55 protein-coding genes, 4 tRNA genes and 5 pseudogenes (2 of these 64 only partly in view) are annotated in these 56,413 nt (G+C 51.7%); 36 read left to right on the forward strand and 28 right to left on the reverse strand.

All coding sequences use genetic code 11. The features are described from left to right. The 3 genes from EKN38_RS08025 to EKN38_RS25740 all read right to left on the reverse strand — a co-directional run. Positions 1–819 carry the start of a peptidase domain-containing ABC transporter gene (locus EKN38_RS08025; protein ID WP_126521946.1) on the reverse strand. The gene continues 1,281 nt to the left of window position 1, outside the view, so 819 of the gene's 2,100 nt are visible here — the first part of the coding sequence; the start codon lies at positions 817–819; its stop codon lies off the left edge, out of view. After that, positions 816–1,205 (reverse strand): hypothetical protein, encoded by a 390-nt coding sequence (locus EKN38_RS08030; protein WP_126521948.1) that lies wholly within the window; start codon positions 1,203–1,205, stop codon positions 816–818. The genes EKN38_RS08025 and EKN38_RS08030 overlap by 4 nt, the downstream gene beginning before the upstream one ends. 247 nt (positions 1,206–1,452) lie before the next feature. After that, positions 1,453–1,620 carry a hypothetical protein gene (locus tag EKN38_RS25740; protein ID WP_170264742.1) on the reverse strand — a complete coding sequence of 56 codons (168 nt, stop codon included), beginning with the start codon at positions 1,618–1,620 and terminating at the stop codon, positions 1,453–1,455. Positions 1,621–2,387: 767 nt separating this feature from the next. Between EKN38_RS25740 and EKN38_RS08035 the strand changes: the two are divergent. The 12 genes and pseudogenes from EKN38_RS08035 to EKN38_RS08090 form a co-directional block, all read left to right on the forward strand. Then, positions 2,388–2,847: pseudogene (locus tag EKN38_RS08035) on the forward strand (integrase domain-containing protein); the annotation flags it as partial. 174 nt (positions 2,848–3,021) lie between these two features. Further along, positions 3,022–4,042: pseudogene (locus EKN38_RS08040) on the forward strand (IS630 family transposase). Positions 4,043–4,153: 111 nt separating this feature from the next. Then, positions 4,154–4,608: pseudogene (locus EKN38_RS08045) on the forward strand (amino acid ABC transporter ATP-binding protein); the annotation flags it as partial. Positions 4,609–5,114: 506 nt separating this feature from the next. Beyond that, the gene (locus tag EKN38_RS25745; protein WP_170264741.1) at positions 5,115–5,483 is read left to right on the forward strand and encodes a hypothetical protein; all 369 of its coding nucleotides are present in this window, start codon (positions 5,115–5,117) and stop codon (positions 5,481–5,483) included. Next, entirely contained in the window at positions 5,476–5,850 is a 375-nt protein-coding gene (locus tag EKN38_RS08055; RefSeq protein WP_126521952.1) for a hypothetical protein, read from the forward strand. The genes EKN38_RS25745 and EKN38_RS08055 overlap by 8 nt, the downstream gene beginning before the upstream one ends. 98 nt (positions 5,851–5,948) lie before the next feature. Continuing rightward, a complete protein-coding gene (locus tag EKN38_RS08060; protein WP_006781400.1) occupies positions 5,949–6,314 on the forward strand; it encodes a hypothetical protein in 366 nt (121 codons plus the stop codon). Positions 6,315–6,399: 85 nt separating this feature from the next. Further along, complete coding sequence (locus tag EKN38_RS08065) at positions 6,400–7,047, forward strand: hypothetical protein (protein WP_126521954.1); 648 nt, start codon at positions 6,400–6,402, stop codon at positions 7,045–7,047. Between the two features lie 75 nt (positions 7,048–7,122). Then, positions 7,123–7,506, forward strand: a complete 384-nt coding sequence (locus EKN38_RS08070) for a DUF3085 domain-containing protein (protein WP_250899553.1) — start codon at positions 7,123–7,125, stop codon at positions 7,504–7,506. A 67-nt stretch (positions 7,507–7,573) separates the two neighbouring features. Next, positions 7,574–7,921, forward strand: a complete 348-nt coding sequence (locus tag EKN38_RS08075; RefSeq protein ID WP_029591441.1) for a hypothetical protein — start codon at positions 7,574–7,576, stop codon at positions 7,919–7,921. 81 nt (positions 7,922–8,002) lie between these two features. After that, positions 8,003–8,989 carry an ArdC family protein gene (locus EKN38_RS08080; RefSeq protein WP_126521956.1) on the forward strand — a complete coding sequence of 329 codons (987 nt, stop codon included), beginning with the start codon at positions 8,003–8,005 and terminating at the stop codon, positions 8,987–8,989. A gap of 105 nt (positions 8,990–9,094) precedes the next feature. Then, entirely contained in the window at positions 9,095–10,027 is a 933-nt protein-coding gene (locus EKN38_RS08085) for a DUF1281 domain-containing protein (protein WP_126521958.1), read from the forward strand. Positions 10,028–10,134: 107 nt separating this feature from the next. Next, positions 10,135–10,458 (forward strand): annotated as a pseudogene (locus EKN38_RS08090) (SAM-dependent DNA methyltransferase); the annotation flags it as partial. Positions 10,459–10,576: 118 nt separating this feature from the next. On the opposite strand, the gene EKN38_RS08095 reads toward EKN38_RS08090, so the two are convergent. Both EKN38_RS08095 and EKN38_RS08100 read right to left on the reverse strand, forming a co-directional pair. Beyond that, entirely contained in the window at positions 10,577–11,443 is an 867-nt protein-coding gene (locus tag EKN38_RS08095; RefSeq protein WP_126521960.1) for an ImmA/IrrE family metallo-endopeptidase, read from the reverse strand. Between the two features lie 2 nt (positions 11,444–11,445). Continuing rightward, the gene (locus EKN38_RS08100; protein ID WP_001515173.1) at positions 11,446–11,769 is read right to left on the reverse strand and encodes a helix-turn-helix domain-containing protein; all 324 of its coding nucleotides are present in this window, start codon (positions 11,767–11,769) and stop codon (positions 11,446–11,448) included. 182 nt (positions 11,770–11,951) lie between these two features. Here EKN38_RS08100 and EKN38_RS08105 point away from each other — a divergent pair, with 182 nt between their 5' ends. The 4 genes from EKN38_RS08105 (at position 11,952) to nucC (ending at position 15,188) form a co-directional block, all read left to right on the forward strand. After that, a complete protein-coding gene (locus EKN38_RS08105) occupies positions 11,952–12,917 on the forward strand; it encodes a CBASS oligonucleotide cyclase (RefSeq protein ID WP_126521962.1) in 966 nt (321 codons plus the stop codon). 7 nt (positions 12,918–12,924) lie between these two features. Beyond that, positions 12,925–13,443, forward strand: a complete 519-nt coding sequence (cap7, locus tag EKN38_RS08110; protein ID WP_126521964.1) for a CBASS phage resistance system CD-NTase-associated protein Cap7 — start codon at positions 12,925–12,927, stop codon at positions 13,441–13,443. Further along, the gene (gene cap6, locus EKN38_RS08115) at positions 13,440–14,372 is read left to right on the forward strand and encodes a CBASS phage resistance system CD-NTase-associated protein Cap6 (RefSeq protein WP_126521966.1); all 933 of its coding nucleotides are present in this window, start codon (positions 13,440–13,442) and stop codon (positions 14,370–14,372) included. Before cap7 ends, cap6 begins: the two co-directional genes overlap by 4 nt. 90 nt (positions 14,373–14,462) lie before the next feature. After that, positions 14,463–15,188, forward strand: coding sequence for a CBASS effector endonuclease NucC (gene nucC / locus EKN38_RS08120; RefSeq protein WP_126521968.1), 726 nt, complete (start codon positions 14,463–14,465; stop codon positions 15,186–15,188). Positions 15,189–15,205: 17 nt separating this feature from the next. On the opposite strand, the gene EKN38_RS25895 is transcribed toward nucC, so the two are convergent. The 4 genes from EKN38_RS25895 to EKN38_RS08140 form a co-directional block, all read right to left on the reverse strand. Next, positions 15,206–15,562, reverse strand: a complete 357-nt coding sequence (locus EKN38_RS25895) for a hypothetical protein (protein WP_214581369.1) — start codon at positions 15,560–15,562, stop codon at positions 15,206–15,208. Next, the gene (locus EKN38_RS08130) at positions 15,546–17,066 is read right to left on the reverse strand and encodes an integrase (protein ID WP_126521970.1); all 1,521 of its coding nucleotides are present in this window, start codon (positions 17,064–17,066) and stop codon (positions 15,546–15,548) included. The genes EKN38_RS25895 and EKN38_RS08130 overlap by 17 nt, the downstream gene beginning before the upstream one ends. Before the next feature lie 314 nt (positions 17,067–17,380). After that, on the reverse strand, positions 17,381–19,039 hold the full coding sequence (locus EKN38_RS08135; protein ID WP_126521972.1) for a hypothetical protein: 1,659 nt from the start codon (positions 19,037–19,039) through the stop codon (positions 17,381–17,383). 3 nt (positions 19,040–19,042) lie between these two features. Beyond that, a complete protein-coding gene (locus EKN38_RS08140) occupies positions 19,043–20,182 on the reverse strand; it encodes a site-specific integrase (RefSeq protein WP_126521974.1) in 1,140 nt (379 codons plus the stop codon). A 102-nt stretch (positions 20,183–20,284) separates the two neighbouring features. Between EKN38_RS08140 and EKN38_RS08145 the strand changes: the two are divergent. From EKN38_RS08145 to EKN38_RS08160, 4 genes and pseudogenes are all read left to right on the forward strand, one after another. Continuing rightward, positions 20,285–20,653 (forward strand): annotated as a pseudogene (locus EKN38_RS08145) (SAM-dependent DNA methyltransferase); the annotation flags it as partial. A gap of 127 nt (positions 20,654–20,780) precedes the next feature. Continuing rightward, positions 20,781–22,289 carry a UvrD-helicase domain-containing protein gene (locus tag EKN38_RS08150; RefSeq protein ID WP_126521977.1) on the forward strand — a complete coding sequence of 503 codons (1,509 nt, stop codon included), beginning with the start codon at positions 20,781–20,783 and terminating at the stop codon, positions 22,287–22,289. Between the two features lie 66 nt (positions 22,290–22,355). After that, positions 22,356–23,975 (forward strand): TraI domain-containing protein, encoded by a 1,620-nt coding sequence (locus EKN38_RS08155; protein ID WP_126521979.1) that lies wholly within the window; start codon positions 22,356–22,358, stop codon positions 23,973–23,975. A 60-nt stretch (positions 23,976–24,035) separates the two neighbouring features. Then, positions 24,036–25,067 carry a site-specific integrase gene (locus tag EKN38_RS08160; protein WP_126521981.1) on the forward strand — a complete coding sequence of 344 codons (1,032 nt, stop codon included), beginning with the start codon at positions 24,036–24,038 and terminating at the stop codon, positions 25,065–25,067. A 195-nt stretch (positions 25,068–25,262) separates the two neighbouring features. On the opposite strand, the gene EKN38_RS08165 is transcribed toward EKN38_RS08160, so the two are convergent. From EKN38_RS08165 to aspA, 6 genes are all read right to left on the reverse strand, one after another. Next, positions 25,263–25,338 (reverse strand) — tRNA-Phe (locus EKN38_RS08165). A 119-nt stretch (positions 25,339–25,457) separates the two neighbouring features. Beyond that, complete coding sequence (locus EKN38_RS08170; RefSeq protein ID WP_014830352.1) at positions 25,458–26,033, reverse strand: transcriptional regulator; 576 nt, start codon at positions 26,031–26,033, stop codon at positions 25,458–25,460. A 48-nt stretch (positions 26,034–26,081) separates the two neighbouring features. Further along, on the reverse strand, positions 26,082–27,782 hold the full coding sequence (locus EKN38_RS08175) for a protein-disulfide reductase DsbD (protein WP_014830353.1): 1,701 nt from the start codon (positions 27,780–27,782) through the stop codon (positions 26,082–26,084). Further along, positions 27,758–28,081: a divalent cation tolerance protein CutA gene (gene cutA / locus EKN38_RS08180; RefSeq protein ID WP_014830354.1), complete on the reverse strand. Its 324-nt coding sequence runs from the start codon at positions 28,079–28,081 to the stop codon at positions 27,758–27,760. Before cutA ends, EKN38_RS08175 begins: the two co-directional genes overlap by 25 nt. Positions 28,082–28,194: 113 nt before the next feature. Then, positions 28,195–29,496 carry an anaerobic C4-dicarboxylate transporter gene (locus EKN38_RS08185; RefSeq protein ID WP_014830355.1) on the reverse strand — a complete coding sequence of 434 codons (1,302 nt, stop codon included), beginning with the start codon at positions 29,494–29,496 and terminating at the stop codon, positions 28,195–28,197. Between the two features lie 116 nt (positions 29,497–29,612). Beyond that, positions 29,613–31,049 carry an aspartate ammonia-lyase gene (aspA, locus tag EKN38_RS08190; RefSeq protein ID WP_014830356.1) on the reverse strand — a complete coding sequence of 479 codons (1,437 nt, stop codon included), beginning with the start codon at positions 31,047–31,049 and terminating at the stop codon, positions 29,613–29,615. A gap of 335 nt (positions 31,050–31,384) precedes the next feature. On the opposite strand from aspA, the gene EKN38_RS08195 reads away from it, so the two are divergent. Continuing rightward, positions 31,385–31,849: an FxsA family protein gene (locus EKN38_RS08195; RefSeq protein WP_014830357.1), complete on the forward strand. Its 465-nt coding sequence runs from the start codon at positions 31,385–31,387 to the stop codon at positions 31,847–31,849. A gap of 36 nt (positions 31,850–31,885) precedes the next feature. On the opposite strand, the gene yjeH is transcribed toward EKN38_RS08195, so the two are convergent. Next, entirely contained in the window at positions 31,886–33,106 is a 1,221-nt protein-coding gene (gene yjeH / locus EKN38_RS08200; protein ID WP_014830358.1) for an L-methionine/branched-chain amino acid transporter, read from the reverse strand. 178 nt (positions 33,107–33,284) lie between these two features. Between yjeH and EKN38_RS08205 the strand changes: the two genes are divergently transcribed. The 3 genes from EKN38_RS08205 to EKN38_RS08215 all read left to right on the forward strand — a co-directional run bounded on the left by EKN38_RS08205 (position 33,285) and on the right by EKN38_RS08215 (position 35,744). Then, positions 33,285–33,578: a co-chaperone GroES gene (locus tag EKN38_RS08205; protein ID WP_003855929.1), complete on the forward strand. Its 294-nt coding sequence runs from the start codon at positions 33,285–33,287 to the stop codon at positions 33,576–33,578. 31 nt (positions 33,579–33,609) lie between these two features. Then, positions 33,610–35,256, forward strand: a complete 1,647-nt coding sequence (gene groL, locus EKN38_RS08210; RefSeq protein ID WP_014830359.1) for a chaperonin GroEL — start codon at positions 33,610–33,612, stop codon at positions 35,254–35,256. A 134-nt stretch (positions 35,257–35,390) separates the two neighbouring features. Then, complete coding sequence (locus EKN38_RS08215) at positions 35,391–35,744, forward strand: DUF4156 domain-containing protein (protein ID WP_014830360.1); 354 nt, start codon at positions 35,391–35,393, stop codon at positions 35,742–35,744. A 47-nt stretch (positions 35,745–35,791) separates the two neighbouring features. Here the strand turns inward: EKN38_RS08215 and epmB are convergent, their stop codons facing one another. Then, complete coding sequence (gene epmB, locus EKN38_RS08220; protein WP_014830361.1) at positions 35,792–36,820, reverse strand: EF-P beta-lysylation protein EpmB; 1,029 nt, start codon at positions 36,818–36,820, stop codon at positions 35,792–35,794. Between the two features lie 40 nt (positions 36,821–36,860). Between epmB and efp the strand changes: the two genes are divergently transcribed. From efp to ecnB, 3 genes are all read left to right on the forward strand, one after another. After that, positions 36,861–37,427: an elongation factor P gene (efp, locus tag EKN38_RS08225; RefSeq protein ID WP_014830362.1), complete on the forward strand. Its 567-nt coding sequence runs from the start codon at positions 36,861–36,863 to the stop codon at positions 37,425–37,427. Between the two features lie 47 nt (positions 37,428–37,474). Continuing rightward, positions 37,475–37,606 carry an entericidin A/B family lipoprotein gene (locus EKN38_RS08230; RefSeq protein ID WP_014830363.1) on the forward strand — a complete coding sequence of 44 codons (132 nt, stop codon included), beginning with the start codon at positions 37,475–37,477 and terminating at the stop codon, positions 37,604–37,606. 108 nt (positions 37,607–37,714) lie between these two features. Then, entirely contained in the window at positions 37,715–37,861 is a 147-nt protein-coding gene (gene ecnB, locus EKN38_RS08235; RefSeq protein WP_003025482.1) for a lipoprotein toxin entericidin B, read from the forward strand. A gap of 37 nt (positions 37,862–37,898) precedes the next feature. Here the strand turns inward: ecnB and EKN38_RS08240 are convergent, their stop codons facing one another. After that, the gene (locus EKN38_RS08240) at positions 37,899–38,498 is read right to left on the reverse strand and encodes a response regulator transcription factor (RefSeq protein ID WP_014830364.1); all 600 of its coding nucleotides are present in this window, start codon (positions 38,496–38,498) and stop codon (positions 37,899–37,901) included. A gap of 262 nt (positions 38,499–38,760) precedes the next feature. On the opposite strand from EKN38_RS08240, the gene sugE reads away from it, so the two are divergent. After that, on the forward strand, positions 38,761–39,078 hold the full coding sequence (sugE, locus tag EKN38_RS08245) for a quaternary ammonium compound efflux SMR transporter SugE (protein WP_014830365.1): 318 nt from the start codon (positions 38,761–38,763) through the stop codon (positions 39,076–39,078). Here sugE and EKN38_RS08250 read toward each other — a convergent pair. Next, positions 39,075–39,605, reverse strand: a complete 531-nt coding sequence (locus tag EKN38_RS08250) for a lipocalin family protein (protein ID WP_014830366.1) — start codon at positions 39,603–39,605, stop codon at positions 39,075–39,077. The genes sugE and EKN38_RS08250 overlap by 4 nt on opposite strands. A gap of 107 nt (positions 39,606–39,712) precedes the next feature. Continuing rightward, positions 39,713–40,858, reverse strand: a complete 1,146-nt coding sequence (blaCMH, locus tag EKN38_RS08255) for a CMH family class C beta-lactamase (protein ID WP_043951555.1) — start codon at positions 40,856–40,858, stop codon at positions 39,713–39,715. Positions 40,859–40,991: 133 nt separating this feature from the next. Here blaCMH and ampR point away from each other — a divergent pair, with 133 nt between their 5' ends. Further along, complete coding sequence (gene ampR / locus EKN38_RS08260; protein WP_014830368.1) at positions 40,992–41,867, forward strand: LysR family transcriptional regulator AmpR; 876 nt, start codon at positions 40,992–40,994, stop codon at positions 41,865–41,867. A 29-nt stretch (positions 41,868–41,896) separates the two neighbouring features. On the opposite strand, the gene frdD is transcribed toward ampR, so the two are convergent. From frdD to frdA, 4 genes are read right to left on the reverse strand one after another with little or no spacing between them, the layout of a single operon-like run. Beyond that, positions 41,897–42,256 (reverse strand): fumarate reductase subunit FrdD, encoded by a 360-nt coding sequence (gene frdD, locus EKN38_RS08265; RefSeq protein WP_013095272.1) that lies wholly within the window; start codon positions 42,254–42,256, stop codon positions 41,897–41,899. 10 nt (positions 42,257–42,266) lie between these two features. Beyond that, on the reverse strand, positions 42,267–42,662 hold the full coding sequence (frdC, locus tag EKN38_RS08270) for a fumarate reductase subunit FrdC (RefSeq protein ID WP_014830369.1): 396 nt from the start codon (positions 42,660–42,662) through the stop codon (positions 42,267–42,269). Positions 42,663–42,672: 10 nt separating this feature from the next. Next, entirely contained in the window at positions 42,673–43,407 is a 735-nt protein-coding gene (frdB, locus tag EKN38_RS08275; RefSeq protein WP_013095274.1) for a fumarate reductase iron-sulfur protein, read from the reverse strand. Then, a complete protein-coding gene (gene frdA, locus EKN38_RS08280; RefSeq protein WP_014830370.1) occupies positions 43,400–45,190 on the reverse strand; it encodes a fumarate reductase (quinol) flavoprotein subunit in 1,791 nt (596 codons plus the stop codon). Before frdA ends, frdB begins: the two co-directional genes overlap by 8 nt. 309 nt (positions 45,191–45,499) lie before the next feature. Here frdA and epmA point away from each other — a divergent pair, with 309 nt between their 5' ends. Further along, on the forward strand, positions 45,500–46,477 hold the full coding sequence (epmA, locus tag EKN38_RS08285) for an elongation factor P--(R)-beta-lysine ligase (RefSeq protein ID WP_014830371.1): 978 nt from the start codon (positions 45,500–45,502) through the stop codon (positions 46,475–46,477). Between the two features lie 43 nt (positions 46,478–46,520). On the opposite strand, the gene mscM is transcribed toward epmA, so the two are convergent. The 3 genes from mscM to rsgA form a co-directional block, all read right to left on the reverse strand. Further along, positions 46,521–49,844 (reverse strand): miniconductance mechanosensitive channel MscM, encoded by a 3,324-nt coding sequence (gene mscM, locus EKN38_RS08290; protein ID WP_014830372.1) that lies wholly within the window; start codon positions 49,842–49,844, stop codon positions 46,521–46,523. Positions 49,845–49,863: 19 nt separating this feature from the next. Next, positions 49,864–50,832: an archaetidylserine decarboxylase gene (asd, locus tag EKN38_RS08295; RefSeq protein ID WP_014830373.1), complete on the reverse strand. Its 969-nt coding sequence runs from the start codon at positions 50,830–50,832 to the stop codon at positions 49,864–49,866. Between the two features lie 97 nt (positions 50,833–50,929). Further along, on the reverse strand, positions 50,930–51,982 hold the full coding sequence (rsgA, locus tag EKN38_RS08300) for a small ribosomal subunit biogenesis GTPase RsgA (protein ID WP_014830374.1): 1,053 nt from the start codon (positions 51,980–51,982) through the stop codon (positions 50,930–50,932). Positions 51,983–52,089: 107 nt separating this feature from the next. Here rsgA and orn point away from each other — a divergent pair, with 107 nt between their 5' ends. The 4 genes from orn (at position 52,090) to EKN38_RS08320 (ending at position 53,138) form a co-directional block, all read left to right on the forward strand. Continuing rightward, positions 52,090–52,635: an oligoribonuclease gene (gene orn, locus EKN38_RS08305; protein WP_013095280.1), complete on the forward strand. Its 546-nt coding sequence runs from the start codon at positions 52,090–52,092 to the stop codon at positions 52,633–52,635. A gap of 185 nt (positions 52,636–52,820) precedes the next feature. Then, positions 52,821–52,896 (forward strand) — tRNA-Gly (locus EKN38_RS08310). 45 nt (positions 52,897–52,941) lie between these two features. Next, positions 52,942–53,017: transfer RNA gene (locus tag EKN38_RS08315), tRNA-Gly, on the forward strand. Between the two features lie 45 nt (positions 53,018–53,062). After that, positions 53,063–53,138: transfer RNA gene (locus EKN38_RS08320), tRNA-Gly, on the forward strand. A 270-nt stretch (positions 53,139–53,408) separates the two neighbouring features. Here EKN38_RS08320 and queG read toward each other — a convergent pair. Next, positions 53,409–54,548, reverse strand: coding sequence for a tRNA epoxyqueuosine(34) reductase QueG (gene queG, locus EKN38_RS08325; protein ID WP_014830375.1), 1,140 nt, complete (start codon positions 54,546–54,548; stop codon positions 53,409–53,411). Here queG and nnr point away from each other — a divergent pair. Then, positions 54,547–56,070 carry a bifunctional ADP-dependent NAD(P)H-hydrate dehydratase/NAD(P)H-hydrate epimerase gene (nnr, locus tag EKN38_RS08330; protein ID WP_126521985.1) on the forward strand — a complete coding sequence of 508 codons (1,524 nt, stop codon included), beginning with the start codon at positions 54,547–54,549 and terminating at the stop codon, positions 56,068–56,070. The two genes, queG and nnr, sit on opposite strands and share 2 nt — an antisense overlap. Further along, positions 56,063–56,413, forward strand: the 5' portion of a protein-coding gene (gene tsaE, locus EKN38_RS08335) for a tRNA (adenosine(37)-N6)-threonylcarbamoyltransferase complex ATPase subunit type 1 TsaE (RefSeq protein WP_014830377.1). The gene runs 111 nt beyond the window's last position; only the first 351 of its 462 coding nucleotides appear in the window; its start codon is at positions 56,063–56,065; its stop codon lies beyond the right edge, outside the window. Before nnr ends, tsaE begins: the two co-directional genes overlap by 8 nt.

Genomic DNA, 56,413 nt, shown 5'->3' on the forward strand with positions numbered 1-56,413 from the left:
TATTTTTAATGATTCAAATCTTGATATAATGTCTCCCAGATTTCTTTTATAAAAAAAACTTATCGGCAGCGCCATTAGATGATGAAAAATTCTAGTGCTAATGTTGACGCTAATTATATTGCTAAAGCGAATGCTCATTAGGCCGCGATATAAATTTAAGCTGACATTGAACAACAGTATAATTATAAAAAAAAGCGTTATTGCATTTAGCATTCCATAATTCTGATATGCTATTACATCATCAATTAGTATTTGGCTAAAATATGGTGATAGCAGAATTAATATCTGTATTATAAAAGATAGAGTCAAAATATTAAATAATGGTCCTTTTATTCGGGGCTCTTTGCCGAGTAATTCTTTGAGTGTTGTCTTCCTTTTTACAGTCCCTTTCTTGAATCCGTCACTTGGATAGAGTTCCAGTGCGATACCGGTAAAATGTCCAGACACCTTTTCCAGCGTTAGCTTCATTTCTCCTCTAGCTGGATCTAATATCACAGCTTTGTTACCAATGATCTTTTTTAGAACCACAAAGTGATTTAAATTCCAGTGTAGAATACATGGTGTACGAAGTTTATTTAAGCCTTCAAGCTCTAACCTTACTGGTCTGGCTATAGTATCTAATTTAGAAGAAATAGTAATTAATTGCTTTAAATTTACTCCGCGTGAGGTTATGGGAAATCTCTCCCTTAAAGATGGAAGATCTGTCTGGTATCCGTAATAGCTTAACACCATAGCAATACAGGCTAATCCGCATTCTGCTGACTCAGCTTGTAAATGTAGTTTTATTTTTTCTTTTTTTTTAAATTTAAAAAAAATCATAAACCTGTGCTTCCCTTAATCTTATTATATAAAAAAAACCAGATTTTTTCATGTTTCCATAAATAGATTGTTCTTCCTGGTCCTATCTGAGATATCTCTTTGTTTTTTTCTTTAGTTAATTTTACACAGAGTAAGTTAACGTCGTTGATATGTATCACTACCCCCGTTAAATGATCTTTTTTATTTATGGATAGACCAACGAGTTCTCCTGGTCCAAATTTCCTTTCTTTTGTTTTTTCATACTCAAAGCTGAAACACGATTCATTGCTGTTTAATTCTTTTGATGGTGAGTATATTTTGGTTGTAGTATACGCCTTAATCGTTTTTTGACTTATAAATAATAATGACACCACCATTATTAGCATGAAAAGTAAAAGTCCTTTCATTTTCCTCGTGTCTGTATCATCAAATAACACACCGGTAATATTATTTTTTTTCTTTCCAGTACAGCCTTTCTAAATACTGTCATAGCGACAATGTCCTGTCTAAGTAGTCAGGTTATTATTCACGCTACCGCCCTTGGGTTGCAGCCCCAAAGTATGTATGAAATTTAATTTTGATATGTAAAGGCCACGAGTATGTTACATGTGGCCTGATTTATTTAAATCATGATGTTCGTTAAAATACTATGATCTAATTGTACTCTTGATGTGTGGCCAAATACTTTTCAAACTCTTTCGCAGAGGCCATAGCGCCTAAACCGCCGCCACCACCACTATTTGAGCACGCTTTGCACCCACCGGACACAAGAAGCATTATCTCTTCTTCAGTAAGTGTTCTCAGGGTCATGTCTTGTTCCATAGCTATCTCCTGTGAAATCTATCTTAAGTCTTAAGTGTTTGGCTATATTGTGTAGCCAATTTTATTTAAACAACTTCTTGACAATTATCCTTGAATATTCACAAAAAAGTTTAAAAAACGCGATCAAAATCACAAAAAACTGAGCGGTAAGTCAGAATCTTGGTTGTGTTTATGTGGCATTCATCACAAATATCGTTTCCATTTGTTAAAGTTACGTTGTAAACCATTGTCGCCCTACCAATAAATTATTGTTAATATATCAATGATAATGTTTTTCATTGCTTATCAATTCATTTACTGTCTGCATAACTAGATTAAGGTTATGCCCCGTAATTTTTGGGCTTTGTCGAATAAATCAAACTCCAGGGAAGCATCGCTGTAAAATAATTGACTATCATGCAATAGTTGCGCTCTCTGGTATTCGAACCTTCGTCCTTTTGTTCAGTATAAGCACCATGGTCATGGTAAGCATCAGGGGGCTCGCAGAACCTGAAAGGTTTTGGTTATTTTCAATATCGGGCCAACGAAGCTGACCTGGCTAGGTTACAGAGCAGGAATTGTGTTAGGTGTTGAAGTGCTTTCCAAGGGGTTAGCGATAGGTGTCAATGTGCTGACTTTCGTAATGTCGGGAATGCGATCCAAATAATGACTTCGACTGATGCTCGTGGAGTGTGGTTTTCAACGTATAACTTCCATCTGACCAACAAGTAGTCCGTGTCAATGCTGTTTTTAACACGCATTCACTTCAACGTAATTAGGGTGGTAAATCCGTTTATGTCGGTTTGCGGACGGAAGAAACTGTTCAGTCCGCAAAGTCATTAAAAACATAGCGACTGCTTTAATTAATGTAGAGCATCGTAATATGTTTTTGAGCGTGAAAGTAAGTCTCCCTCGTGATACAACTATTTTTTATCGTGAGAAGGTTTTATCTATTTTAGATGCAGCAATAAAGCATTATGCACCACACAGTGGGAAATTGATTGATAAGCCTTCATTACATACAGCAATAAAACGGTACAGAAATATTGTCCGTGAGTCTGGAATGACAGGGAAATATGCTCCCCCATAGCTTATATTACGCATATTAACATGATGTGGTGACTCATCATGTTAAGAATGGAATGAGTCGCGTAAAAGCGGAGGCATTAGTTTCAATGGACCTAGGCTATGGAGATTGCCGGGGGGGGGTATATCAAACAGGTTTATTTTTGTGAGGGAACAGAATAGACGTATTTACACTTCACTTCAGGACGTAACGCCACAGCACAATCAGGGCTGTGGCTTTTTCTTAACCTGTACTAAATAATTGCTCAGAATAGTAGATCACTTCGGGGGTACTCAGTCCGGTTTACGCGATCTGACCAATCGCTGAATATCCCAAATCACCAGCCGGACTGAGCAATGCCGATCATAGCACCAACAGCCAGAACCGAACGATGCCTGATGCAGAAAACTATCTATAAAACAAAGGAGAAAAAAACACGCCCGGCGGCTCACCGCCATGCTGAAGCAGCATCGTGGTGACACTGTCAGTCATGTTTCCAGAACGCTCTGCTCTGCCCGTTCATCGATTGATCGCTGGTTTAACTTGTTCACGCTGTCTGGTGCTGAAGGTCTGAAGTCATTACCGTCAGGACATAGGAGACGCTGGCCGTTCGAACATATTTGCGCATTGCTGTGTGAGCTTGTTAAGCATTCTCCCGGCGATTTCGGTTATCAGCGTTCCCGCTGGAGTACCGAACTGCTGGCGATAAAAATCCGTGATGTCACTGGTTGTCCGCTACATGCTTCAACCATCCGGCGACGGTTACCTTCTGCCGGACTGGTATGGCGGAGAGCCGTGCCGACACTGCGTAAAGAAGTAAAAATGGTCGCTATCCATCAAGAACTGACGAAATGCAGTGTGTAAAACCCCGTGTTGTACGAAAGATGAAGTGGATATTCACCTCAATCCCAAAATTGGCGCAGACTGGCAGCTATGTGGGCAGCAAAAGCGCGTTGTCACGCCGGGCTTGAATGAAAAGTACTATCTTGCCGATGCGCTGCACAGCGGTACGGGAAAAGTCAGCTACGTTGGTGGAAACAGTAAAGGTTCGACCCTATTTATCAGTCTGTAAAGCATCTGAAGGCTACATACCGGCGGGCAAAAACGATTACGCTGATTGTCGATAACCACATCAACCACAAAAGTCGTGAAACACTGCACTTGCTGTAAGCAGACCCGAAGTTCAGGGTAATCTATCAGCCGGTTTACTCGCCGTGAGTCAATCATGTCGAACGGTTGTGGTAGGCACTTCATGAGACAAAACCCGAAATCACCTACCAGTGCCGTTCAATGTGGCAACAGTTGAAATAGGTTCGTCACTTTATGGATACCGTCAGCCCATTCCCCGCTGGGAGACATGGGCTGGTTAAAGTGTAGCGGTATTAGGTTCAGTTATTTAGCTCAGACTCGAACTGACAGTTTGCGTAGCCAGAAGGCAATCAAATCTGCCTGGCTATCTGTTAGAAGAAACATAGCTAACGGTTCAGACTATGCGTTCTGGACAATCTAACCCTCGGCCCGACGCTTGTGCGTAAGCTGGGTCAGAAGCAGGCGACGGAGCTGGCGATGCATTATCTCGAGAAGGTGCATATTGCGAATCAGGCGCATAAGTTTCCGCTCCAGCTTTCTGGTGGCCAGCAGCAGCGCGTGGCGATTGTCCGAGCCTTGTGCATGGAGCTGGAAATTTTTCTGTTCGATGAGCCAACGTCCGCACTCGATCCGGAGATGATCAAAGAGGTTCTGGATGTGATGTTGGTTCTCGCTGACGGCGGGATGACTATGATTGTGGTAACCCACGAGATGGGCTTTGCCCGCGTTGTGGCGGACAAGGTGATTCTGATGGCTGACGGGAAAATCGTCGAAACCGCACCGCCAGCGCGTTTCTTCATCAGCCGGAGCATCCGCGTACCCAGCAGTTCCTGGAACAGATTTTGAGTCATTAATGGTAGTAGAGAGTCGTCTGTTCCTCTCACCCTATCCCTTATGTCTTGATTTTCTCCGCTCAGGTGGAGAAGATCTTCGACTGTAGTCGTAAACTAATCTTGGCCACTAAAAGCAGTCTCATCAGTTCCGGTCGATTTAAAACTGCATCTGGGGCGTTCTCAACAGACCAGCCAGCCATACCCATTTGATACCCAGCTTGACATAATCACTATTTGCTCCGAAAATGAACAGGTCTATACGTTGCTTATGCAACCACCAATGATTCAATAGCCTGTGAGAATCGCCTTCGGGTGGCTAAAAAAAGCTCCTGCAACCTGAAAGGGGGCAAACTTTGTTAAATCTGCACACCTTTGAGAGCAGATATCGTCAATGTAAGCGCACTATGACGCGACGATAAAGGTTCCTTCTGTACTAACCAGACAGTCAGAATGTTGTTTTTTCTGACTCCCCGACGGGAAACACTTCCCGGTCGGGCAGGTGTTTCCTTCTTTTATGGCGAAACACAATGTCTGTCATCTCTTCTGCGGTTTTCCCTGAACATCTCCTTACTCAGCTTCAGCAGTCTGCTGACGCAGTTGTCCGGAGATTGAAATCTTTCATTTATCAGCATCGCAACAGCAGTTGGTATGTCAACGGCTCGGGCAATTATGCCGTCCGTGCGCATATCACCTCTGTCAAAGATCAGGGCGTTAACGTCTTTCTTACCATTCGTACAGGTTGCCACCGCGCTGAGTATGTATTTCACCGCCTGCCGGTTTCCTTTCCTGAGGGAATTACAGGTCGTCGAAACGCATACCTCTATGCCTGCCGTCAGGCACAGCATCTGGCACACCTGCGCTACCGTTTTCTTTCCGGAGGGCATTCTCATGACTGAAGCACTGCACGATGTCTCTTTCCGTATTCTGTCGATGTCTGAGACGCGACGGGATGTATGTCCCGCTCAGTATGGCCTCGTAAGTGGCGTTTTCATCCGGGGCGAAATCCTCAGAGATAACGTCTCCTGTGGCGAACAGGTTTTTGTCGCACCGCTCGGTGATTGTGATCCAGCTGACCCCGAACTCTGTGTCTGGTGTCAGTATTACGGATATTCTTCCCGGGTTAAGGCCGGCGACATACTGGATGGTGTGGCCGTTTCTGGCATAAATCTCACCGATCCACTGTCGTTAGCTGTGCTGCAACGCCTCCGCTTTAATCCTGAATATGTGTATCAGGAGCAATCTGATTCATATGCACTGAACTGATCGGCTGATGAAGGCCGTGACCGTAAAATGTTGTGCACCCTGACGGGGATATCTCTCCGTCGGAGGGAATATCCCGTTATTTACCTGAGGATATACCCATGCACACAGACGTTTATACGCTTAAAACTCCACTGGACACGCTCAGCTGGCTTTGCCTGCTTGAGAGTGAACTCCTGAGCATCAGGGCATTTCAGCGTCTCGATCTACATACGGACCGGGATGAACCGAATGAACTGACGTTTCTGGAAGATTCCATCATTGGGACCGGCACAGCTTATGGCTGGTTTGTCTTTTTACTTGGGGAAGGCGATATTCCGCCTTTGCCTGATACGTCTAAAAATCTGCTCTTCACGTTGGACGAGCTGGGAAAAGAAATTAACCGGCCCTTCTGGGAGAAGGCCGTGGATGAAGGTATCCAGGATGCCCGGTGTGATCGGGCTATAGCGGCTCTCGAACGGATGTAACCAGCAGACAGAACACACCCTGACGGGGATTTACTCCCGTCCGGGGGATAAATCCCCTTTTTTTTTCTTCGCGGAGGATTTATCAATGAAAGACCTGTCTTCTTCCCCGGCTTCCATGTCGGTTGTCTACACCATCGAGCACGTCAGCACGGTTCCGTTGCGTCACTGGCATGCTTTCGTTCTGGCCGTAACAGAAACCTTCTGGCAATTGCCGGTGTGTCTGCGTCCGGGAAATATGTATCTGCCGTCGCTTAACCGCGCGGCTGACCTGTTTCCGGTTGCTGATGTCATGGCGTTCTGTGGCGATTCAGGCGGCTGTTTCTGGCCGGTCAACATGACCATTGAGCGGGAGCGCAGCCACAATACGCTGAGTATCCAGGAGCTGGATTTTCAGCATCAGCCCTGCGATTTCTTTGCGCGTGTTGTGATGGTCCTGCTGCATAACCTGTGTCCGGACAGCTTCCGGATACATTCTTCAGACGAGGGTCGCAGCTGGGCGTTACCGTTACGCTGGATTGGACAACATCTCGGCCTGCCTGAGCAACCGACGCTGAGCGCGCCTCAGCCGGTACTGAAAACACCGGTAGGCGAGGGCGCGTTTGATTCCCTGCTGCTGCAGCTGCTCTCCGGTGGTGAGCGGGTGCTGAGCAATGAGGACTGGAACGCATTCGTGCTGGCGGAATTCCATCTGTACGAACTGAAGCGGGTCGCGGAAACATCTGACTCGTTTTAAACAGTAATGACTTTAACCCCGTCGGGAGAGATGACTCCGGACGGAGCGGCTCTCCCGTTTTTACAGGAGAGCCCCATGCTTTTTTTCGACAATAAAGACCTGACGAACGTCCTGCTGACCGCCCGCATGCGGGGAGGCCAGCTTCATCTGGCAAAGGATGAGGGTGTTTATCTGATGCCGGCCACCGGTGCCTGGCAGGGCAACGATCCGGTGCCGCGTACTGCGTATGCCGCAGGGTGTCACCCTCAGAAAAATGAGGACTGGTACGACACGGCGCGCCTGCTTGCCGGCGGCGATGATTTCATTGAATCACTGACGATAAGCGACGCGATCGCCACCTCTGTACTGTCCGGCAGGACGGACCTGAGGATCCTGATTACCGACACACAGATACAGGTGCTCACCGCAGCGACTGACCGGGTGAAAGTGGCGCAGTATCGCCAGAAAACCGGACGTTAATTCACCCCGGCAGGGACTTTTCCTGCCGGAAAGGTTCCTGCCTCTTTCTGAACCGAAGGAGGCCCGTATGGGACTGGATATTTTTCTCTACAGCCAGCACCGGCAGATCGTCGCAGTACCGGCACCGTATCATCCGGTGTGTGAACTGAGCCGCGATTTTTCACTGATTACCTGGGTGGATAAGCATGTCGGTGAGGTGGAAAACGCGACCTGTCTGGAACTGTCACGCGAGCATATTCAGCAACTGAAAGAGAGGCTGGACTGTGCGATTGCGACATTTACAGAGGGTAATGAGGATAATCCGCTTCTTCAGCGCCGGCTGCAGTACGTTTTCACCCTGCGTGACAGGCTGGAAAGCCTGCTCAGTGATTTTGACTTTGAACATGAATACCTGTGGTTTTATGCCGCATGGTAACTGACTTCTGAATTTCCCGTCGACGGGCGTATCTCTGCGCCCGTCGGCGCAGGGGTATGCCTCTGATTAAAGGTATATCTCATGAAAAAAACGACTTCACACAAGGCGGCCCGCCGTCCGGCAAAACAGACTGACCTTTATCGCCAGATCACCGACCGCATTGTTGTCGCGCTGGAAAACGGCGTCGCGCCCTGGCGTAAGCCGTGGCGCGCGGCTGCCGGCAGCGGTCTGGCCGGTCTGCCCCTGAATGCCACAACCGGACGTCACTACAGCGGCGTGAATGTCCTGCTTCTCTGGATGTCAGCGGAAGAGCAGGGTTTCCGCAATAACCGCTGGATGACTTACCGGCAGGCGCAGCAGGCTGGCGGGCAGGTGTGTAAGGGAGAGAAAGCCACCCTGGCGGTGGTTTATAAGGACTGGACGAAGCAGGCGGAGGATCGCGAAGGCAACCGCCTTTATGACAGTGACGGTAAACCGCTGATGGAAACCGTGCCGATGCTCAAACCCCTGCAGCTGTTCAACGCTGAACAGTGTGAGGGGTTGCCGGCAGAGGTTGCGGCTTCTCCTGAACAACCCCCGACGGTGGATGAGGACGGCATACTCTGTCCGGATGTGATGAACAGGGTGATCCGGATGTTTAACGCCACAGGGGTTAAACACCGGATGCTGCCTCAGAACCGGGCTTATTACCGCCCGCTGACGGATGAAATTGTGATGCCGGTGGCTGAGCAGTTTTTTACGGAGGCGGACTGCTGGTCCACGCTGTTGCATGAGCTGGTACACAGCACCGGTCATGCGAAGCGACTTAACCGGGAGGGGATAACCTCCTCATCCCGCAAGTTCGGGGACCCCGTGTATGCCTTTGAGGAGCTCATCGCCGAAATGGGCAGCGCGTTTTTGTGTGCTCAGCTCGGCGTGTTCGGTGAGGTTCAGCACGACAGCTATGTGGACCACTGGCTGAAGGTGCTGAAATCTGACAAAAAGGCCCTATTCCGCGCCTGCCGGCATGCCCGGGAAGCGTCGGAATATCTGCTGGCACTGCCTTTAAGTCAGGCTGTGGCGGCGTAATTAACTTATCCGGTGACGGTTATTCCGTAATTGTCGCCGTCCCGTGAGGACACCGCTCCTCACGGGGCTGTGTCCTCTTTTTTTTATGAAAGAGGAGTATTCACTATGTCCGAATGGTGTCATAACCGCCTGGAAATCACCGGTAAATCCGTCTGCATCGATGTCATGCTGCAGTGGATAAACGGAACTGACGTACCGCGTCACCGCCACGCAGTGCAGCAGAGCATACAGCTGTTTCTGGCCGGCGCGGCGGGGATGCTCAAGCCGGTGCGCACCACGTCGTATCCGCCCTGTCAGGGGTTGGTCCGTGCAGGCACAGGGCTTTCCACTGCGGCCAATCAGGCGTTTGAAAGCTGGCTGGCATTGTTGCTGAAGGATGCCGTCCTCGATACGGAAACCATCCGGGCCATTGACCGGCTTTATCACCAGTCAGGTCTGGGCGCGCTGAAATGGGAGAATATTCCCGGCCCGGCACGTGAGATTATGGCGGAGCTGATTGCCAGAAAGTATACCGACTGGTTTGGTCTGGTCAGCGCCGGCGATGAGTCTGATGCCGCAACTGCCTGGGAGCGGCTCAGCCAGTATCCTGAACGCTCCCAGCCCTGCGATATGCTGGCCGTCATACCTACGCGGCTGACAGCAGAGCTGAACGGCGCCGGGGGGCTGATGTCCGGTGTGTCGACCACAACCAGCCTCTACTGCCGGCAGTACGGCATGGAGTGGCCGGCCGGGCACAATGTCACCTGGCAGCGCCATACGCCAAACAGTCTTACGCTGCAGATGGATACGCCCTGGCTCCCGCCGTCAGGTGAGGTTGTCGGGGAAATCTCAGCGGTGTTTGACTGCGAGGTGCGTCACAGCTACAGCGAGCCCGTGAGCGGGCTCAGCGGTTACGACTGCTATGACGGCGGCGAACATGTCGACGGACATAAAGGTGCGGCCGGCGCGTCTCAGCCCGGTCAGGTGCTTTATCTCGTCAGCGATGAGCCAGCGTTACCTGCTCAGGAACCTGCATCATATCGTGAGGTCCGGGGGTAAAATCCTGCTCCTCCGTTAACCCGGCCACGGCAATGCCGTGGCTTTCTACCCTCAGGGGACACGTCCCCTGGTCAGGGTGCGTGTTCCCTTTTTTATGGAGAAGACGCATGCCTGGCATGATTAACCACGAAAAAGCCTTTGTTAAGTTGTTCAGTCAGACGGCCCGGTATCATCACCGGTTTAAAGTGTTCGAAGACTTCATCAGCTGCAGCGTCATCGCGCTGGAAAACCGGCTTTGCTTCAGTGAAGCCCGGGAGCAGAAGTATTTGCGTATAGTCGGTGGATACGAAAAGGAGGACGTCACGCGCATGGCGCAGCTGCTGGCCCACGTTGTTAACGGGCTGGGTGACGCGTCCGGGGACTTCCTGGGCCGCGTCTTCATGCAGCTGGAGCTGGGTGATAAATACAGGGGGCAGTTTTTCACACCTTATGGGCCCATATTAACTGTTATGTCTTTTTAAATTTAGTAATATCAATGAGTTATGCTTACTATTTCAACTAATTATTTTTCTTGCTAAACGTGCATGCCACTTTATATGAAAAAGATCTTTACGCATCTTCCCCATGAAAGGGAGGCCATACAGTTGTTTTTCGGGAAAGGATTAGAAGGGTGATGACATATTCATATTGCTCTGATTGTATTTTCATTTCACGAACTGAAGCGTCTTTATCTGCATGAGGGAACCAAATTGATGCAGGGATCTTCATTCCTGCTCTTTCCATCGAAATGTTCTGGTTTGCAGCAAGTGAGCCTTCTGGAATACATACAACATTACGTTGTGTGCGAAAGAAGGCTCCGTTACGGCGAGCCGCGGGGCTGGAAAAGGCCCATTTCATGTACCCGTCACGAGATAAAATGAATACGGCATTTTCTTCAGTACATTCAAGCCATTTCAATGTAGCTGCTGTCAGCGATACCCCATAACGGATCGCATACTGACGTAATACTTCAATATCAATGTCTGGCGTCAACTGTTTCCGGAAATCATTGAATGGCATCAGTAAGTAAGACGCAAATAAATCTGCTTCTGATTCAATATTTTTATCTTCCCAGGATAGCATATCATCACTGCTACATCTGAACTCATCACGATTTAGACGATGAAGTATGTAATGTCCCAGTTCATGTGCCTGAGTGAATCGAATTCTCCCCGGGGACGTTAAGCCGTTATTATAAAGTAGCATCCAACGGCTGCGGGCTTCATTGGCAATTAATGCACCATCAAATCCTTTGATGTCAACGGGTTCTATTTTTACTATAGGGTCAGCCCATTGGAATAACTCTGCGGCCCCTAGAGACAACTCACCAACGTTAACAGGAAATCGTTCTGTGCCGTGAATCTCACTGAAAGTATCGCAAATTTTTGTTAGCCGAATAGCTGCTTTTTGAGGCGTCCATATCTCTTTTTCTGGCATAACTAAAAGTCCTTTTTAAAGGTGTCCAATATTTTTCTTAACTGTGCTTTAGCCTCAGGTTCAAGGTTTTTATAGCCTCGAAAGAAAGCATCATCAAGATGTCTTTCTTCCGGTTCTCGAAGATCATCTTCTAAAAAGAAACTAGTCCCAACTCCCAGTGCATCTGCCAGGGCTGTGAGCTTTTCTGCCGAAGGACGTTGAGACTCGCGATTTTCCAGTTCCCATAGATAGCTTTTACTCAGTCCAGCCATGTCAGCGAGTTTTTCCAGTGTTAATCCACGCTGTTTACGCAAATCGCGAAGTTTTTCGCCAAGACGGGTTGCCATTGTTACATCTCCTCATTTATCTCTTTCATCATTGTACCACTATTCCGAACAAAAAGTTTGACAAGTATGAAAAATGCACTCATTCTTATAAAAAGTTCGCTATACCGAACTTTGTGGCCGACGAAAATGAACATGGCATGTCGTCCGGCTTGGATAGAGTGAAGACTTCTAGTGAGGATGAGATGTCAACAGAACATGTCGACCATAAAACTATAGCGCGATTTGCCGAGGATAAGGTAAATCTTCCAAAAGAAAAGGCTGATGAATTTAGGGAACAGGCCAAGCGATTACAGAACAAACTGGAAGGGTATCTTTCCGATCATCCTGACTTTTCATTAAAGCGAATGATTCCATCAGGTAGTCTGGCTAAAGGGACTGCTCTTCGCTCGTTAAACGATATTGATGTGGCTGTGTATATCAGCGGCTCTGATGCACCACAGGATTTACGTGAGTTACTTGACTATCTTGCTGATAGATTGCGTAAAGCATTTCCTAACTTTAGTCCTGATCAGGTTAAACCCCAGACATACTCTGTAACGGTTTCCTTCCGAGGCTCTGGCTTAGATGTCGATATTGTCCCTGTATTGTATTCGGGGTTACCTGACTGGCGAGGTCATTTGATAAGTCAGGAAGATGGCTCGTTCCTTGAAACCAGTATTCCTCTGCACCTTGATTTCATTAAAGCCCGCAAGCGTGCTGCCCCGAAGCATTTTGCTCAGGTTGTCCGTTTAGCGAAATATTGGGCTCGTTTGATGAAGCAAGAGCGACCGAATTTTCGCTTTAAATCATTCATGATTGAATTGATTCTTGCAAAATTACTGGATAATGGTGTGGATTTCTCGAATTATCCGGAAGCTTTACAGGCATTTTTTACCTATCTGGTGAGCACTGAATTACGTGAACGCATTGTCTTCGAGGATAATTATCCTGCGTCAAAAATAGGCAAGTTGTCAGACTTAGTGCAGATTATTGATCCCGTTAATCCTGTAAATAACGTTGCTCGTTTATATACGCAGTCTAATGTGGACGCCATCATTGACGCCGCAATGGATGCCGGTGACGCTATTGATGCTGCATTCTATGCACCAACCAAGCAGTTAACCGTAACCTATTGGCAGAAAGTTTTCGGTTCTTCATTCCAGGGGTGAAATCATTATGTCTTCTTATAGTTATACGGTAGCAGAGACACAAACTTTCAGCGTAACCCACGCTCGTCACATGGCTGCTAAAGTTGCAACTGACTTGCGGCGGATGCAGCGTTTTTATGGTTACCCCAGTGATGCTGACATTGAAGCATACGAAGAAGAATTGGTTGTGTTTCTTAAGGCTGGATATTTGGGGGAGGTCTCTTATGGTTTTCAGAAAAATAATAACTGGATCGAGCCGACCCTTCGATATACCGCAGGCGACTTGCTTGGTTCAGGAACAGATGACGACCCTGGAAAAATCCGCCCAGGAAAAGATGTATCGGGTGCATCCTTCTACAGTTTTATGACTTATAGCTCGAAATATCTGAATGCTACTCAACCGGAAAAAGATACTGCTTTGAAAGATCTACCATTCAAACGGGTTGGTGCCCAGTCTCCAGGGATTAATGGTTACCTCGAAAATGATAAAACTTATTCGGCCGGTGGTCGCTCCCTCACTCGCACTAGCGTAAGGAATTATGTATGAACGTAAAACCATCACTTGATGAATTGTTTGAGCGGCGTATTAACTTCCCTGACTTTGAGCCTCAGGAGCGCTTGGCTCGTTTAGTTGGCCTTGATGAGCACAAAGAGCGATTATCCAAAATATTAGGTTTGCTTGTAAACCCTTATGGGATTCAGGAATGGGCCAAAAAATATCATCCAGATGCTCGCGCGGCTGTTGATACAGTACTCAGACGGCCACCTTTAATTGTATTGGCTGGGGATGTGGGCTCAGGTAAAACAGAGCTGGCGGAAACCATTGGTGATGCTGTTGCCCGACAAGAAGATATTGATATTATGTTGTATCCTTTGAGCCTTGCTACCCGGGGGCAGGGTAGAGTTGGCGAAATGACTCAGCTGGTTTCAGCTGCATTTGATTACACCATTGAGGCCGCAGATAAATTAAAAAACACAAATGGAAAAGCTCGTGGTGCGGTTTTGCTGTTGATTGATGAAGCTGATGCATTGGCTCAATCCCGGGAAAATGCTCAGATGCACCATGAGGATCGTGCTGGTGTAAACGCTTTTATTCGTGGAATAGACCGGATCGCCAATCAGAAACTACCAGCGGCAGTTCTTATGTGTACTAACCGGTTGAAGTCTCTCGATCCGGCCGTCCAGCGTCGTGCTGCTGAGGTTTTAACTTTTTCCCGGCCAAATGATGAACAACGACACTATTTGTTGCATTCAAAACTTGCGGGGTTGGGATTAAATTCTACGGCGATAGAAGAATTAGTCAGGTTAACCGGTCCAAGGGACACGAATTCACCGGGATTTTCTTTCTCAGATATTACCCAGCGGCTAATTCCATCAATAATTCTTGCTGCCTATCCATATAGCGCAGTGTCAGTTCATTCAGCACTGCAGGTAGTCAATAAAATGGCACCAACACCTGCATTTATTGACCGCTAATAATATAGTAAAGATAAATTCCCATAAATAGTATTATGGGCTATGCATGCTTAAGAAACGTATGAGTATTACTGAGTAAAGGAATTTATTATGTCAGATTGGTCACTTTCTCAACTATTTGCTTCGTTACATGAAGACATTCAACTTCGACTGGGAACTGCACGTAAAGCTTTCCATCATCCAGGGGCTAAAGGGGATGCTAGTGAAGGAGTATGGATTGAAATGCTCGATACATATCTTCCCAAACGCTACCAGGCAGCTAATGCTTTTGTAGTTGATAGTTTGGGTAATTTTAGTGATCAGATTGATGTGGTCGTTTTTGACAGGCAATACTCACCGTTTATATTTAAATTTAATGATCAAATAATTGTTCCAGCAGAAAGTGTCTATGCGGTTTTTGAAGCGAAGCAATCAGCGTCAGCAGAGCTTGTTGCTTATGCCCAGCGAAAAGTTGCAAGTGTCCGCAGACTTCATCGTACCAGTCTTCCAATTCCGCATGCTGGCGGGACATATCCAGCCAAACCACTCATTCCAATTTTGGGTGGGTTACTTACTTTTGAAAGTGACTGGAGCCCTGCATTGGGAGCGTCGTTCGACAAAGCTCTTAATGGGGATTTATCAGATGGTCGACTCGATATGGGCTGTGTTGCATCACATGGGCATTTTTACTTCAATAACATTGATGGGAATTTCAATTTTGAACCAGGAAATAAGCCAGCTACTGCTTTTCTTTTCAGGCTTATTGCACAGCTTCAATTTAGTGGCACTGTGCCAATGATTGACATTGATGCTTATGGAAAATGGTTGGCTAACTGAGTACTGCTTTGCTTTTTTTATTTATTTCGAGAAGGTTTGTTTTTTAGATTGTAATTCAGCATTTCATTGATGGTTGCCAGTTTTGTTATTCGAAGCCGAAGTTGTTGGATCTCATCCTGTAAAACTTTGTTTTTGGCATTTGCATCCTTTAATTTTTGATGTTCTATTTCCCTAGGATTTCGGGGGGTATTATCTGCTATCCTCCTGATTTCATCTGCGATATCTGGATAGTAGTTGTGAATCAATGAAGTGCTAACGCCCGCTTCCCGAGCTACGCGAGAAATATTTACAGGTTTCTTTAAAACCATAAGCTTCCTGATTATATTCCTGAATTTCTCACGGCGAATATGTGCTGGCTCATGTTTGTGGCTCATCGGTGTCTCCATCGTTGAGATTAATACCAAAGGATAGCATCACTCTCTTACAATGAGTTATATCAGCGAATATTCGCTTCTGAGATGACTGGTTTTTAATACTACGCTGTAATATTTTCAGGTCTTCATATAGTTTCTGGTATGCGGAAAGATGTGCAGAGTCAATCACAGCGTTTTGACATTCGCTACAGCGCAACATATTTTGCGAAAAATTACCCGAACATTTTCTGTTATCTGCTGTGCACCAGGCATGACCATTGCTTCGTATTGCAATGCTTTCTGCAATTGATCGCAACATATGTTCATGACTGTGAAAAATGTGGGAGGCATCGGTTTTTCTCCAGTGCTTCAGACTCTCACCATAGCCTCCTGCGAGTGGCGTTTCAGACTGGAGCCACTTGCCAATCAGGGTTGTTTTTATTATTGCTACATCCTCTTCTATCTCACTAAGCAATGTCATTTCCTGAGAAGCATTCACTGCATATCGCAGTGTCATATCAACAGACCAGTGCTTAAAATGTTCGCGAAGATAACGAAGGTCACCAAACTGACTTTGCGCCGCATAGTTGGCGAATTTTCGCCGAAACTGGTGTGTACTGATAGCCCATGTAATACCATGATATTTGCAGAAAGAACGCAGACGTAGATTCCACTGGCCGCCATTTAATGTCCGTACTACCCCCGTATGAGGATGCTTCCCCGGAAAGAGTGCTTTCAGGTGGCGTTCAGCCTCCTGAATCTCTGGATCATCCGGGTTGATGAGTTTTTTCCGTTGTATTTCAGTTTCTAACTCTTTATGAAGGGGAAGTGCTAATTTTTCCGCCACTCTGATTGCTTTTACTGCTGCAGGTGGGATCATCCACTCCGTCTGTCCTTCCCCTGTCTTTGTTGACCGGGAGCGCATCCACCAAAGTATCTCACCGTTTTCATGTCTGACCTTATAGCACGCACCTGTTTTTAACCATGCCAGTTCGTGATTCCTGCATCCCGAGAGGCTTGCGATGATAATGTAACAGGCTGTACTGAGATAAGTCAGAGCTTCATACAGGGCCTTTGGTCCTGATTTCCATCCTCTTGTTATCAGGCAGTTACTTCGGGCAAGTGAACGAGTTGACGGGCTTTTATGTGCAACATTTTTGCTGATCTGTTGCAGGGCATCACGATGCTGAAGTAGTTCACTTGCCTGGGTCAACCGATGCCAGGCATGCTGGAATAAGGTGGTGAATACAGAATCTGGCATCAATGGAGTTTTTTGCATCGCGAGGTCATTCATTCTTGCCAGTCTGTGGGATGATGTTCCGGGCCAGGGATGCGGAATCATTTTGTCCGGGCAAAATTGTCCCAGTTCAAATAACGTTTCAACGGCTGCGAGTCGGCGGGACAGCGTTGCTGGTTTCAATGGTTCATCAGTGTTAATGCGTTTATACTGCTGTAGATATCGAGCCCAGGCCAGACAATGTTCAACAGTAACTTCATTAAGTGTGTGAATATTTTGGAAAGTCAACTAGTTAAGAAATCCAGTAATTTCCGATATAAACGCTGTTATTGTTCCAGGACGTGGTTTTATTTTACCCGGGCGGCCATGAGACAGCCAGTGCCATGATATGTATTTCAGGGTTGGTCGAAAAGATACGGGGATTGCAGTGAAACGTATATGCCGCCGCGATTTACAGGTATTGGTTGGTGCATCATTGAAGATCCATTCATCGTTAATATAGATGCTTAATGTAACCCATTTCCCATTGATAAATATGCGCGATATTACTGTGTCGTCAGGTAGTTGAGGCCGGAGTGAGCTATTTTTCTGCGATATGATGGTCATTGTTTTTCCAGCCAGGTTATGGGAGTGCTATACGCCCAGAATGGATGTGGTGAATGTCTCGCAGATTCACGAGCCAGATCGATATCTGCTTGCCTGAAAATATGATTTTGTAAACCTGGTGTGACTACGTTTCGCTCGATCAATCGTGGGATAAAAGCGTAGAATCGTTTCCAGCAACGTCTACTTACCCGGTTATGTTCATACAGCACACGCCAGTAGAAACTGAACACACGATAAAGGTCATCAGTTGTTACTACATAATGGCGGCAGCGAAGGCAATTCAGAAATGAAAAGCACTGAGCTCCAGGAGTGGTTGGTGCATATTCTCCACTTTTGCGATTGCGGCAATGGCCAGTTGGTGTTTGCTCCAGGTTATCAGGGTTTGTGTTGAGTAGTTCTGAGGTCAATACTATCCCCATTTTTTTCCAGTTAAGTCTGGACTGTTCAGTCGAACGAAGATAATTTTTTTCCGTCACCTGGGGGCTGTTGCCGGTAGCCGCAGCGGTAGAGATGAGATCTCCGTCCAGTATCTCATATATTCTGTTTATGAACGTTTTTCGAAGTCTGCTAATATTTAGACGAAGCTGATTACCATTATCATCAACAAGTCTGGCCTCTTTAATAAGTTTATTAGTATGATGCAGTATTACGGAAGATGTCAGCGTTGTCAGTTGACCAGTTGTAGGGCCTGCGGGAACCCGATACAGCCATAAAAGTGTTTTTAAGTGGGACGTTGCTTTTTCACGAAGTGGCGCTGTTAATTCAATTACTTTTTGAATGAGTTGTGCCATAGAGAAATTTATAGCTGGCCATGTTTCTTCATCTGATATGGTGTTCTCCCGTATCACCACTTTGTCTTCAAAATACCCCCGACGTTTGTTCAACTGGAGAAACATTAACCCTTGTCTTGGATGGGGGATGAGGCAATTGCAGCTCAGTTCCAGTAAAGGTGTTGTATTGCGTCCGGTATGCAGAGCTATCGACAACAGTACGTAACTAAGTAAATCAGGGCCTGGAGCGATCTGTAGTGACATTAGTGGTTTTGTGGCTTCTCTTAATGCATTTGAAAATGCAAGGCGCTGATGTTGTGGTAATGGAGATTCTCCTCTGGCTCGTCTGTTACTGCCTGGAAATGGGTTTATCGGAAAAGTCAGTAGGTCGGGCCTCCCTCTAAGCGTAATTTTTATTTTTCCGCGTAATCCGATAGCTTTTAATACTGAACGACAAGCACTATAAATAGCTCGCTGGCTCAGTATAGATATATTCCTCTGATTAAGGAAATGCAAAAAACTATTAATAGTATTACGATCAATATCAAGCAGTGTTATCTCCTTCTGAGAGGACTGACTACTCAGGGCCATAAAATCTAAAAAATTACGTCCTGCGATGCAGCAGTAGTTAACAACAGTGGTTGTGGATATCTGATTGTCCATACCAGCCAGAAATCGTTCTATCTGTCTTTGCCACTCTCCTGTAATGTCGTCTATTCCAACTCCGTACCAGGGGGAGAAATCAAAGCTCCTGTTTGTTGTTGGATTGTCAGGAAAACATACCAGGCCCGTTGAGGGGCGAGATGAGATATTACATGCCTTTTCATGGGCAAAAAAGTTTGCGGCTTCCAGTGTGGTTTGAATGAAGAGTTTGCGTTTACCCATGCGTTAGCCCATCCCCTGATTGAGAGAGTCGCTGTACTTGAGGATTGCATCTTCAGCAAGAGAATTAATCAAATGCAGATAACGCATAGTCGTATTGACAGAGGAATGGCCCAGCTGTTGCTGAATAAAAACGACAGGCTCAATGCGATTTTTGTCTCGTTGTTGTTGCAGTCCCGACAGCATATGGGTGGCCCAGGTATGTCTGAGCATGTGAGTATTAACCTTTATACCAACCCTGTGACCGAGTTCCCTGATGATCCGATCAATGTGTTTTCCTCTGTCGGCATAAGGTAAACCATTTTTATTCAAAAATAAGGCCTGTTGCTCAAATGGTGAAAGTGATGCTCTTTCATATCGGCGAAGACGGATATAGTCGCTAACGTTACGATAGAACTGGCTGCTGATATAAATATCTCTTGGTTTCATTCCTTTCGTTCGTATGCCATAGCCATCGCCTGGAGTGAGGGAGATTCGAACATTGCGGAAACTATTAGTTGAGTTTGAGTTCGCTATATATGCGACAGGAAATGTAGCCAGTTCTTCTCTGCGTAACCCTGTATGAAGTGCCATCAGTAGCAGCATCCGATGATGTGGATTGTGAGCTGCGGAAATTAGATTATGTATTTGTTCGGTGGATAAAAATTTTGGAAGCTGGCGCCATTTTCTGGGCATAACACTTCTGGTTGCTCTTCTGCCTGCAGATGAGTCGGTATGTGCCAGGAATGTTGGCGGGTGAGCTACGGCCCTGTATTCAATTATCCATGGCAGATTCGTTACCCAGCCTTGTTGGGCTGCGTACTCATAGAACTGACAGATAAAATGCAGTCGCAGACTGACAGTGTTGCATGAAAGCCCTAAGTTAATACTCCAGATCCGATAACTATCGATCAGGCTGATGGTGGCTTGCGATGATACAGCATTCCATTGCAAAGTATGCGCCTGAAGAAAGCTGAAATAGTCGTAAAGTGCCTGTCCGGCAGCACGCCATGTATGATAAGAACTACAGCTACCTCTCGTCAGATAATGCTGAAGAAAGATATTAGCTTCACTACAACTTTCCATTGAGTCGTAGAGCAGGATAGGAAACCCAGGATAAAAAACACCTGATAAACAAAACTCATCTGAAGCCCAAATCAGCTGCATGGTTTCGCCTAGCTTTCGTTAAGTGGGGATTCTCCTTACCTCTGGCAATGATTCCTTTGAAAAAGTTTTAACCTGAACCTAACAAATTTCAAGGCCCATAACACGCCCTGGGACGTGGCCAGAATGATGGCGGCCATGCAGCTGGGCGACACTGAAGCGCTGTTCCGTGACAAACCCTTCATCACCCTGAGTGAACCTGCGTGCGGTGCCGGCTGCATGGTACTGGCATTTGCCGATGTTCTGCGAAAAGCGGGGTGGCCACCGCACCGGTATCTGTGGGTCTCCGCGACAGATATCGATCCGCTTGCGGCCGGAATGGCATACATACAGCTGTCCCTGTGCGGGATTGCCGGCGAAGTGGTGGTAGGCAATACCCTGGTGAATGAACGACGCCGGATACTTTACACACCCGGGCATTATCTCGGCGGCTGGCCTGTTCGTCTGAGTTCACGGCACTTTCAGGCGGCATAATCACATCTACACGCTCCCGGCCGGGAGCGTTTTTTATTTCTGAAGCAGGGTATCTGGTTTTTTATCGTAGTGAACGCTTCCCGCTGTCAGGCTGTTTTTTTCACATCAGCTGCTGCGGGAGAACACCGTGACCTGGAAAACAACAGCCGAACAAAACGCCATCATCGAATGGAAGGGTAATCATCTTGTGGTAAATGCGTTTGCAGGCACAGGAAAAACCTCTACGTTAGTGAACTACGCTGAAGCCAACCCGGAAAGTAAGATGCTTTACCTCGCCTATAATCGCGCTGTGCGGGATGAGGCTGAACGCAAATTCCCCTATAACGTAGAGTGTAAAACGTCGCATCAGCTTGCATGGGCCCGTTTCGGCAGGCATTTCCGTGACCGGCTGACAGCCAGTCTGCGCATTACGGATGTGGCCAGAAAGCTCAATACCCGCCACTGGCCGCTGGCGCGGCTGGCGCTCAGCGGGCTGAACATGTTCCTCTGCAGTGCTGACCCCGAGCCGGGGCTGATACATCTGCCGTCTGAGGATGATCGCCACGGTCTCGATGCAGGTAAAATTCTGGGGGCAATCCAAATCCTCTGGTATGAAATGAGCCGTACTGATTCAGTCTTTCCCGTCACGCACGACACCTACCTTAAACTGTTCCAGCTCTCTCATCCTGACCTGTCAAAACGCTGGGACACCATCCTCTTCGACGAGGCACAGGACGCCAATCCGGTGACCAGTGCATTTGTACTGAATCAGCCCTGCCGGGTCATTCTGGTCGGCGACCGTTACCAGCAGATATACCGGTTTCGCGGGGCGGATAATGCACTGAGTGCCCCGCAGCTGGCGCAGGCAGACCGGTTATGGCTGACAGCGAGTTTTCGGTTTGGCCCTGAGGTCGCGCGTGTGGCCAACATCCTGCTTGAACGTGCCGGAGAGGAAAAGCGCGTGACAGGTAACGGGGGCCAGGATGCTGTCGTCAGCAGCCTTCCGGCAGGGGCTGAGCATATTGCTGTACTGAGCCGGACGGTATCCGGCGTGATCGGCAGTGCCCTGACGGCAAGCCTTATGGAGAAAAATGTCTTCTGGGTCGGGGGGATTGAAGGCTACAAAACAGAGGAGCTGGAAGACCTGTACTGGTTCTCCGCCGATATGCCTGAAAAGATGCAGTCCCCGCGCCTCAGCCGGGACTATCGGGATTTTGATGAATACTGCTCAATAGCAAAAGCCACACAGGACGTGGAGATGAACCAGGCCATTCGTCTGCTCGATGACTTTTTCCCACTACCGCAAAAGCTGGCCATCATGCGCCGTCAGGTGGTAACCCATGAGAAAGACGCTCAGGTCACGGTTTCAACCGCACACCGCAGCAAAGGGCTGGAATGGCCGGTGGTAATGCTGAGTGAGGATTTTACTGACATTACCGACCCGCTTCTTTCGCAGGATGAGCGGCAGGATGAGACTAACCTGCTATACGTGGCTGTCACCCGGGCCAGAAGAACGCTTGTGCTTAACGAACTGATGCGCTGGCTGAGCGATGAAGGCGGGAAAAACCGCGAGACGACGCACGAAACCGTACCGTCCGGAAATGGAGAGAGCGCCGACAGGCATGAAGAAACGGGAAAAACTTCTGAGAGTGAGTAACTGGTTTTTTATGGTGAAGCGCGGGGAGTGTCACAACACTGGGCAGCCCTATACCAGGAGAAAATCATGCGCGACAGAATCAGGACCCTGAGGTTTCTGTTTTCAAAAGGTGAACCGGAGCCAGTACATCATGTATCCGTTGTCACACCTGCCGGCTACCACACTCCGCGTACGGTCGATACGCTGTGCCGTAGTCCGTTAAGAAAAACCTGCCTGCAACAAATATGGGAAAACAGCTCACTTCCGGCGGATGTTTATCACCGGCTTTATATAACGCCACTGCATGGCTTACTGGCCAGGGTACAGAATGTGCCGGCAACACAGCAGGGAAAGTGGTCGCAGTCAGACGGCTTCGGGGACCTTACGCTGCAGTTCACAACCTGTGCGGTCAGACTGGCCAAAGGATACATGTTTCCACCCGGCGCTGCGCCAGAAGAGCAGGCAGAGCAAAACGTGATGTGGAATGCGGTCATTTTCTGGTCTGCACTGTTCTGGCATTTGCCGCTCCTGGCGTCTCTGGAGGGTGAGTTGCTTGACGGTAAACGCTGGCTTCCGGGAATAACCGTTCCGGACTCGCCTTATCGATTTCGCTTCAGTGAAGCTGACAACTCTTCAGCTTTTGCAGCGCTTGCAGCCGGACAACTTATGCCAGCAGAGGCTACAGGATGGCTGGCAGAAAATCCCGAAGCTCTGGGTAATCTTGCCGGTTCCTTATGGAATCAGCATCCGGCGATGCCACTTATCAGAAGCTTAATGAAGCAAGCTGCCGAAAAGGTGGAATCGCCTTCGCTGGAGGTATCCGGGGCAAATGAGAAAGTTAACACCCTCATAGAGCCGGCTCTTTCAGTTCCGCAAACGCCGTCTGATCAAGAGATTGAATTAGAACCGTCAGTAGAAACAACACTGAAAACTACATCGCCAGAAGCTGCAGATTTGCAGGGAATTCAACTCGCATCTTCTATTGTACCGGTGCCGATGGCTGAGGGCAGCAATCTCGTCAGCAATGAAAAGGCAGGCGAGAGTACGGAATGTGATCCAAACGAAACAGAGAAGGCTGATACAGAGATGCTGCTAAGCCTTTTCAGTGCCATTGAAGAGCCTGATATGACCGGGACTGAAGCATGTGATGAAGAGTCTTCAATCAGTACGAGAACAGAAAATGAGCCAGAATTTTCCCCCCTTAATGAACTACTTCCAGATGCTGATAAGCCTGAGATAAATCAGACAGTAGCAGAAGACGCTTTCCCTGAACACGCTGTAGAGGATAACATCCCTTTACACAGCATTAACATTGACGCACAAAAAACAGTGATAAAAAAACAGACTGGCACTGAATTTCTCAGGTGGCTTTCTGAAGGACTTAAGAGCAAGCGAATTGACATTAATCAGCCTGATTCGAGGGCGCATGCAGTTGCAGGGTTCATCTTTCTCAGGGTTCCGGACATATTTTATCTTTACATCAGAGAAAGCGGAGCAGAGCTAAGCAGGGATACCATACAAATGGAATTTGAGAAGCTGCATATTCACAAGGTGCGCCGGGGAGAGCGTTTTATTAAAGCGAAACTGTACCACTCTCCTGGCAAAGAAGGCACGTTTAAACCTGTAAGTGGATATCTTGTCAAGACTACACACCTTTTCAGAGGAGCGTCTTCCCCTGAAGACAGCGGGCTTCTGTCTTTCCTGTGAAGGAGGGGCAGTCCATGAGGGCCCTTAAGGGCAGCTTGATTTAGAAAAAGGAAATGCTGTATGTCTGACAAAAACCATTATACGACATGGGAAGAATTGCTTGAGGAGTACTTCTTCGCCCGAAACCTGCGCGCTGCAACAGAATGGAGCTACGCAAAGGTTGTAAAGGGGTTCCTGAAATTTACGGGGGCTGACATAACCCCATCAATGGTTACTCATCATGAAGTTCTAAGATGGCGGCGATATGTACTCAGAGAAAAACAACAATCGGCGCAGACCTGGAACAATAAAATTGCACATCTCAGGGCCCTCTATAACTATGCTATGGAAAGTGGTTTATTGCCTGCGGGCAAAAACCCTTTTAACAACTGCACTGTACAGCGGGACAGAAAGAAAAAACGGACTTTAAACCGCTCTCAGCTAACCCGGCTTTATCTGATAATGCAGCAGGCTGAAATTGAATCCAACCGGAAAATTTTCGCACGTGGCGGGCGGAGTGCGCTTTACCCGGCATGGTTCTGGATAACCGTCCTGGATACGCTCAGATATACGGGAATGAGGCAAAATCAACTGCTGCATATTCAGCTCAGGGACGTCAATCTGACAGAAGGCTATATAGATCTGCGCCTTGAGGGGAGTAAAACGCACAGGGAATGGCGCGTTCCCGTTGTTAAGCAGCTGCGTTTGCGGCTACAGCTTCTTCTTACACGGGCAGCGGAGGCTGGAGCCGGGCCAAAAGATAACCTCTTCGATGTCAGTTTTTACATTGCCGGGAAAAAAGCAAAATTTGACAGAAATGATGTGACCGTGATGCATCAAAAGATCCGCTCCTTTTTTCGCCGCCTATCAAAGGAATGTGGTTTTGCCGTTTCGCCGCACCGTTTCAGACATACCCTGGCTACAGAACTGATGAAAGCACCGGAAAGGAATCTTCAGCTGGTTAAAGATTTACTGGGTCATCGTAGCGTAAGCACAACAATGGAATATGTGGAACTCAATATGGACATTGTGGGAAAAACACTGGAAGAAGAATTATCCCTGCACACAGATCTCTGTGTAGAAAGGGAATTACAACTATTGACACAAAACTGATTGACTGGGATTATTGCCAGTGATCGAGAGAAGGGAGCCTGCGCGAACAGGCTCCCTCACTTGAGGGACTGATTCAGAAACGTTAACCAGTGCAGATACGCCTACACCGGAGGACATTCCGTAATGACCGGCCCCTGTATTAACCGCCCGTTAAGGTTCTCATCTCTTAACCAGCGTGCTTTGATGCAAAATTAGTGGTGCCCGGACTCGGAATCGAACCAAGGACACGGGGATTTTCAATCCCCTGCTCTACCGACTGAGCTATCCGGGCAACGGAGCGCATTAAACCGCAATCCCACCCGATCGTCAACACTATTTCTGGAAAAGCTGTTCAACTGCTTAAGTTTGCGGCAATGTGCTGACTTCTGAAGCAAACAGGTCAAATTACGCTTACGTCAACGCGCCGCCCATACGGCACTGGGCAAAGCGCAGAATGTCCTCTGCCAGGCGGTGAGCGGTATCCACATCGGCCTGACTCCGGTTCACCAGCATACGGCTCAGGCAGCCTTCCAGCACCAGCTCCATCTGCTTTGCCACCATTGCCGGATCATCCACTTCAAGCGTGGTCAGCAGTTCGTGGGTAAAGTCATGCGCTGCGCGTTTTTGCTGATCCGCCAACTGATGGATGGGATGGCCGGGATCGGGGTAGTACGTGCAGGCGGCGATAAACAGACAACCCGGATAGCGGTTGTTACTTACACATTCCGTCAGCGCAGTATAGCGCGCCAGCAGCTTCTGTTCGGCGGTCAGCTCTTCATTCAACATCAGCTGCCTGCGCCAGACATCAACCTGCTGGCTGAGATAGCGCAGGGCATCATAAAGCAGCGCCTCTTTATCGGGCCAGAAGCGCGTAAGCTCATCCAGAGGGTAATCGATACGGTCGGCTACCATCTCAAGCGTGGTGCTGGCGATCCCTTGAATCTCAAGTAATTGCAGGGCTTGTCCCAGTACGTCTTCGCGTTGCACGGTTCTCTCCTCCGTTATTCCCAACGGTTGTCCCGTTTAAAGTGTTGTTTACGGTTGGCGATCGCGCAAATGCGCGCTGAAAGCCGCCGCGTCCATAAACCCGGTTACACGCTGTCCCGGCTGTTCTTCACCCTGTTCATTGAAGAACAAAATGGTTGGCAGACCGAGCACGTTAAGTTGCTTCAGCAGGGCTTTATCCTGCGCATTGTTGGCGGTCACGTTTGCCTGAAGCAGAAGGGTCCCGTTCAGCGCGCCCTGCACCTGCGGGTCGCTAAAGGTGTATTTTTCAAACTCTTTGCAGGCGACACACCAGTCTGCGTAGAGATCGAGCATCACCGGTTTGCCGTGCGCCTGCGCCAGGGCGCTGTTAAGTTCATCCACGTTCTTAATCTGAGTGAAATTCAGATGCGCCTGGGTCTGACCCACGGGGGGGCCAAATGCCCAGTCCTGTAGCGGACGCACGCTTACCAGAGCACCAGCGAGCAGGAGGATTTGCACCAGACGCATCCAGACTCTTTTTGCCCCCAGACTGACGATAAATGCCCAACTGAAGAACGCCACGCCGAGCATCGCCCACAGGCGCATCCCCCAGACATCACCGACAATACGCTCCAGCAGGAATACCGGCAGCGCCAGAATGACAAAGCCAAACGCGGTTTTCACCGTCTCCATCCACGGCCCGCTCTTCGGCAGCAGGCGGTTACCAAAGACCGTGACCAGGATCAGCGGCAGACCCATCCCCAGCGCGTACAGGTACAACGTACCGCCGCCCAGCCACATATTACCGCTCTGGGCGATATAGAGCAGGATCGCGCTGAGCGGTGCGGTAGTGCAGGGCGAGCAAATCAAACCGGCGATAGCCCCCATCGCAAACACCCCACCTGCTGAGCCCCCCTGTTGGCGATTGCTGAGCAGCGTTAAGCGGGTTTGCAGGGAAGACGGCAGTTGCAGGGTGAAGAGGCCAAACATCGACAAGGCCAGCAGGATAAACACCACCGACAGGCCGATAAGCACATAAGGGTGCTGGAGAGCCGCCTGGAATTGTAAGCCGGCCGCCGCAACCACGAGGCCGAGTGCCGTATAGGTTAACGCCATTCCCTGCACGTAAATAAAGGTCAGTAGCAGCGCGCGGGTGGTGGTAAGACGCTGCTTTCCGCCCAGCACTATTCCGGAGATCAGCGGGTACATAGGCAGCACGCATGGCGTGAAGGCGATGCCGATACCAATCAGTAAAGCCCAGAGGGCGGAGAAAGGAAGGTCTGCAGCAGGCTCACCTTCACGTTTCGCCTCTGAAGGGGGAGGGGCAACGGTAGCGGCAGACGCGTTAACTTCGCTGAGCGGAACGATCTTCGTCTCAGGGGGATAGCAGAATCCGGCATCGGCGCACCCCTGGTAAGTGACGGTAAGCGTGGCGCCTTTATCCGCCTGATTCACCGTGACGGGCACGCTTAAACGCTGGCGATAGATTTCACTTTTGCCGTAAAACTCGTCCTTGTGCCATTCGCCCGCAGGCAGTTGCAGCGCGCCCACGCTTGCGTGAGCGGGTGTGATACTGACCTGCTTACGGTACAGGTAATAGCCCTCTTTCACCTGCCAGGTGAGGTTGAGGTCATGCTGATTTTGCTGGAAATCGAAAACGAATGCCTGATCGGCAGGAATAAAGTTCGAACGGCCGGGCGCGTCAAACAACCCGGCAAAGACTGACGTGCTGCACAGCAGCAGGATCAGCGTAAGGAAACGTTGAGCCATGAGAGATAATCGTTATCACCGTGGAGCACTGGCAATACCAGCAGTTCCGGAGTTTGGTAAGGATGATGAGATTTGAGGCAGTTTAGAAGCGCCTGCTGATTCGCCGGATTGGTTTTGAGCAACATCTGGACTTCGTACTCCTGCTCCAGCTTGCCTTCCCAGTAATAAAGGGAGGTGGCACCGGGGAGGAGCGTCACGCAGGCAGCCAGTTTTTCGGCCAGCACTTTGGCGGCGAGATCCTGGGCAGTGGCTTCATCAGGGGCGGTACACAGTACGACAACAGCATCAGGCGTGTTCACAAGTCGACCTCCTCATCACGAAAGGGATCACTATATCACGCAAGGCGATTGGTCATTAATGAAACGGGCCGCAGAGCGGCCCGATTTTAACTATTTTTACAACAACGCGCGGTTTACAGCACGACGCCGCCGATGATAAAGCCGAGGATCACGCACAGCGTAATGGCGACCACACCCGGGATCAGGAACGCATGGTTAAACACATACTTACCGATGCGGGTTGAACCGGTGTCATCCATCTCAACCGCCGCCAGCAGGGTTGGGTAGGTTGGCAGAACGAACAGGGCAGAAACGGCAGCAAACGAGGCAATGGCCGTCAGTGGCGTTACGCCCAGCATCAGCGCTGCAGGCATCAGTGCTTTGGTTGTGGCGGCCTGAGAGTAAAGCAGTGTCGCGGCAAAGAACAGCACCACAGCCAGCAGCCATGGGTAGTTATGCAGCAGGTCACCCGCAACGGTCTGGATGTCGCTGATGTGCGCTTTCACGAAGGTGTCACCGAGCCATGCCACACCCAGCACGCACACGCAGGCGCTCATACCGGATTTGAAGGTGCTGGCATTCAGCACTTCGCTGGTGTCAATTTTACAGGTGATGCTAATCAGCGTCGCAATCGTGAGCATGAACACCACAATCGCTTCGTTACGCGGCAGAACCGGGTTCTGAATGAGGCCTACTGTGTCACTGATGGCCGTCGCGTAGAACATCACCGCCACGATACCGATCAGGAACAGCACCACGGAGCGTTTCGCATGCGGCTTCAGTTCGAAGACCTGGCTACCGCGCAGGCTCACTTCGCCCTTGGCCAGACGTTCCTGATAAACCGGATCGTCTTTCAGTTCAGCGCCGAGGAAGTTACACAGCACGGCGGTGATCATGACTGCAATCAACGTTACCGGGATACAGATCGCCAGCAGCGTCAGATAGCTCACGCCCATGGGTTCCAGGATACCGGCGAAGAATACCACTGCCGCGGAGATAGGCGAGGCGGTAATCGCAATCTGGGAGGCCACCACCGCGATAGAGAGCGGGCGAGATGGACGGATACCCTGTTCTTTTGCCACTTCGGTAATCACCGGCAGCGTGGAAAAGGCAGTGTGACCGGTACCGGCGAGAATGGTCATGAACCAGGTCACCAGCGGGGCAAGGAAGGTAATGTATTTAGGATGACGGCGCAGCATACGCTCCGCCAGACTCACCAGGTAGTCCATACCGCCAGCCACCTGCATGGCGGCGATAGCGGCAATAACTGCCATGATGATTTCGATAACATCAAACGGGATTGCGCCGGGTTTAATCTGAAAGATAAGGGTAAGAACGAGCACCCCGAGACCGCCGGCAAAACCGATGCCGATACCCCCGAGTCTTGCTCCCAAATAAATCGCCAACAGGACGATGACGAGTTCTGCTCCAAACATAAGGACCTGCCTTGCTTATTAACAAGTTGATATTGAATTGTTGTATTTTGGTAACGCCTAAAAAGAAAAAAGGCACGTCACAAGTGACGTGCCTTTCGGAAGCTTAGCCTGAACGGTTACTGTTCGCTTTCATCGGTATATCGTTTCGCTTTATATGCCGGGTGCATCAGGTTCTGGGCCGAGAAGATATCGTCCAGCTCGGCTTCGGTCAACAGTCCGCGCTCCAGTACGACTTCACGCACGCTCTTACCGGTTTCGGCACAAATCTTACCGACGATATCGCCGTTATGATGGCCGATGAACGGGTTGAGGTAGGTGACGATCCCGATGGAGTTGTACACGTAGCCTTCACAGACTTCTTTATTCGCGGTAATGCCGTTAACGCATTTTTCCAGCAGGTTGTAGCAAGCGTTAGTCAGGATGTGAATGGATTCGAACATCGCCTGGCCAATCACTGGCTCCATGACGTTCAGCTGCAGCTGACCGGCTTCAGAGGCCATGGTCACGGTCGTATCGTTACCAATAACCTTGAAGCAAACCTGGTTCACCACTTCTGGCACGACCGGGTTCACTTTGGCTGGCATGATGGATGAACCGGCCTGCAGTTCAGGCAGGTTGATTTCGTTCAGGCCAGCGCGTGGGCCGGAAGAGAGCAGGCGCAGGTCGTTACAGATTTTTGACAGTTTCACCGCCAGACGTTTCAGGGCGCTGTGTACCATGACGTAGGCGCCGCAGTCGGAGGTGGCTTCAATCAGATCTTCTGCTGGCACGACCGGCAGGTTAGAGACTTCAGCCAGTTTCTGAACCGCCAGTTGCTGATAACCGTCCGGCGTGTTCAGACGCGTACCGATGGCGGTAGCACCCAGGTTCACTTCCAGCAGCAGCTCGGAGGTGCGCAGCAGGTTTTTCGTCTCTTCGTTCAGCAGCACGTTAAACGCGTGGAATTCCTGACCGAGGGTCATTGGCACCGCGTCCTGCAACTGGGTACGACCCATTTTCAGAATGTCCTGGAACTCAACCGCTTTGCGTTGGAAGCCATCGCCCAGCTGGTTGATGGCGTCGACCAGTTTCACAACCGAGGCATAAACCGCGATGCGGAAGCCGGTTGGGTAGGCGTCGTTGGTGGACTGACATTTGTTAACGTGATCGTTCGGGTTCAGGTACTGGTATTCACCTTTCTGGTGACCCATCAGCTCCAGGCCGATATTTGCCAGTACTTCGTTGGTGTTCATGTTGACGGAGGTACCCGCGCCGCCCTGATAGACGTCAACCGGGAACTGGTCCATGCATTTGCCGTTGTTCAGCACTTCATCGCAGGCCGCGATAATCGCATTTGCTGCGCTTTTAGGAATGGTTTGCAGCTCTTTGTTTGCCAGCGCTGCCGCTTTCTTCACCATCACCATGCCACGGACAAACTCAGGAATGTCGCTGATTTTGCTGTTGCTGATGTAGAAGTTTTCAATCGCTCTCAGAGTGTGGACACCGTAGTAGGCATCCGCTGGAACTTCCCTGGTACCCAACAAGTCTTCTTCGATACGAATGTTGTTTAACATGTGAACCTTCTTTTCAAGCTGCCGATGGATTGTACTAAACACACAGTATTTATGTGGTTTTGAATATTTTCTGACCGACGATTATTCCCTCAATCGGCCAATTGCTCGAGATCATATGCTGATGATAGCGAATTGCCGTAAGCTGGATCACTTATTATCGACCCGATTCCATGATAATTATTAATCTGTGAAATGGGTCACCGCTTTAATATTTCCAAAAAAAATATCCGTGCAAACCGATTGAATTTTAGCTAACCGTCCTCATCTCTTACAGACGCGTGTCGCGAACACATTCAGACAGGGGCCAAAAGGCACCTGCCACACAGGAGACGCCAGTGCGCTGGATACCGTTTATTGCTTTCTTTCTCTATGTTTACATTGAGATTTCCATTTTTATCCAGGTCGCCCATGTGCTGGGCGTCCTGCTGACGCTGATTCTGGTGATTTTCACCTCCGTCATCGGCATGTCGCTGGTACGTAATCAGGGTTTCAAAAATTTCCTGTTAATGCAGCAGAAGATGGCCGCAGGCGAGAGTCCGGCGGCCGAGATGATCAAAAGCGTATCGCTGATTATTGCCGGTTTGCTGTTAATCCTGCCGGGCTTCTTCACCGACTTCCTCGGTCTGCTGCTGCTGTTGCCGCCGGTGCAAAAACACCTGACCCTGAAGCTGCTGCCACATTTGCGTTTCAGCCGCATGCCGGGCGGCGGGTTCAGCACCGGGCCTGGTGATACCTTCGAAGGGGAGTACCAGCGTAAGGATGACCAGCACGACCGTTTAGATCATAAAGACGATCGGTGATGTTGTTGCCCGGTGGCGCTTCGCTTACCGGGCCTACTACAGCGCCACCCACAGCCCGGCCAGCATGACGACGGCGTACACACTCTTCCAGCCCACCATCGCCAGTAGCAGCAGGCAAAGCACTCCCCCGACAACCGCCAGTGCTTTATAGCGACCTTTCAGCAGACGACAACCCGCCAGCATGCACAGCAAGTAGATCATAATAAATATGCCGTTGGCGTAGATGATTAGCGCGTCCAGATTGATCTTCAGCGCGTAAATACACAATGTGCTCAGGACGCAACTCCCCAGCACGGTATTAAGCGCATTCAACGGCAACTGACGTTTAGACAACTGCGCAAGACGACTCGCCGGTTTATCGCGCTCCTGTGACCACACCAGCCGCGCAAAGCTCTGGATGTAAATATTCAGGCTGGCAAAACAGGCCAGATAGCCAATCACGCAGGCCACCCAGAGCGCTTTTACACCAAACAGCTCCACCACAATCCCCGGTAGCGAAGCGGCGGCCGCTTTATCTGCACCGTATGCGTCAAAGTGCAGCACCAGCACGGTACAGGCCCAGTACACGGTGCCTGCCAGCAACAGGCCAATCATCAGGGCACGCGGAAAATCGCGCTCGGGATGCTTGAACTCAGAGGCCAGATGGGCGAACGCTTCCAGGCCGACAAAACACCAGAACATGACTGAAAGCGCGGCGAACAGCTGCGAATGATCAATATCTTTCACTGCCGGGAACGGAATTTCTGCCACGGTAATATCACCCGCCCACCAGATTGCGGCAATCAGCGCGACAATCAGCACCGCAACGATCGTTTGCAGGTTGGCGCTGGAACTGGCCCCGCGTGAGCCAACCCACCAGACGAGAGCCAGTGTACCCAGCTCGGCCAGGAGCAGAGCTTCGTCGCGCCAGCCAAAAAGCGCCTGACCAAAACCGGTGGCGATATGCAGCGCCGCAGGCAGACCCACCGGGATCACAGAAAGGAACAGCCAGCCGGTGACACGTTGCAGACGGGGGCCAAACGCCATGCCGACAAAGTGCGCCACACCGCCCGCGCTGGGAAAATGTCGCCCCAGTACGGCGAACACAATCGCGACCGGGAAGACGAGCACAATCAGCACCGGCCATGCCCACAGGCTGTTATTTCCGGCAACCAGCGCCGCCAGTGCAGGCACCGCAAACACCCCTGTACCTAACAAAGAGGTTGAGAGCAGCCCCACCCCCTGCGCCAGCCCCAACTCCTGCTTGAGTCCACTCATTGACATCGTCCCGCCACCACTCAAAGAGAGGCGATGGTAACACTTTCGTAAATTTTTTTTCGACTGCCCCTTGAAGGGGGAAAAAGCTATCCCCATCTCTCAGGGCACTAGCCGGAAAACCGCGTGCGGCCCGGCGTCATCCATAACTGATAATGACTTTCTCAAAGGAGAGCTATCAATGAGTATTCGTCCGTTACATGATCGTGTGATCGTCAAACGTAAAGAAGTTGAAACCAAGTCTGCGGGCGGCATCGTTCTGACCGGTTCTGCAGCAGCAAAATCAACGCGTGGCGAAATCATCGCTGTCGGTAAGGGCCGCATCCTGGAAAACGGAACTGTGCAGCCACTGGACGTTAAAGTTGGTGACATCGTCATTTTCAACGATGGCTACGGCGTGAAATCCGAGAAGATCGACAATGAAGAAGTGTTGATCATGTCCGAGAGCGACATTCTGGCAATTGTTGAAGCGTAATTTACGCACGAGAATTTGAGGAAATAAGAACATGGCAGCTAAAGACGTAAAATTCGGTAACGACGCTCGTGTAAAAATGCTCCGCGGCGTAAACGTACTGGCAGATGCAGTTAAAGTGACCCTGGGCCCGAAAGGCCGTAACGTAGTGCTGGATAAATCTTTCGGCGCGCCAACCATCACTAAAGATGGTGTTTCTGTTGCACGTGAAATCGAGCTGGAAGACAAGTTCGAAAACATGGGCGCGCAGATGGTGAAAGAAGTGGCCTCTAAAGCGAACGACGCTGCAGGCGACGGTACCACCACCGCGACCGTACTGGCGCAGGCGATCATCACTGAAGGTCTGAAAGCCGTTGCTGCGGGCATGAACCCAATGGATCTGAAACGTGGTATCGACAAAGCTGTCGCGTCCGCTGTTGAAGAACTGAAAGCGCTGTCCGTACCATGCTCTGACTCTAAAGCCATTGCTCAGGTTGGTACCATCTCCGCTAACTCCGACGAAACCGTAGGTAAACTGATCGCTGAAGCGATGGACAAAGTCGGTAAAGAAGGCGTGATCACCGTTGAAGACGGTACCGGTCTGGAAGACGAACTGGACGTGGTTGAAGGTATGCAGTTCGACCGCGGTTACCTCTCCCCATACTTCATCAACAAGCCAGAAACTGGCGCTGTTGAGCTGGAAAGCCCATTCATCCTGCTGGCTGATAAGAAAGTCTCCAACATCCGCGAAATGCTGCCAGTGCTGGAAGCCGTTGCGAAAGCAGGCAAACCGCTGGTTATCATCGCTGAAGACGTTGAAGGCGAAGCGCTGGCGACCCTGGTGGTTAACACCATGCGTGGCATCGTGAAAGTGGCTGCGGTTAAAGCACCTGGCTTCGGCGATCGTCGTAAAGCCATGCTGCAGGATATCGCTACCCTGACCGGTGGTACCGTGATCTCTGAAGAGATCGGTATGGAGCTGGAAAAAGCGACCCTGGAAGACCTGGGCCAGGCGAAACGTGTTGTGATCAACAAAGACACCACCACCATCATCGATGGCGTGGGTGAAGAATCCGCTATTCAGGGCCGCGTTGGTCAGATCCGTAAGCAGATCGAAGAAGCGACCTCTGATTACGACCGTGAAAAACTGCAGGAGCGCGTAGCGAAACTGGCAGGCGGTGTAGCGGTCATCAAAGTTGGTGCGGCTACCGAAGTTGAAATGAAAGAGAAAAAAGCACGCGTTGACGATGCCCTGCACGCGACCCGTGCTGCGGTAGAAGAAGGCGTGGTTGCGGGTGGTGGTGTTGCGCTGGTGCGTGTTGCCGCTAAACTGGCTGGCCTGACCGGTCAGAACGAAGACCAGAACGTGGGTATCAAAGTTGCGCTGCGCGCGATGGAAGCGCCTCTGCGTCAGATCGTTTCCAACGCCGGTGAAGAACCTTCTGTTGTCACCAACAACGTGAAAGCGGGCGAAGGTAACTACGGTTACAACGCGGCGACGGAAGAATACGGCAACATGATCGACTTCGGTATTCTGGACCCAACTAAAGTGACCCGTTCTGCTCTGCAGTACGCGGCTTCTGTAGCGGGTCTGATGATCACTACCGAGTGCATGGTAACCGACCTGCCTAAAGGCGATGCGCCTGACTTAGGTGCTGCTGGTGGTATGGGCGGCATGGGTGGAATGGGCGGCATGATGTAATCGTGCGCTTTACGTCGTAGAATGTGAAAAACCCCCGGGCAGAAATGCTCGGGGGTTTTTCTTTTGGTCATCTTTTTAGTATAAGGTTTACACACGGACAACTATTGTCCAGCTTATTGAAAACGAGGAATAACATGCGCGTAAAAGTCTGTGCAGGGATCGTAGGAGCAGCATTGCTGCTGGCGGGTTGTAGCTCCAGCAATGAGCTGTCTGCAGCGGGTCAGGGCGTTCGCTTTGTGGAAGATAAGCCGGGTAACGAGTGCCAGTTTTTAGGCACGGCAACCGGTGAGCAAAGCAACTGGATGTCGGGCCAGCATGGCGAAGAGGGTGGCTCTATGCGTGGTGCAGCAAATGCCCTGCGTAACCAGGCTGCAGCGATGGGTGGCAACGTGATTTACGGGGTAAGCAGCCCGACGCAGGGTATGTTGTCCAGCTTTGTGCCAACCGCCAGCCAGATGAATGGCCAGGTCTATAAGTGCCCGAACTGATTGCCTTTTTCCCTCTCCCTGTGGGAGAGGGTTAGGCTGAAGGGAAACTAGCTCTGCCTTAGCTGTAAATCCAGCGGCGTCTTGCTCGGTTCACCGCCAATCTCACGTGCCAGCTTCGGCACCATATAGCCTGACACCAGCGTTAACAGTTCACGCACGATCTGCCGCGCTTCTTCATCCGTCACCATGAAATGCGCTGCGCCCTGAACGCGATCCAGTACGTGCAGGTAATAGGGCATCACCCCCGCATCAAACAGGGCGTTGCTGAGGTCCGCCAGCACGCGGGCATTATTATTCACGCCGCGCAGCAACACGCTCTGGTTCAGCAGCGTCACGCCTGCCTTACGCAAACGCACCATTGCGGCACGAAAAGCATCATCAATTTCATTGGCGTGATTGATATGATTCACCAGCAGCACCTGCAAACGAGACTGCTCCAGGCGGGAGACCAGTCCGTCAGTGATTCGCGCCGGAATAACAATCGGCAGACGGCTGTGAATGCGCAGACGCTTAATATGCGGGATGGCTTCAAGCTGGGTCAGCAGCCAGTCCAGCTCATGATCTTTCGCCATCAGCGGATCGCCGCCGGAAAAAATAATCTCATCGAGTTCCGGATGGGCGGCGATATAGTCCAGTGCGACCTGCCAGTTGCGTTTATTTCCCTGATTTTCGGCATACGGGAAGTGTCGACGGAAGCAATAACGACAATTTACCGCACAGCCGCCTTTCACCAGCAGCAGGGCGCGATTCAGATACTTATGCAGCAAACCCGGTACCACACTGTTCTGCTCTTCCAGCGGATCGGTGCTGTAGCCCGGTGCCGTAATGAACTCTTCCTGCGAGGTAAGCGTCTGTTTTAATAATGGATCGTCAGGATTACCTTTCTCCATACGGGCAACAAACGCGCGGGGAACACGCAGGGCGAAAAGTCGCTTCGCCTCCCGGCCGGCCAGCAAATCGGTATGCTGTTCGAGCTCAAGAAGACGTAGCAATTCATCAGGACTGGTGATTACATCGGCAAGTTGCGATAACCAATCTTCTCTGGACGGGGTGTTTAGGGTTACAATATGCGCCATTTTGTGGCTAAGCTACCAGTTAACAAATTTAGAGGGCCTTATGGCAACGTACTATAGCAACGATTTTCGTGCTGGTCTTAAAATCATGTTGGACGGCGAACCGTATGCGGTTGAAGCCAGCGAATTCGTTAAACCAGGTAAAGGCCAGGCATTTGCACGCGTTAAGCTGCGCCGCCTGCTGACCGGTACCCGTGTCGAAAAAACCTTCAAGTCTACTGACTCCGCTGAAGGCGCTGATGTTGTCGATATGAACCTGACTTACCTGTACAACGACGGTGAGTTCTGGCACTTCATGAATAACGAAACGTTCGAACAGCTGTCTGCTGATGCTAAAGCCATTGGCGATAGCGACAAATGGCTGCTGGACCAGGCTGAGTGCATCGTGACCCTGTGGAACGGCCAGCCTATCGCGGTTACCCCACCGAACTTCGTTGAACTGGAAATCGTTGAAACCGATCCAGGCCTGAAAGGTGACACCGCCGGTACGGGTGGTAAGCCTGCGAAACTGTCTACCGGTGCCGTGGTTAAAGTGCCACTGTTCGTACAGACTGGCGAAGTGATCAAAGTGGATACCCGCTCCGGCGAATACGTATCTCGCGTGAAGTAATGGTTAAGGCGCAGCGTTGCTGCGCCTGATTTCTGCAGGCAGGGATGATGAAACGTACCATTAAAATTCTGCTTCTGTTAGCGCTGTCCAGCGCGTTGCTTTCCGGCTGTAATACCACACGTGGAATGGGGGAGGATATCCAGGATCTCGGCCATATCATTTCTCACGCCGCCAGCTAATCCCGTCTAATTTTCCTAAAAATGCTTCCTTTTCCGTCAACTGACGGGATCTTGTCTATTCTTAAGTTGCTATACACAAAACAACTCTGGCTATAAAAGGAAGATATTATGGTTAAGAAGACAATTGCAGCGATCTTTTCTGTCCTGGTACTCTCTTCAGTTTTAACGGCCTGTAATACCACGCGTGGCGTTGGTCAGGACATTTCTGAAGGTGGTAGTGCAATCTCAGGTGCGGCAACTAAAGCTCAGCAGTAATTTAAAAACGGTACGGACCCGGATGGGTTTCGTACCGTCAGTTTTCTGATTCCTGCAGGGATAAAAATGGGGAAAAGCGTGTATCCATATGCAGTTTCATGCGGATATTTCGCTTATAGGTATACACCGTTTTACCATTAATGCTCAGATGAGTGGCAATCTTCTGATTGCTTGCGCCATCCATCCACAACGTCAACACCTTCTCCTCCTGGCGAGTCAGCAGAGGTGCAGCCACTGCGGGGATCTCCACGCTCGCGCGAGTGGTTAACGCATCATTGATGACCGTTGCCAGTGCCTCCAGTTCGGCATTTTTTTTAAGCGAAGCCCAGATGGGGAACTGTGCCAGATAGCCTGCCATCTCTTTATCCTCACCCGACTGCAGCAAAATGAACGGCACGTTTTCGCTGGCGTTCAGCAGGGAAGAGAGTTGCTGGAAATGGTGAATATCCTGCATGAAGCCGTGCAGGTCAGCGATAACCACCGACGGTTTCCACTGCAGAATATGCTCTCTGGCGAGGATGAGATTATTCAGCCCGGTCACGACGAAGTGCCCAGGAAACAAACCGGAATGATTGAGCCACGCTTCAAACCCCGCGCGGGTGAAGTGACAACGGTCAATCAAAAGAATTTTGAACATAATAGATTCGCAGTCGGCTAGTGGTTTGGCTTCCTGCCATCAGAAAGCACATCATGATAGAGAAGTCGGATGAGTGATAAATGCCTGAACTACGCGCCATACTGAGGCTATTTCTTGCCTTAACATGTTCAGCACAAAGGGATTGAAAAAAAATCGTTCGTTAACCAAAATATGACGCTTAATCTTTGCCTTACGGGACGACCTGTAAGGGTTTCTTTCACCGGGGACGGCCCCAACTTACCGTTAAGTTAAGGAGCCTGATATGTCCTGGATTATTCTTTTTATTGCCGGCCTGCTCGAAGTGGTCTGGGCAATTGGTCTGAAGTACACCCACGGCTTTACCCGTCTGACTCCCAGCGTGATTACCGTTACCGCGATGATCGTGAGTATCGTCCTGCTCTCATGGGCGATGCGCTCGTTACCTGTGGGGACGGCCTATGCTGTCTGGACGGGCATTGGTGCGGTGGGGGCGGCTATCACCGGGATTTTGCTGCTGGGAGAGTCGGCGAGTCTGGCGCGTATCGCCAGCCTCGCGTTGATTGTGTGCGGCATTATCGGGCTGAAACTCAGCGCTCACTAATGCGGTTGTTCTACCCAGATGAGTTTTGACACATCAAACCCTTGCCGGGTCGCAACGTCCAGCATCTGCTGTTTCATCTCTGACGAAATGGTCGGCGTGCGGGAGAGTATCCACAAATAGTCGCGATCCGGCCCGCAGACCAGCGCATGGCGGTACTCTCTGTCGAGGGCGATGACATTGTATCCGCCGTAGAACGGGCCAAAGAACGAGACTTTTAGTGCGGCCCGTCGCGGGTCGCCGGTAAAGTACGCTTTTCCCGTCGTCTGTTGCCACATCTGCCGATCCGGATTGTATCCGCGATTGATCACCTGAATACCGCCGTCGTCCATCGAACTGTAATGTGCTGTGACTTTCTCTAACCCCCGCTCAAACCGATGATCGAGGCGGGCAATTTCATACCATGTTCCAAGGAATCGTTGGGCGTCGAAATTGCTCACAACAGTGACGCCGGAAGGAGGGGTAGGGGAGCTGCAGGCAACCACTAAAAACGCGGCTGTCACCGCGGCGATAACAGGAAGAATGCGCATAGGAGTTTCCTTACTGTTTTTTGTTAAGTGTAGATGACAGCAGGGAAATTGCGGAAGATTGTGCGGCGTGTTTCGCCGGGTAAGCGAAGCCGCTACCCGGCAATGTTTTACTGCAGCGTGTCGAGGATACGGTAAGCCGTTTCCACCCGTAGCGGGTTCGGATAGCTTTTATTCGCGAGCATCACAATACCGATCTGCTTTTCAGGAATAAACGCCACGTAGCTGCCAAACCCCCCCGTAGAGCCCGTTTTATGCACCCATGAGGCTTTCACAGGCGGAGCCGGAGGATTCACTTCTGCTGCCGGTAACGGCGCCAGTGCAACCTTATTGTCGCTGCCATTCACCACGGTTTTGGCGTCGACCGGCCAGTTGAGCATCTCCCAGCCTAACCCTTGATACATGGCACCCACGCGCCAGTAGCGAGACTGCGCCAGCGCAATACCCTGCTTCAGAGAGGGCTGCTGGATTGTCTCCGGTGCCATATTGGCCATCACCCAGCTCGCCATATCTTTGACGTTAGATTTCACGCCATAGGCTTCTGCATCCAGCAGACCCGGCGAAACGTGGACCGCTTTACCCTCACGATAACCCCATGCGTAATGCGGCTCTTCAGCGTGTGGAATGTTTATCCACGTATGATTGAGTTTCAGGGGCTTAAAGACCCGCTCCGTCATGGCCTCCTCAAAGCGCATGCCGGAAGGTTTAACCGCCAGTGAGCCAAACAAACCGATGCTGGTGTTGGCGTACAGACGCGTAGTACCCGGGGCCCACTTTGGCTGCCAGGACTGGTAGAAACGCAGCAGAGAGGCGTTATCGGTGACAGCATCCGGTACCTGCAACGGCAATCCACCTGCGGTATAAGTTGCCAGATCGAGCAGGCGAATGCCCTGCCACTGCTTGCCCGTCAATTCAGGCCAATATTTCGTGACCGGGTCGGCCAGCGAGATCTCTTTGCGGGCAATGGCATCGCCACCCAGCACCCCGGTGAAAGTTTTGCTGACGGAGCCCAGCTCAAATAAGGTTTGCGGTGTGACAGGCTTATTCGCTGCGACGTCTGCTTTACCAAAAGTAAAATAGTGCGGCTGACCCTGATAAATGACAGCCACGGCCATACCGGGTATGGCCTGCGCTTTCATCAGGGGCGTAACGTTACGTTCCACGACGTTAGCCAGCTGTTTTTCTGACATTGGCGCGGCAAAGGCAGAGCAGGCAACGCTGAGCAACAGGGCACAGCTTAGGGATTTTTTCATCATCAGTTATCTTCCGTAATAGCGAGTCAAGGGGGATGTCCGGGCCCGTCAGACGTTCGTAGTCTGGGTGATTTGACTGTGGCTGACAAACGGTTAAATTTAGCATTAGCTGTTAATTTTTCTAACGGATGGGACTATGACGCGCAGCTATCTTCCTCTTAATTCGCTTCGGGCGTTCGAAGCCGCCGCCAGGCACCTCAGTTTTACTCATGCCGCTATTGAACTGAATGTCACCCATTCCGCGATTAGCCAGCACGTGAAGGCGCTGGAGCAGCACCTTAACTGCCAGCTGTTTGTCCGCGTTTCGCGCGGGTTGATGTTGACCACCGAAGGCGAGAATCTGCTGCCGGTGCTGAATGACTCCTTCGATCGTATCGCAGGCATGCTGGATCGCTTTGCCAACCACCGGGCGCAGGAGAAGTTGAAAATTGGCGTGGTGGGGACCTTTGCCACTGGGGTGTTATTCTCACAGCTGGATGATTTCCGTCGCAGCTATCCGCATATCGATCTTCAGCTTTCGACCCACAACAATCGCGTCGATCCGGCAGCGGAGGGGCTTGATTACACCATTCGCTACGGCGGGGGAGCGTGGCACGGCACGGAGGCGACGTTCCTCTGTTCAGCGCCGCTGGCACCACTTTGCACGCCGGACATTGCAGCCGCGCTGCACACCCCTGCCGATATCCTGAAGTTTACCCTGCTGCGCTCTTACCGGCGCGACGAGTGGACCGCCTGGATGCAGGCCGCCGGAGAAAACCCGCCTTCACCCACGCATCGGGTGATGGTGTTTGATTCGTCGGTCACTATGCTGGAGGCCGCACAGGCAGGCACAGGCATTGCTATCGCCCCTGTCGATATGTTTACCCATCTGCTGAACAGCGAGCGCATTGTGCAGCCGTTTACGACGCAGATTGATCTTGGCAGTTACTGGCTAACGCGGCTGCAGTCACGCGCGGAAACCCCGGCAATGCGTGAATTTGCTCAGTGGCTGGTGGGGAAGATGCAGAAATAACAGGCCCGCCGGAGGACGGGCCTGGTGTATCAGATAGTGACCACGGCAATCAGCGTTACCACGGTCAGGATGGTTGCCAGACCGTAGAACACCCATTTACCGCTCGGTACGTGGATCTTCAGATCATGCATCGCATGATGGATACGGTGCAGGCCGCACCACAGCGGCAGGACAATCATCAGGAAGATGAATACCCGGCCAATAAAGCTACCTGCAAAGGCCAGGACGCGCTCATAGCTCAGCGCGTCGCCAGGGAACAGCCCCAGCGGCAGCATAATGCCGACCAGCAGGATAATGACCGGCGCAATAATGGCACTCCACATGCCGCCTGCGCCAAACAGTCCCCAGAAAACCGGCTCGTCAGAACGTTTTGGATTTGGATTGATCACAGGTGTCTCCTTACCAGAACAGTGCGACAAACAGAATCACCACAGTGACAATGGCTGTCACTCCCCAAAGCCCTTTAATGACCGGCTCTGGCCCCATTTTCTCGCCTTTTACAATAATATTCGCCGCTTTTGGCGCCAGTTCAAACCAGGTTTTGGTATGAAGCAGTGCGGCTGCGAGCACAATCAGGTTCAGGATCACGATGATGGGGTTTTGCAGGAACCCGACAAAACTGGCCCAGGTTTCAGGGCCATGTTTGAGGGCAAAGACGCCATACATCAGTTCAAGGCTGAACCAGACCGCGGGCACCGCAGTACCTTCACGCAGCATATAGAAGCGATAAAACGGCAGTTTCTTCCACCAGGTGGACGGCATCGGCCGCACGTAGGCTTTGCGTTTAGTCGTCATCATGCACTCCTTAGCGTGGTTTCAGGGTGGCGATAAGAAAGTCTTTCGAACTTTCCACTTTACCCTGCTGAATAGCGGCAGCCGGGTCGACGTGCTTCGGACAGACTTCGGAGCAGTAGCCCACAAAAGTACAGCTCCAGACGCCGTTCTGGCTGTTAAGCTGCGGCATACGTTCTTTTTTACCGTGGTCGCGGCTATCCTCGTTGTAGCGGTGCGCCAGCGTAATCGCCGCCGGGCCGATGAACTCAGGGTTCAGACCAAACTGTGGACACGCGGCGTAGCAAAGACCGCAGTTGATGCACCCGGAGAACTGATGGTATTTCGCCATCTGGGCGGGCGTCTGGGTATTCGGTCCCTGATCCGGCGTGCGCGGGTTGCCAATGATGTACGGCTTAATGGCTTCCAGGCTTTCGATAAAGTGGGTCATATCGACCACCAGATCGCGCTCAATCGGGAAGTTGCCCAGCGCTTCAACCTTGATCCCCTTGGTGTAATCACGCAGGAAGGTTTTACAGGCCAGTTTCGGTACTTTGTTCACCATCATGCCGCAGGAGCCGCAGATGGCCATGCGGCAGGACCAGCGGTAGCTCAGGTCCGGTGCCAGGTTGTCTTTGATATAGCCGAGCGCATCCAGCAGAGAGGTTTGCTCGTCATAGGGCACTTCATAGAAAGCGCTGTGTGGCGCGGTGTCCACTTCCGGGTTGTAGCGCACCACTTCAACTTTCAGGGTTTGCATCTCAGCCATTCGCCTTCTCCTTCTTCTCGGCGGCTTCTGCTTCTGCGCCGTAAACGCGTTTAGCCGGTGGCAGCGTTGTGATCTTCACGTCGCTGTAGTCCAGACGAGTGGTGCCATCCGCGTCGCGCCAGGCGAGGGTGTGTTTCAGGAAATTGACGTCGTCACGTTCGGTACAGCCCTCATCAAGACGCTGATGCGCCCCGCGTGACTCTTTGCGTGCCAGGGCGGAGTGCGCCATGCATTCCGCGACGTTCAGGCCGTGACCGAGCTCGATGGTATAAAGCAGGTCGGTGTTGAATACGCTGGAGGTATCGGTGATGCGCACGCGTTTGAAACGCTCCTGCAGTTCCGCCAGCTTATCGACGGTTTTCTGCATCAGCTCTGGCGTACGGTAGATACCGCAGCCTTCTTCCATCGACATACCCATTTCGTCGCGTATTTTCGACCAGTTTTCGTTACCTTCCTGGTTGACCAGGTCTTTCAGTCGTTTCTCGACGTCAGCGACCTGTGCGTCCAGTGCTGCGCCGTTGGCTTCGCCCGTTGTTGCGGCACGCTCCATCGCGCGTTCGCCCGCCATGCGGCCAAAGACAACCAGCTCAGCCAGCGAGTTTGACCCGAGACGGTTGGCACCGTGCAGGCCGACAGAGGAGCACTCGCCGACGGCGAACAACCCTTTGATGCGCGTTTCACACTGCTGGTCGGTTTCAATCCCGCCCATGGTGTAGTGCGCTGTGGGGCGTACCGGAATTGGCTCTTTCACCGGGTCAACACCCACGTAGGCTTTTGCCAGCTCGCAGATGAACGGCAGACGTTCCAGCAGTTTCTTCTCGCCGAGGTGACGCAGGTCGAGGTAGACCACATCGCCGCGTGGCGTAGCGATCGTGTTGCCTTTGCGCCACTCATGCCAGAAGGCCTGAGACACTTTGTCGCGCGGGCCGAGCTCCATGTATTTGTTTTTCGGCTCACCGAGCGGGGTTTCCGGGCCCATGCCGTAATCCTGCAGATAACGGTAGCCGTTCTTGTTGACCAGAATACCGCCTTCGCCGCGGCAGCCTTCCGTCATCAGGATGCCGGAGCCTGGCAGGCCGGTAGGGTGATACTGGACGAATTCCATATCGCGCAGCGGCACGCCGTGGCTGAGCGCCATACCCATACCGTCACCGGTGACGATGCCGCCGTTGGTGTTGTAACGGTAAACCCGGCCCGCACCGCCCGTTGCCATCACCACCGCGTTAGCGCGGATCTGGACGAGCGTGCCTTCCATCATGTTCATGGCCACCAGACCGCGCGCATGACCGTCATCGACCAGAATATCGAGGACAAAATGTTCGTCAAAGCGCTGAATTTGTGGGAACTGAAGGGAGGTCTGGAATAGGGTATGCAGCATGTGGAAGCCGGTCTTATCGGCGGCAAACCAGGTGCGTTCGATTTTCATTCCGCCGAAGCGGCGAACGTTAACGCTGCCGTCCGGACGGCGGCTCCACGGGCATCCCCACTGTTCAAGCTGGGTCATCTCCGTTGGACAGTGGTGTACAAAGTAGTCAACGACATCCTGTTCGCAAAGCCAGTCGCCCCCTGCAACCGTGTCGTGGAAATGGTATTCGAAGCTGTCATGATCCTGCGCAACGGCGGCGGATCCTCCTTCTGCGGCAACCGTGTGGCTGCGCATCGGATAGACTTTTGAAATCAGTGCGATTTTAGCGTTGGGATTAGCCTGTGCTGCAGCAATCGCAGCACGTAATCCAGCCCCGCCAGCGCCTATTACGGCAAGATCGGCTTGAAAAGTTTGCACGACATTCCTCCAGATTTTTGTTATTTCGCAACGCGATAAACTAAAGGTAGCCCACCTGTCCGTAAGGACGATTGCGAAAGCGTTTCCACTGCTCCTTTATGGGTAAAACAGTATAACCGCGCGAACGACAGGGAAATTTGACGTGTTCGATTTTTTTGCTGTTCTGTGCGGTGATTTATCATCGTGAATAATGAATTCCGTCACATGATAGTTGCCCTAAATGAAATGCAATTTTTACTGTGCAAAATTTGTCTCTGTGCGTGCTAACGAGTAGACTTCGTGCCCTTGTCTGAAATCGGAGAATTACCCATGAGCGAAACGGCCACCTGGCAGCCGAGCGCATCCATCCCTAATCTGCTGAAACGCGCTGCAATTATGGCGGAGATCCGCCGCTTCTTTGCTGACCGCGGAGTCCTTGAGGTGGAAACGCCGTGCATGAGTCAGGCAACGGTAACGGATATTCATCTGGTACCGTTTGAAACCCGTTTTGTTGGCCCCGGCCATTCACAGGGCATGAACCTCTGGCTGATGACCAGCCCGGAATACCACATGAAACGCCTGCTGGCGGCAGGGTGTGGCCCGGTGTATCAGCTGTGCCGCAGCTTCCGCAATGAAGAGATGGGGCGTCACCATAATCCGGAATTCACCATGCTGGAGTGGTACCGTCCGCATTACGATATGTACCGCCTGATGAACGAGGTGGACGATCTGCTGCAGCAGGTTCTGGACTGCTCAGAAGCGGAAACGCTCTCTTATCAGCAGGCTTTCCAGCGTTATCTGGAAATTGATCCATTGTCAGCGGATAAAACCCAGCTGCGCGAAGTGGCGGCAAAACTGGATCTCAGCAACGTGGCGGATACCGAAGAAGATCGCGACACGCTGCTGCAACTGCTTTTCACCTTTGGTGTTGAACCGCAGATTGGTAAAGATCGTCCCACTTTCGTCTACCACTTCCCGGCAAGCCAGGCTTCTCTGGCGCAGATCAGCACTGAAGATCACCGCGTGGCGGAGCGTTTTGAGGTCTATTACAAGGGCATTGAGCTGGCGAATGGTTTCCACGAACTGACCGACGCCCGCGAACAGCAGCAGCGTTTTGAGCAGGATAACCGCAAGCGCGCCGCGCGCGGTCTGCCGCAGCAGCCTATTGATACTAACCTGCTGGAAGCCCTGAAAGCGGGTCTGCCGGATTGTTCCGGTGTGGCGTTGGGGGTGGATCGTCTGGTGATGCTGGCGCTGGGCGCGGAACAGCTGGGCGATGTGATTGCTTTTACCGTCGATCGAGCCTGACGGCAGTACCCCCTCTCCCCTGGGAGAGGGGGTGCGGACTGGCTTACAAACTCCCCGCCGGGCGTTTACGCGCCGCAGAGGTTAATGTTTTTCCTGTCTTAAGTCCGTCCAGGCTTTCCAGACGCATCTGGAACGGTGGGAACGGCATATCAATACCGTGCTCACGGAAGCCAGCCAGAATCAGCTGGTGGATCTCATGGCGCAATGGCATACGGTGCCCCATTTCGGCGGCGTAAATACGCAATTCGAAAATCTGGATACCCTGCTGGAGATCGACCAGGAACACTTCCGGCGCCGGGTTATCAAGGACCAGCGTGCAGCGTTCGGCGGCGGTGTAGAGGATCTGCGTGACCTCTTCACTGTTGGCATCCGATGGCGCCGGTACCGTCAGCACCACACGCGTGACGGAGTCTGACAGCGACCAGTTGATAAACTGCTCGGTGATAAACGCCTTGTTGGGCACGATGATCTCTTTGCGATCCCAGTCGCTGATCGTGGTGGCGCGGGTGTTGATCTTCGTGATGCTGCCCGTCAGATCGCGGATCGTTACCGTATCGCCAATACGAATCGGTTTTTCAAACAGGATAATCAGGCCGGACACAAAGTTAGCGAAAATCTCCTGCATGCCAAAGCCCAGACCAAACGTCAGCGCGGCAACCAGCCACTGCAATTTAGACCACTCAATACCAATCATGGAGAACCCAACCATCCCGCCAAAGAGCAGAATCAGGTACTTAGTGATGGTGGTAATGGCATAGCCCGTACCGGGGGTTAAATCCAGGTGCTGCAACAGCGCCAGCTCCAGCAGCGCCGGGAAATTACGCACCAGTTGCGTGGTGATGATCAACACCAGAATGGCAATCAGCACCGCACCTAAGGTTATGGGCTCCAGGCTCTCCACACCCTGCACCGTGGACGTCACATCCCACAGCGAGATGTTCTCCAGGAAACCAAACGCGGAGTGGATTTCCGACCACAGGAAGATCACCGACAGCAGCGCAATCAGCATCAGGATGGAGCGTACCAGACGCAGAGACTGGGTGCTGATAGCGTCGAGATCCAGTTCAACCTCGTCCGCATCCATCGTGCCTTCAGTGCTGTTGACGTGGTTTGGTTCATCCTCACCCCGCGCACGCTGGGCGAGGATCTCTGCCCGACGGTGCTTGGCCCGGTCAAACGCCAGACGGCGTCGCTGGATCAACATCCCGCGGCGGATGACGTGATAGATCACCAGCAGCAGGAACCAGATGGCAACAGAGGTTTCCAGTCGCGCCAGCAGAGCCTGCGAGGTCGCCAGGTAACCCACCGCCGCTGCCAGCATGGCAATCAGAGGGGCGCACAGCAGCAGGTTCCACAGCATGCGGTTAAACATGTTGTCGCCGCTGCCGGTTTTATCCAGATAGAGCGGTATACCAGCCCGTTTCAGGCTCAGCGTGACGATGGCCAGCGCGCCGCATATCAGCATAAAGCAGAGACGGCCCAGCGAGCCCGAGAACTCCCGGTCATTGAGATTATCAAACATGATCAGCGCCATAATCAGCGGCACAATCAGCCCGATGCTCATCAGGTAGTAACGCATGGCGCGCGCCACGCGATTACGCGGCCAGCCAAAGTGGGCGATGAACAGACCATTTGGTCGCGCAAACGTGGCGCAAATCATCACTACCCACAGCAGGGGAACGGTGGCGGTGACGCCATCGCCAATGGCGACCGCGAGCGGGTAGGGCCAGGCCTCCCGCAGGCCGTATCCGAGCGTCATCCACAGGACCGGCAGCGGCGAGGCGACAAGTATTGACCAGAATACGGTACGCAGCGTCAGCCAGAAGTGATCCTGCGTGACCTTACCCACCCGGGCGCTGGAACGCTCCAGGAAGCGGGTGAAGTGCCTGCGCGAGTAAATACTAAAGCCCACCAGGATTAACGCGCCCAGAAGAGGGAAAATGGTCTCTTTGCTGGTGAGCATCATCACGCTGGCTTTTCCAAGCTGGCTGAAGGTATCCAGCGAGATCAGACGGCGCAGATCCTGGACGATGTCGATCGGCCATGAGAAAGTCAGTGGGCGCACGTCAGAGGTCCAGAAGAGATAACGGTGCGTTGCCTCGTTGACCTCTTTCAGCGCATCTTCCAGCTGGCTGTTGGAGACCTTCAGCTTGGTCAGCTCCAGAATCAGCGTGTCCCCACCCTGTAACAGGGAGTTCAGCAGCTCGCGCTGGGTCCGCAGCTGGGCTTCCAGAATACGGTTCTGCTCGCTGGTAAGAGGTTGTCCATCGGCCTGACGGATCTGGCGGATTTGCGGCTGTTTATTGAGAAGGTCTTCATAGTGCAGGCGTTGCACACGCAGTTGCGCCATCTCGGTATCCAGCTGCTGGGGTTTTGGCATCTCCGGCAGGCGTGAAACCTGGGCGCGTAACGCCTCACCCAGCAGGTTGGACGAGCCCAGCCACTGAGACTGCTCGCGCAGGGTATTGAGCGCCTGGCGAACCTGAAGGGTTTGATTGGTGGCCTGACGCTGCTGCGACGCCACCAGATCCATACGCTGTGCCTGCTGATTCAGTGCTGCAGACAGCTCACGGTTAACCTTGAACTGGTCAACGATACCCGCAGGCAGGTTAGCGCTGTTTTCCGCCAGCAGTTCGGTACTTTCCAGCGCGCGCTCGGCTTCACGCTGACGCTGGCTGTTGAGCAAATTACGGAGTGCCTGCAGGTAAGCATCGAGCTGTTCGCTCTGCTTTTGTGCAAGCTCAGAGCGCATCCGCGACAGCTCCTGGCGGTTATTTGCCGAGAGTTGCGCCAGCTCCAGTTCATCGACCAGCGCTTTGAGTCTGGCTGATTCCGCCTGAAGCGACAGATTTTGCGCCTGGTTTTGCGGCGTGTTACCCGTTTGGGTACCGACGCGGCGCTCAACCTCGTTGAGCTGACGGCGGGCATCGGTTTGCTGTTGCGGAAGCTGGCTCAGCGAGTCGGCAATTTCGCGGGCGCGTTCCTGCTCCTGCTGTGCCAGACGGCTTTTTTCCAGAAGCTGACTGCTGACCTGCAGGATCTCCTGATTCAACGCGTCGGACGTCATGCCAGCAGGCACATCGCGCGGTTCATCGCGCAGATTGTTCAGCTGGGTACGTAGCGTTTGCGAGAGTTTGGGGAAGTTGTCGATAACCTGCTGATATTGCTGAGCGCGCTCAAGAGAGCCTTTCCGCTCCTCAAGCGCATTCAGTGCAGACTGGAGCGACTCAACGGTCTCTGGCTGAGCGGGTTTTGCCGCTTTCGCCTGCTCCAGTTCCTGAGTTATCTGTTTTGCGTCGGGGGCTGTCGCTGCGTACGCCCCCATGCTGAGGCACCAGGCCATCAGTAGTACGATAATCGGGCGCACGTCAGCGTTCCTTCTGTTGTTAGCCTTCGTCTTTTTTGTCGTCAACCAGCGGGCTGGCGTCGTGTTCGGCCTTGATCTCTTCTTCCGGGAGCGGCGCAGGCTCTGCATCCGGCGTCACGAAAGGTTCAGTCGAGACCGCCAGCGGCTGGCCGAGTTTGGTGACTGACAGACTCTGCAGCTGTTCAGCCAGCTTCACTTTACCAGGGGCGAAGAGGTTGATAACCGTGGAACCCAGTTTGAAGCGACCCATCTCCTGGCCTTTCAGCAGAGCGACCGCGCCTTCCTCCTCACCGGCAGGCCAGGTCCAGCGTTTGATCACGCCTTCACGCGGCGGGGTGATGGTTCCAGCCCAGACGGTTTCGATGCTGCCGACAATCGTTGCACCCACCAGAATCTGTGCCATTGGGCCAAATTCAGTATCAAACAGGCAGATGACGCGTTCGTTACGCGCGAACAGGTTGGGTACGTTTTGCGCGGTCAGGTGGTTCACGGAGAACAGATCGCCCGGCACGTAGATCATTTCACGCAGGATCCCGTTGCACGGCATGTGCACGCGGTGATAGTCACGTGGAGAGAGATAAGTGGTAGCGAAGGTACCGTTGCGGAACAGATCCGCCATCAGGTAGTTACCTGCCAGCAGCGCTTCCAGGCTGTAGTTATGGCCTTTTGCCTGCAGGATTTTGTCGTCTTCGATGTTACCCAGCTGGCTAATCACACCATCTGCAGGCATCACCAGCACGTTAGGATCGGTATCAACCGGGCGGACTTCATCGCGCAGCGGGCGCACGAAGAATTCGTTGAAGGTGCGATAGCTGGCGGTATCTGGCTTCTGCGCCTCTTTCATGTCGACCTTGTAATATTTTACGAAAAGGTCGATGACCAGTTTGGTCAGCCAGCCCGCTCGTTTGCTCGCGCCCCAGCCCGCCAGGCGAGTGAGCCACAGTTTTGGCAGAATGTATTGAAGCGAAAGTTTAAATGCGTTTAACAAGGTAGCCTCCAGGCCATTTTTTGTCGTTCCTGATCCGGCTGTAATCAGCCGGAACCTGAAAAAAGGGGGACGATTTTAGCGATGCTTAGCTTAGTTGTCAGTTATCAGAATCAGAAAAGTTTTTACGCGTTTTTACCTGATCCATGCTCTCAAGAATGCGGTGGTAGTTATCAAAGCGGGTCTCCGCAATCTCACCTTTCTCGACCGCTTCGCGGATGGCACAGCCCGGGTCGTTATCGTGTTTACAATCCCGGTATTTGCAAGCACCTAAATAATCATGGAATTCGACAAATCCGTTGAAGATTTGTTCCGGCCCAAGGTGCCACAAACCGAATTCGCGCACCCCGGGGGAGTCAATCACATCGCCGCCATGCGGGAAGTGGTAAAGACGAGAAGCGGTGGTGGTGTGCTGGCCCAGACCCGAAACATCAGAAACATCGTTGGTCAGGATCTCTTGCTGGAGACCGAGAAGATTATTCAGCAGGCTGGATTTCCCCACGCCGGACTGACCGGCAAAGATGCTGATGCGCCCGGTCAGCGCTTCTTCTAAGGGTTTCATGCCATCTTTGGTGTAGCTGGAGACCATCAGCACGCGATAACCGATCTTACGGTAGATATCCATCTGCTCATTTACGAAGTCCATACCTTCGTCATCCAGCAGATCGATCTTGTTCAGGACGATGATGGGCTCAACCTGTAACGTTTCACAGGCGACAAGATAGCGGTCGATAATATTGAGCGACAGCTCGGGTAAAATCGCCGAGACGATGACGATCTGGTTGATATTGGCGGCAATGGGTTTCACCCCGTCGTAAAAATCGGGACGGGTAAGTACCGACGTACGCTCGTGTACCGCTTCAACGATACCTTTGACCGTTACGCCTTCTGCCGCCTCTTTACCCGGACGCCAGACAACGCGATCGCCGGTGACCAGCGAACGGATAGTCCGTCGAATGTTGCAACGGTGGATCTCACCGTCGGCGGATTCCACGTCGGCATGCATACCGAAACGGCTGATGACGACGCCTTCCGTCGGCTCACCAAACAGGTTGTCGTCGTAATCGACCTTCTCCGAAGTGGTTTTAAGACGGCGCTGGTGGTTGGCATTCACGCGGCGCTGCTGCCCTTTGGAGAGTTTATTTTTACTCAATCGCGCTGGCTCCTGGTCGCCCGTAAGGGGCAAAACCTCTATGATACACTCTAATTAATACTAGTTAACCTGCTACAGCCGGTTATGCGAGAAGGGTGGAAAATAACATGAGCGCGGATGAAAACAACCTGATTTGGATCGATCTTGAAATGACCGGGCTGGATCCCGAGCGCGATCGCATTATTGAGATTGCCACGCTGGTCACCGATGCTAACCTGAATATTCTGGCTGAAGGGCCAACCATTGCGGTGCATCAGTCCGACGATCAGCTGGCGTTGATGGATGAGTGGAACGTGCGTACCCACACCGGCAGCGGGCTGGTTGAACGGGTGAAGGCGAGCACCATGGGTGATCGGGAGGCAGAGTTGGCGACGCTTGAGTTTCTGAAACAGTGGGTTCCGGCGGGCAAATCCCCTATCTGTGGTAATAGCATTGGCCAGGATCGTCGTTTCCTGTTTAAGTACATGCCGGAACTGGAGTCGTACTTCCACTACCGTTATCTGGATGTGAGCACCCTTAAAGAGCTGGCGCGCCGCTGGAAACCTGAAATCCTCGATGGCTTTAAAAAGCAGGGGACGCATCAGGCGATGGACGATATCCGAGAGTCCGTCGCGGAGCTGGCGTACTATCGCGAAAACTTTATTAAGCTGTGATTTTTAGACCTGGTGCCTTGCGTGGCCGGGTTTTTGTCGTTAAATTGTTCAGCTTGCCGATTTAATAAGCATTTGAACTGAATTTCGAAAAAATCGCGTTGAGGGGGGTTGCAGCTAAAAGGATTTCTCGTATAATGCGCCTCCCGTAACGACAGAGAATTACGCGTTACGACAGCAACAAATTTGCGGGAATAGCTCAGTTGGTAGAGCACGACCTTGCCAAGGTCGGGGTCGCGAGTTCGAGTCTCGTTTCCCGCTCCAAAATTTGAAAAGTATCGCAAGATACGCCAGCACCAGAACACCCAAGCGGGAATAGCTCAGTTGGTAGAGCACGACCTTGCCAAGGTCGGGGTCGCGAGTTCGAGTCTCGTTTCCCGCTCCAAAATTTGAAAGTATCGCAAGATACGCACAGCTTCAGAACACCCAAGCGGGAATAGCTCAGTTGGTAGAGCACGACCTTGCCAAGGTCGGGGTCGCGAGTTCGAGTCTCGTTTCCCGCTCCAAATTCTTCTTGATATCAAAAATATCCACAGCGATAAGATGCGTTGGGGACGTTTTCTATTACTTCCGAAATACTCTTGTAAACAGAGTTATCCACAGATTTCGAGGCTGGCAGAAACCTCGCAAAAAGTTAGCAGGGTGAATAGTATCTCTGTAACTTGCTGTATCTGCTTGATAAAATTTGATTTCAAAATGTTATTGAGATCACTTGACCTCATCTCCAGCCCTGATGCTGCTTGAGTTTGTAATTTTATTCACAGGCTGTGAATAGTTCACGCATCCCGCGGAAGCCCTTTTTCGATCACCCTCACCAGGCGTTGTTTTTGCGGTGGTTGTACCTCAACCACGCAGGCATTTCGCTTCTCGATCTGCTGCGCAATCGCCCACTCTATGTGTTCATCGAGAAGTGGGTGCTCACCTCTACGGCTCTCAAGCGCCCGGATATTCGCTTCATCCCACGGGGCATTCCCTAGCGCAACGGCGACATTACGCAGCCAGCGCAAATGGCCAATACGGCGAATGGCCGAACCTTCCGTCACTTTCAGAAACCAGGCTTCACTCCAGGCGAACAGTTCAATGAGCTGTGGGGCATGCAGCGCCTTACGCGGGCTGAAATCCTCTTCGTCCGTGAGTTGCGAATAGCGGTTCCACGGGCAGATTAACTGGCAGTCGTCGCAGCCGTAGATGCGGTTGCCGATAAGTGGCCGAAATTCTTCAGGGATTGCCCCTTCCAGCTCAATGGTGAGATAGGAGATGCAGCGCCGGGCATCCACCGTATAGGGCTCCACGATAGCGCCCGTCGGACAGATGGTCATACAGGCCACGCAGCGCCCACAGCCTTCTTCTACCGGGCCATCTACCGGCAGCGGTAAATCAATCAGCAGTTCACCAAGGAAAAAGAACGATCCGGCGTCGCGGCTCAGAATAAGTGAGTGCTTACCTGTCCAGCCAAGCCCGGCTTTTTCAGCGATCGGGCGCTCAAGAACAGGCGCAGAGTCGACAAACGGTCTAAAATTCAGCGAAACACAGTGCTGCTGAATAGTTTCGCCGAGTTTTTTTAGCCGGTTACGCAGAAGTTTATGGTAATCACGCCCCAGGGCATACCGGCTGACGTAACCCAGAGAGGGATTTTTTAACGTACGCGCAAAGGCCGCGTTTGCAGGCAGGTAGTTCATGCGTACGCTGATAACGCGTAATGTACCCGGCAACAGCTCGTGTGGACGGGCCCGCATCATGCCATGACGCGCCATCCACTCCATTTCGCCGTGGTATTGTTTGTCCAGCCAGGCCTGCAGTTTCGGCTCGCTGGCGGAGAGGTCGGTGTCGGTGATCCCCACCTTCTGGAAGCCAAGCTCAGCACCCCACTGTTTTATATTTTGCGCTAATTGATTGAGATCGAGGGGCTGTGACATGACGGACCATACAGTGAAGAAAAACCCCGCAAGTATACCACATTCCATCTGGCATGCGGATGACCTCAGACGCGCCGAAAAAGAGGCCGCGGACAGCCTTGGCATTACCCTTTATGAACATATGCAACGGGCGGGCGAGGCGGCATTTAACGTTGCCCGCAGCGCGTACCCGCAATCTGCTCACTGGCTCATTTTATGCGGACACGGCAATAACGGCGGTGATGGTTACGTCGTCGCCCGTCTGGCGGTCGCGACAGGTCTCCGCGTTACGTTACTGGCGCTGGAGAGCGATAAGCCGCTGCCGGAAGAAGCCAGCGCCGCGCGGGAAGCCTGGCTGAATGCAGGCGGAGTGATTCATGCATCCGATATCGTCTGGCCAGAGGATGTTGATCTGATTGTTGATGGCCTGCTGGGCACCGGGTTATGTAGTGCGCCCCGTGACAACGTTGCCGCTCTGATTGCGCGCGCCAATGCCCATACTGCGCCGGTGGTGGCCCTGGATATTCCCTCTGGCCTGATGGCGGAAACCGGTGCGACGCCGGGAGCGGTGATCCAGGCTGCGCAAACCGTCACGTTTATTGCCCTGAAGCCGGGGTTGCTCACCGGGAAAGCGAGGGATGTGGTGGGCATATTGCACCATAACGCCCTGGGGCTGGAGAGCTGGCTTGCCGGGCAGGAGACACACCTTTCCCGCTTTGATGCCACGCAGCTTAGCCACTGGTTGCCGCCGCGTCGGCCAACGTCGCACAAGGGCGACCACGGCAGGCTGGTCATCATTGGCGGCGATCGCGGTACGGCCGGCGCTATCCGGATGACAGGGGAAGCGGCGCTGCGCAGTGGCGCGGGGCTGGTACGAGTGCTGACGCGCGGTGAAAACATCCCCCCCATTATTACAGCCCGACCGGAACTGATGGTGCATGAGCTTACGCCGCAGACCCTTGAAGAGAGCCTTGAATGGGCGGATGTGGTGGTGATTGGCCCGGGCCTGGGGCAACAGGCCTGGGGTAAGCAGGCGCTGCAAAAGGTCGAGAATTTTCGTAAACCGATGCTCTGGGATGCCGACGCGCTGAACCTTCTGGCAATCAACCCGGATAAGCGTCACAATCGCATCCTGACGCCACACCCCGGCGAAGCCGCGCGGCTGCTTAACTGCAGCGTGGCAGAAATTGAAAGCGATCGCTTACTTTCTGCCCGCCGTCTGGTAAAACGTTACGGAGGTGTTGCGGTTCTGAAAGGGGCGGGAACCGTTATCGCAAGCGATGAGGCACTGGGCATTATCGATGCCGGAAATGCGGGCATGGCGAGTGGCGGAATGGGCGATGTGCTTTCAGGCATCGTCGGCGCATTGCTTGGACAGAAACTTCCCCTTTATGATGCAGCCTGTGCTGGCTGCGTGGCTCACGGTGCGGCGGCTGACAGCCTGGCTGCACGGTATGGCACACGCGGGATGCTGGCCACCGATCTTTTTTGCACGCTGCGGCGTGTTGTTAACCCGGATGTGATTGACGTAGAAAATGACTAATCGAGCGATTCCTTTACCTGATGAACAAGCCACTTTAGAACTCGGCAAGCGCGTGGCGCAGGCCTGTCAGGGGGCGACTGTCATTTATCTTTATGGTGATTTAGGTGCGGGTAAAACCACCTTCAGCCGGGGTTTTCTGCAGGCGTTAGGCCATAACGGGAATGTGAAAAGCCCAACCTACACGCTGGTAGAGCCGTACACTCTTGAAAATCTCATGGTGTATCACTTCGATTTATACCGACTTGCGAATCCTGAGGAGCTGGAATTTATGGGGATCCGTGATTATTTTGCCAATGATGCCATCTGCCTGGTGGAGTGGCCGCAACAAGGTGCGGGTGTGTTG

Source organism: Enterobacter sp. WCHEn045836 (assembly GCF_003965585.1).
Taxonomy (GTDB): Bacteria; Pseudomonadota; Gammaproteobacteria; order Enterobacterales; family Enterobacteriaceae; genus Enterobacter; species Enterobacter dissolvens.

Excerpts from the sequence above, each read along its gene's own strand:
- EKN38_RS08055 (WP_126521952.1), top strand. The coding sequence starts at position 5,476 with ATGACTGAAGCACTGCACGATGTCTCTTTCCGTATTCTGTCGATGTCT.
- EKN38_RS25740 (WP_170264742.1), bottom strand. The coding sequence starts at position 1,620 with ATGGAACAAGACATGACCCTGAGAACACTTACTGAAGAAGAGATAATG.
- queG (WP_014830375.1), bottom strand. The coding sequence starts at position 54,548 with ATGTCACAGCCCCTCGATCTCAATCAATTAGCGCAAAATATAAAACAG.
- EKN38_RS08240 (WP_014830364.1), bottom strand. The coding sequence starts at position 38,498 with ATGTTCAAAATTCTTTTGATTGACCGTTGTCACTTCACCCGCGCGGGG.
- EKN38_RS08105 (WP_126521962.1), top strand. The coding sequence starts at position 11,952 with ATGTCAACAGAACATGTCGACCATAAAACTATAGCGCGATTTGCCGAG.
- sugE (WP_014830365.1), top strand. The coding sequence starts at position 38,761 with ATGTCCTGGATTATTCTTTTTATTGCCGGCCTGCTCGAAGTGGTCTGG.
- EKN38_RS08075 (WP_029591441.1), top strand. The coding sequence starts at position 7,574 with ATGGGACTGGATATTTTTCTCTACAGCCAGCACCGGCAGATCGTCGCA.
- nnr (WP_126521985.1), top strand. The coding sequence starts at position 54,547 with ATGACGGACCATACAGTGAAGAAAAACCCCGCAAGTATACCACATTCC.
- yjeH (WP_014830358.1), bottom strand. The coding sequence starts at position 33,106 with ATGAGTGGACTCAAGCAGGAGTTGGGGCTGGCGCAGGGGGTGGGGCTG.
- EKN38_RS08215 (WP_014830360.1), top strand. The coding sequence starts at position 35,391 with ATGCGCGTAAAAGTCTGTGCAGGGATCGTAGGAGCAGCATTGCTGCTG.
- EKN38_RS08095 (WP_126521960.1), bottom strand. The coding sequence starts at position 11,443 with ATGCCAGAAAAAGAGATATGGACGCCTCAAAAAGCAGCTATTCGGCTA.
- groL (WP_014830359.1), top strand. The coding sequence starts at position 33,610 with ATGGCAGCTAAAGACGTAAAATTCGGTAACGACGCTCGTGTAAAAATG.
- EKN38_RS08205 (WP_003855929.1), top strand. The coding sequence starts at position 33,285 with ATGAGTATTCGTCCGTTACATGATCGTGTGATCGTCAAACGTAAAGAA.
- frdC (WP_014830369.1), bottom strand. The coding sequence starts at position 42,662 with ATGACGACTAAACGCAAAGCCTACGTGCGGCCGATGCCGTCCACCTGG.
- blaCMH (WP_043951555.1), bottom strand. The coding sequence starts at position 40,858 with ATGATGAAAAAATCCCTAAGCTGTGCCCTGTTGCTCAGCGTTGCCTGC.
- efp (WP_014830362.1), top strand. The coding sequence starts at position 36,861 with ATGGCAACGTACTATAGCAACGATTTTCGTGCTGGTCTTAAAATCATG.
- EKN38_RS08070 (WP_250899553.1), top strand. The coding sequence starts at position 7,123 with ATGCTTTTTTTCGACAATAAAGACCTGACGAACGTCCTGCTGACCGCC.
- ampR (WP_014830368.1), top strand. The coding sequence starts at position 40,992 with ATGACGCGCAGCTATCTTCCTCTTAATTCGCTTCGGGCGTTCGAAGCC.
- EKN38_RS08135 (WP_126521972.1), bottom strand. The coding sequence starts at position 19,039 with ATGGGTAAACGCAAACTCTTCATTCAAACCACACTGGAAGCCGCAAAC.
- cap6 (WP_126521966.1), top strand. The coding sequence starts at position 13,440 with ATGAACGTAAAACCATCACTTGATGAATTGTTTGAGCGGCGTATTAAC.
- EKN38_RS25895 (WP_214581369.1), bottom strand. The coding sequence starts at position 15,562 with ATGAGCCACAAACATGAGCCAGCACATATTCGCCGTGAGAAATTCAGG.
- EKN38_RS25745 (WP_170264741.1), top strand. The coding sequence starts at position 5,115 with ATGTCTGTCATCTCTTCTGCGGTTTTCCCTGAACATCTCCTTACTCAG.
- EKN38_RS08030 (WP_126521948.1), bottom strand. The coding sequence starts at position 1,205 with ATGAAAGGACTTTTACTTTTCATGCTAATAATGGTGGTGTCATTATTA.
- EKN38_RS08230 (WP_014830363.1), top strand. The coding sequence starts at position 37,475 with ATGAAACGTACCATTAAAATTCTGCTTCTGTTAGCGCTGTCCAGCGCG.
- EKN38_RS08140 (WP_126521974.1), bottom strand. The coding sequence starts at position 20,182 with ATGCAGCTGATTTGGGCTTCAGATGAGTTTTGTTTATCAGGTGTTTTT.
- EKN38_RS08155 (WP_126521979.1), top strand. The coding sequence starts at position 22,356 with ATGCGCGACAGAATCAGGACCCTGAGGTTTCTGTTTTCAAAAGGTGAA.
- epmA (WP_014830371.1), top strand. The coding sequence starts at position 45,500 with ATGAGCGAAACGGCCACCTGGCAGCCGAGCGCATCCATCCCTAATCTG.
- cap7 (WP_126521964.1), top strand. The coding sequence starts at position 12,925 with ATGTCTTCTTATAGTTATACGGTAGCAGAGACACAAACTTTCAGCGTA.
- EKN38_RS08100 (WP_001515173.1), bottom strand. The coding sequence starts at position 11,769 with ATGGCAACCCGTCTTGGCGAAAAACTTCGCGATTTGCGTAAACAGCGT.
- EKN38_RS08175 (WP_014830353.1), bottom strand. The coding sequence starts at position 27,782 with ATGGCTCAACGTTTCCTTACGCTGATCCTGCTGCTGTGCAGCACGTCA.
- EKN38_RS08160 (WP_126521981.1), top strand. The coding sequence starts at position 24,036 with ATGTCTGACAAAAACCATTATACGACATGGGAAGAATTGCTTGAGGAG.
- EKN38_RS08060 (WP_006781400.1), top strand. The coding sequence starts at position 5,949 with ATGCACACAGACGTTTATACGCTTAAAACTCCACTGGACACGCTCAGC.
- EKN38_RS08080 (WP_126521956.1), top strand. The coding sequence starts at position 8,003 with ATGAAAAAAACGACTTCACACAAGGCGGCCCGCCGTCCGGCAAAACAG.
- ecnB (WP_003025482.1), top strand. The coding sequence starts at position 37,715 with ATGGTTAAGAAGACAATTGCAGCGATCTTTTCTGTCCTGGTACTCTCT.
- nucC (WP_126521968.1), top strand. The coding sequence starts at position 14,463 with ATGTCAGATTGGTCACTTTCTCAACTATTTGCTTCGTTACATGAAGAC.
- EKN38_RS08185 (WP_014830355.1), bottom strand. The coding sequence starts at position 29,496 with ATGTTTGGAGCAGAACTCGTCATCGTCCTGTTGGCGATTTATTTGGGA.
- EKN38_RS08065 (WP_126521954.1), top strand. The coding sequence starts at position 6,400 with ATGAAAGACCTGTCTTCTTCCCCGGCTTCCATGTCGGTTGTCTACACC.
- orn (WP_013095280.1), top strand. The coding sequence starts at position 52,090 with ATGAGCGCGGATGAAAACAACCTGATTTGGATCGATCTTGAAATGACC.
- EKN38_RS08250 (WP_014830366.1), bottom strand. The coding sequence starts at position 39,605 with ATGCGCATTCTTCCTGTTATCGCCGCGGTGACAGCCGCGTTTTTAGTG.
- frdB (WP_013095274.1), bottom strand. The coding sequence starts at position 43,407 with ATGGCTGAGATGCAAACCCTGAAAGTTGAAGTGGTGCGCTACAACCCG.
- aspA (WP_014830356.1), bottom strand. The coding sequence starts at position 31,049 with ATGTTAAACAACATTCGTATCGAAGAAGACTTGTTGGGTACCAGGGAA.
- EKN38_RS08085 (WP_126521958.1), top strand. The coding sequence starts at position 9,095 with ATGTCCGAATGGTGTCATAACCGCCTGGAAATCACCGGTAAATCCGTC.
- epmB (WP_014830361.1), bottom strand. The coding sequence starts at position 36,820 with ATGGCGCATATTGTAACCCTAAACACCCCGTCCAGAGAAGATTGGTTA.